The sequence below is a fragment of the Modicisalibacter luteus DSM 23508 genome, from assembly GCF_000378505.1.
Classification (GTDB): Bacteria; Pseudomonadota; Gammaproteobacteria; order Pseudomonadales; family Halomonadaceae; genus Modicisalibacter; species Modicisalibacter luteus.
This window is the reverse complement of record NZ_KB899997.1, coordinates 173,015-224,441: the sequence shown is the minus strand read 5'-3', so window position 1 is coordinate 224,441 and position 51,427 is coordinate 173,015. Positions and strand designations below refer to the sequence as shown.

The window sequence follows — 51,427 nt, the reverse complement described above, 5'->3', positions numbered from 1 at the left end:
CTTCGCGCTTGCCGTCATAGAGCCGCTTGAGCCCCAGCGGGTTGCTCTCCTTGAGCGGCTCGGGCAGCAGCCCTTCCGGCAGCGCCTGGTAGCACACCGGGCGCAGGAAGCGGAAGATCGCCGCGCTACCCACCGAGGTGGTGCGGCTGTCCGAGGTCGCCGGGTACGGCCCGCCGTGAACCATGGCATGGCACACCTCGACCCCGGTCGGCCAGCCGTTGACCAGCACGCGGCCCGCCTTGCGCTCCAGCGTCGGCAGCAGCGCACGCGCCGCGTCGAGGTCGGCATCGTCCATCTGCAACGTGACGGTGAGCTGGCCTTCCAGATGCTCGGCGACCCGCTTCACCTCGGCCGTGTCGTTGCACTCGATGACCAGCGAGGAGGAGCCGAACACCTCTTCCTGCAGGGTTTCTTCGGCCAGGAAGTCGGCCGCCGAGGTCACGAACAGCGCCGACTGGCACTGGTTGGGCGTCTCGCCGACCTGGCCACGCGCCACTTCGCGCACCTTGTCGTGACTCGAGAGCCGACCCACGCCCTGCTGGTAGGCGTCATGGATGCCCGGGGTGAGCATGGTCTGCGACGCGCTCTGCTTGAGCACCTCGCCGGCCTTGGCGACGAAGGCGTCCAGCGCCTCGCCCTTTTCGGCGATGACCAGGCCCGGGTTGGTGCAGAACTGACCGGCGCCCATGTTGAGCGAGGCCACGAAGCCTTCGGCCATCGCCTCGCCACGGGCTTTCAGCGCTGCCGGCAACGGGAACACCGGATTGATCGAACTCATCTCGGCGTAGACCGGGATCGGCTCCTTGCGCTGCTGGGCAATGCGCGCAAGAGCCAGCCCGCCATTGCGTGAGCCGGTGAACCCCACCGCCTTGATGCGCGGGTCAGCAACCAAGGCACCACCGATCTCGTTGCCGGCACCAAACAACAGCGAGAACACGCCCTCCGGCAAACCGCACTTGGCGACGGCCTTCTGCATGGCGCGGCCGACCAGTTCGGAGGTGCCGGGGTGGGCGGGGTGCGCCTTGACGATTACCGGGCAGCCCGCGGCCAGCGCCGAGGCAGTGTCGCCCCCGGCCACGGAGAAGGCCAACGGGAAGTTGCTGGCGCCGAATACGGCGACCGGCCCCAGCGCGATGTGACGCTGACGCAGGTCGGCACGCGGCATCGGCTGGCGGTCGGGCATCGCCGGATCGATACGCACATCAAGCCATTCGCCAGCGCGCACCACGTTGGCGAACAGGCGCAGCTGGCCGCAGGTACGGCCACGTTCGCCCTCGATGCGGGCCTGGGGCAGGCCGGTCTCGGCCACGGCTCGCTCGATGAGCGGCTCGCCCAAGGCTTCGATCTCGCTGGCCACCGTCTCGAGAAACACCGCGCGGTCCTCGAGCGAGGTCTCACGGTAGGTGTCGAATGCGTCCCAGGCGAGCTGGCAGGCTTGGTCGACCTCGGCGGTGCCACCGCCGGCATAGACCGGCTCGAGCTGCTCGCCGGTGGCCGGGTTGACGGCGTGGAAGGTGCCGCTATTGCCAGCGACGGCCTGCTGGCCGATGAGTGATTTGCCTTCCAATGTCATGGAATCCTCCTGTTGAATCGAGCGTCGTAGTAGTCATGCGCATCCTGACCCTTCTTCTTTACGGTCAGACGTCCTGAAACTTGGCATACATGGTCCTGGCCCGGTTGAGGTGCTGATACATCGTCTCGCGCGCCATTTGAGGGTCTCGAGCCAGGATTGCGTCGAGGATATCGGTATGCTCCCCCTCAACCCGAGACAGATACGCCCCTGTCGAAGCGGGGTTGATTTCATCATCGATAAGATTGGCGCGTGGAATCACACGATGACGCAACTGCTCATAGAACGCGGTGAAGCAGGGGTTGCCGGTTGCTGCTGCCACGGCATAGTGAAAAGCGTAGTCCTCCGACTGCGCCAGAGAGGCATCGCTGCACACCTTGATAAAAGCGGTATGCACCTTCAGGAGACGATGGCGATCGTCCCCGTCATGTCGTGAGGCGGCAAGCGCTGCCATCGCCGGCTCGAACTCCATGCGCAGCTCGAGCATATGCAGGATGTCCCCCACCGTGGAAGGGCGAATCTCGCCTACCGGTGTGGACTCGGGTATGGTATCGCGTACTACCGTCGTGCCAACCCCCCTGCGCGTTGCAACCAAGCCCAGCGACTTGAGATGCGCTACCGCCTCACGGATCACCGTACGACTAACCCCGAAGGCTTCGCTGAGCCCGTTCTCGCCCGGCAGTTTCTGGCCGACCGAAATGCTGCCTGCCTTGATCAGCTCTGCCAGCTGGTCGGCCACATATGATGACAGACTGCCCTTGCGTGAGACTCGCTGAATGTTCAGCTGTGCTGCGTTATCCAGCGCTGCAGGTTTGCCAGTCATGACTGCCTTCCTTTGCTTGTCTCTAACCAGGGTTACCCATGAGACGTACGCCGAATCAACGCACCATGGTGGGCTTCTTGGGATCGAAGGTCCATCCAGGAATCAGATACTGCATCGCCATAGCGTCGTTGCGTTGAGTAACATTGAGACTCTTGTATAGAGCGTGGGCTTCGTCGAGCTTCTGCATATCCAGTTCGATACCAAGGCCCGACGCCTCAGGCACACGCAGCTTGCCGTCGCGGATCTGGAACGGCTCCTTGGTGATGCGCTGACCGTCCTGCCAGATCCAGTGCGTGTCGATGGCTGTAATATCGCCCGGGCAGGCGGCGGCTACATGAGTCATCATGGCCAGCGAGATGTCGAAATGGTTGTTGCTGTGCGAGCCCCAGGTCATGCCCCACTCGTTGCAGAGTTCACCCACCGCGACGGCTCCCTGCATGGTCCAGAAGTGGCAGTCGGCCAGAGGGATGTCCACGGCGTTGAGCTGTACTGCATACTGTAGCTGCTTGAAGTCGGTCGCGATCATGTTGGTCGCGGTGGGCAAGCCAGTACGCTTTTTGAATTCGGCCATGGTCTCGCGACCAGAGTAGCTCTCTTCCTGGCCGCACGGATCTTCGGCATAGCTCAGCAGGTCGCGGATTGGCGTCAGCACACGTACCGCCTCATCCAGCTTCCACGCCCCGTTGGGGTCAAGGGTCAGGCGCGCCTCGGGAAATGCCTCGTACAGCGCACGGATGCAGTCCGCCTCTTCCTCGCCGCGTAGTACGCCGCCCTTGAGCTTGAAGTCCTTGAAGCCATAACGGTCGAACGCCGCCTTGGCCAGGTTGGCGACGGCCTCGGGCGTCAAGGCCTCGCGGCAGCGCACCTCGTCCCAGGCATCCCGGGGATCGTTCGGCTTGGGATATGGCAGGTCGGTCTTGTCCGGATCCCCGAGCAGGAACAGGTAGCCCAGAGCTTCAACCTCGTCGCGCTGACGCCCGTACTGACCCAGCAGATCCGCCACCGGCATGTTCATGGCCTGGCCGAACAGATCGAACAGCGCCGACTCGATGGCCGTCAATACATGCACCCCGACGCGCAGGTCGAAGGTCTGGCGGCCACGCTCCTCGCGGCCATTGCCGGCCAGCAACAGGCGGCAACGGTTAAGGGTGCGCTTGACGTCGTTGACCGCCGCCCCTTCCACCAAGGGGCGACACTGCTCCAGCCCCTTGAGAATGCCTTCGCTGGAAGGGATCTCTCCGACCCCCTGGTTGCCGTCGTTGTCTTCCAGGATCACCACACAGCGCACAAACCAAGGGGCGTGCCCACCGCTCAGGTTGAGAAGAAAGCTATCGTAACCGGCGACCGGGACCACGCGCATGCTTTTGACGGTTGGAAACATGATTATCGATTCCTAAATATAAGTAGTGACGAATAACAGGACCGCTTAGGTGACTGGCGCCGGATTGAACAATACAAGGTCGTTATGCAGGCCTAGCCGATCGGCCGCCACGAGCTTCCTGCCGCTGGCCACATCCAGAATCAGATGAAAAAGCTCCCACCCAATGTCCTCGATACTGGCGTCTCCAGTGGCGATGCGCCCCGCATCCAGGTCTATGATGTCGTGCCAGCGCTGACTGAGCGCAGTATTGGTAGCGACCTTGATGACCGGCACCATGGGCAAGCCGTACGGTGTCCCCCGCCCTGTCGTGAAGACTTGAAGGTTCATCCCTGCTGCGAGTTGGAGTGTGCCGCAAATGAAATCGCTGGCCGGCGTCGCGGCGAAGGTCAGGCCCCGCTTGCGTATCCTCTCTCCCGGCCCGATGACGTCCACGATGGGGCTGTTCCCGGATTTGATAATGGAGCCCAGCGCCTTTTCCACGACATTACTCAAGCCACCACGCTTGTTGCCGGGGGATGGGTTCGCACTACGGTCCGCCTGCCCCTGCTCCAGGTAATTGTCATACCAGGCCATCTGATCAAGCAGCGCCTGCCCTACCTCTGTACTGACGGCGCGAGGCGTCAACAGGTGGATAGCGTCGCGGACCTCCGTGACTTCGGAAAACATGACGCTACCACCGGCCCGTACGATCAGGTCAGTGGCAAACCCTACGGCCGGATTGGCGGTAACACCGGAGAAGGCGTCACTCCCGCCGCACTGCATACCCACGACCAGCTCCGATGCCGGGCAGGTCTCACGCTGTCGACGATTCAGCTTTTCGAGATGACGCTCAGCCATGTCCAGGATGCCATCGACCATGTCACCGAAGCCGGAAAAGCTTTCGTCCTGCAGGCTCAGAACATTCGCACCGGGATCCGCCGCCTCGGTATTTTCGTAGATCCTGACCGGCTGATCAGTTAGCAGGGCCGAAGGTTGCAGCTTTTCGCAACCCAGACCGATGACCATGACCTCACCGCCGAAATTGGGGTTAAGCGAAATATTTTTCAGCGTGCGAATCGGCACGATCGCAGCAGGCGCGTTGATGGCCACACCGCACCCATAGCTATGATTAAGCGCCACGACATCGTCGACATTGGGGTAGTTGGGCAGCAACTCACTCTTGATGCGTCGGACCACGTAATCGGTAGTCCCTGCGACACACTGCACACTGGTAGTAATCCCTAATACATTCTTGGTGCCTACCGAGCCATCGGCATTGCGAAAGCCTTCGAAGGTATACCCTTCGAGAGCCTCAGCCTCCGGTGCGGAACGCCTCGCTAAAGGCATGTCCTGCAGAGCCGGGGCGTTGGGCAGCTTCACACTGGTCTCGTTGACATGATCACCTCTGGCAATGTCGCAAGCTGCTGTACCAATGATTTCGCCATAGCGAATAATCGGATCACCAATGGCGATAGGAAACAACGCAACCTTATGGCCTTGAGGTATAGCCATATTCAGTGTTGTGCCGTCCTGCAGGCTAGTGCCTTCAGAAAGCCCCCCACGCTCTACAACAATCGCCACATTGTCCTTTTCATGCACCTTGATCATGCGGCTTTTTTCCTGATCGATGCTCATGCAACCCCTCCGTAATTCATATCGCCACCCCTCACCTTGCCTAGCTGTAGGAGGCCAGGCTTTCTTTCTTCCGTGCGCGAAGCCTGATATAGATGGAGAAAGCTAGCGAGAGCACAATAAGCGCCCAAAGAAAGACTGCGATGGGACTTTTCGTGAAGAAAACTGTCAGGGTTCCATAGGATTCGAGGCTCTTGACGAAGTAGACTTCAGCCGACCCACCCAGAATGAAGCCAATGATGAGCGGCACAAGCTCGATACCCACCTTGGTTGCGATATAACCGAAGACGCCGAAGATTAACAAAGTCCAGACATCGAACATGATGCCGTAATTGATCGCGTAAGCACCGACAACGCACATCATGACAATGATGGGGTAGAGAATATGCTTTGGTACTTCGATCACCTTGGCGATATATCTGATAGCAAAGAACATGATGCCGAACATGACTAGGTTAGCTAGCACCAGTGCGGCAATCATGATGTACCAAGTATCGAGGTTATCCCCGATGAAGAGTGGCCCTACTTGAATGCCTTGCAACGTGAATGCACCAATCAGGATCGCTGTCGTCGAATCACCAGGAATGCCGAGTGAAAGCAAGGGCACCAGCGCTCCCCCGGTCAAGGCATTATTGGATGACTCAGAAGCCACGAGCCCTTGGGGCGCACCATTGCCCATCTGGGAGGAATCTCTGGAAAAGTTTTTTTCTTGGGTATAAGCCAGCACTGAAGCGGCACTACCGCCAACACCGGGAAGCATCCCGACAAACGTGCCGATCGAGGAAGAACGCACTAGGTTGGTCAGTTGGCCTTTGAAAACATTGAAAGAGAAACGCGACCCTGTGGTCAATTTAATGGTAGGGCTGGCGGCATCGCCTTTGAAGCCTTTTTCTGCATCCTGCAGAATCGTTGTAATGCCGAATATGCCGATCAGTACCGGCAGCAGCGAAAAGCCACTGACAAGATAGTACTCCATAAAATCGAACATAAGGCGAGTTTCACCATTCCCGCCATCGGTAATTTCATAAGTCCCGATCAGGCTAAGCCATACACCAAGCACGCCGCTGAAGATACCCATCAACATATTTTTAGTCAGTGAGGCGATGACAGTCAGCGCCAGAAAAATAATGAGAAATTTTTCCACATAGGAAAACTTTATCGCAAAGTCTGCAAGCAAGGGGGCAAAATAGAAGAGCACGCCAGCACTAAACAAACCGCCAAAAAGCGAAGCGACAATGCTAATCTTAAGTGCGCGTTCGCCCTCGCCTTTTTTGGCCATAGGGTAACCATCAAACGTTGTCGTTATCGATGAAGGCGTTCCTGGGATATTTAATAATACTGCGGGCACCATACCTCCTGAGATGCCTCCAACATAGAGGCCAAGAAGCAAGGCTAAACCATTGGTCAGATCAAGCGCATAGGTCAGTGGCAGGCAGACAGCGACCGCCATCGTAGCAGTCATGCCGGGAATCGCGCCAAAAATCACTCCAACCAAGGCCCCGGCGACTATTAGTACAAAAAACATTGGGCTTAGATAAGACAGAAATTCCATAGCTTTTTACTCTGCCGTCAAGGGAGTGTGATTCTGAACAACTGAGATAGGACGTACCAGGCCAAGACTGGCGCAACAACAGCATTTATAGCTATCACCAAAAGATTCTTCTTTGTCTTTTCTTCCACATAAAGCACGGACAAAACAAAGATGAACGGTATAGAAACGAAAAGGAACCCATAACCGGTATTGGGGAAGACATTTCCCACCACCGCCATTAGATAAAAGTAAATGACAATTAAAAAGATAGTGCCAAAGAATCTCTTTCTATCAAACCCTTCGTTTCCATGCATGACGGCTTGTCCGGCGCGCCGCAATGCAGGAGTAACTTTTTTTGCTTTGATCAAGACAATAAGCGCAAACAGCCCTAACAAAACCCAAGTCACTATCCTTGGGAAGAACAAATGCGACTCTTCGAAAGCAATGGACACTTCGAACAAGGATAGAAACTGGCTTTCCATATACCCCCCACTTCACTTTGCCGTCAAGCAATGTTTACAATCCGCTTTTTGAGCACAAACCATATAATCGCCACCAAGCCTGGCTTGGTGGCGGCATGCAACTTACTTTATGTTCTCTATAATGGTTTTGTACTGGTCACGCTTATCTTCAAGATAAGCCTGTGCTTCGCTGGACGGCTTGAAGTTAGGAATGAAGAAAGATTTCTTCTGTTGCTCCTGAATACTGCCCTCTGCATAGATTTCTTCGAGCGCGTTATCGATGCACTCTACCGCCTTCGGGTCCATGTCCTTGTTATAAAGGAAGAAGAATTCCTTATCGAAAGTGAAATTCTGAGAGTCGTCCTGGGGGACTGTTACGTTGGGATTGACGTACTGAAGAAGATCTTTTTGTGACGTCTTACCCATTCCCTCTTCATTGGTCTGCTTGATCGTGTCGTTTCTGGCTGTCAACCAGACAAAGCGCATTGCCTTCTGGTCATCAGCCGGCAATCGGGTGTACTGCTCGTTCGCCTGTACCGAGCCATTGATGACGTCAGCCATGTCATCGAAGAGCAGTTGGTTTTTATCAGCTTGTGACCCGGTGTTTACGGCTACGACATTGCCTTCCTTACCCGGGTGCTCAATCTTCACTGCGTTTTTCAACGCACTGAAGCCAATCTCAGAGACACCGCCCGGCTGAATGGCAACGCGTATTTCCTTACCTTCACCCGCCGCAGCGATAACGTCATCAATGTTCTGGTAAGGCGAATCCTTGGGCACCAGGTAAGCGTTGCCAGGGTTAATCGCGACTGTCGGTCCTACGGTGTATTTCTCGAATATATTGTCGTATCCCTTGACCCCGTAAAGGTTACCCAGGTACGCCTGATCATGGAAAATCATGACAGTATTGCCATTACGGCTCCGATCTAGCGCACGAAACCCCGCCATGGCGCCAACGGCATCCACCTTGGCATTGATATCCAGCTTCTTGGCCAGGTGATCGGCGACGATGCTTGAGTTCTGGTACGTATCACCGCCGGTTGAGGTAGAGCCAATGACTACACGCAAATTGCCGGGGATCGGACAGTCTGCCGCGAAACTCGACATGGAGGCACCAGCAGTCCCTGCAATCGCTACAGCACAGACAAGCTTCCGAAGATGGTTTTTCATGTTTGTCATAATCTTTCTTCCTTTGGCTTGGCGTTTGTGAGGCCTTGTATATTATGTTGCCCTTAGGCCAGACCTCTCTTTGATGGTCGGATTCACTTATTGTCGTTTCTAGCGAACCTGACCAAAGCACTTACAAGCTGTTGGCTGTACCGATGAGCCTCTCCAGTACATTCCGTTCTTCTGACGTTGGCATCTCGAGCGGCGCCCTCACCGAGCCCGCCGGACGACCGATCAGATCGGCCCCCGCCTTGATCAGGCTGACCGCATAGCCCTTCTTGGTGTCACGCAAGTTGACGAAGGGAATGAAGAACTCGTTGGTGATTTTCTTGACGGTGGCCGAGTCGCCCTGACGCAGCGCCTTGTAAAACTTGACTGCCATCTCCGGCACGAAATTGAACACTGCCGAGGAGTAGGTATTCACCCCGATGGAAAAATACGCCTCGGCAAAGATTTCCGCGGTCGGCACGCCACCCACGTAGACCAGGCGATCCCCGACGGTCTTGATGATCTTGTTGAGCAACTGGATGTCGCCCTTCCCGTCCTTCAAGCCGATCAAGTTCGGGCAGGCATCGGCAAGTTTCTGGACCGCATCAGCCTCAAGCACGCCATTACCACGGTTGTAGTAGATGACATTGATAGTCGTGGAATCGCAGATCTGACGTGCATATTCCACCAGCCCATCCTGCGGACACTCGGTCAGGTAGGGAGGCATGAGCAGGATACCGTCGGCGCCGGCTTCCTCGGCGACTCTGGCGAAGGCCTTGCCGCTGCCTACGCTCAATCCGGCGCTGGCAATGACTGGCAGCTTTCCGTTGACCGTCTTGACGGCCAGGGTAACGACTTCACGAAACTCATCCAGCGTCAGGTTGAAGAACTCGCCGGTTCCGCCGGCCACGAACACGGCGGAGATGTCATGACTGGTGAACCATTCGAGGCGCTTGCGGTAGCTCTCGGGGTCAAAGCTGCCGTTGGCATCGAAGTCAGTGATAGGAAACGAAAGCAGGCCATCCCCAACCGCTTTCATGACATCGTCTCTGGTGAAGTTCACAAATGATTCCTCTTGCTCATGCAATGCTTGGCGAAACCAGAATTCCGGCGCGATAGTTTGTGTGCTTACAAGGTGTCATACATCATACAAGAACAAACCTATAGGCTGGCGCGGACACGGGCAATGCGACTTACGTCTTGCTAGACGAAAGGACAAGAAACCAAAAGTCAGAAATCACTGCTTGCTCCGGCATGCAGGCTCATACCAGAAGCGAAACTTTGCAGACATGCAGTGTGAAGAAATAGCCTGCGAAAGCCTTCGGCTCAGGTCAGCTCCGCAGGATGACGGAACACACGCAGCTGGGCACAACCCGCCGCCCAAACCTCCGCCTCCAACCCAGCGACGGCTGCTGTCGGCATGGGCAGGCTGCTTCGAGAATCACCTTCAACGAGGCGTCCTGTCAGCGCACCAACCAGCGGCATATGGCTGACCAGCAGCCAAGACGACGCCATCGCATGTGCCTGCAGCCAATCTATTACCGGCTCGACGGGGTCATCCGGAGTGATCAGAGCCAGTTCCTGTACCGGCTTGGCAAGTTGTTCGGCGACAATCGCCGCCGTCTGCTGGGCACGCCTGTAGGGACTCGCAGCAATCTGCAACCGGGCCAGTTGCGCATCATCCAGCGTCTCGGCAAGCCACGTCGCCATGCGGGCCACTTCCCAACGCCCGGTGTCGCTCAGGGGGCGTTGCGGGTCGGGATGCCCAGGTGCCGCCTGGCCGTGACGCATGATCCAGAGCGATAGGCTCACGAGTCCCCCTCCAGGCGTCGGGCGTGCTTGACATCCTCGCGGGAGAGCGTGAATTCGACATCACTGCTCTGCTCATTCAGCATCAGCAATTTGGCCATGTCGCGAGCCGGAACATTATTGAACAGCACTTGGTACAACCCCTCGGCCAATGGCATGTAAATACCTTCCTGTCGCGCCTTGGCACACACCAGGCTAACGGTATTCACACCCTCGGCAACCTGACCCAAGGCATCGACAGCTTCGTCGAGCGTGCGCCCTTGCCCCATGGCATAGCCAACCCGGTAGTTACGCGAGCGGTTGGAGGAACATGTCACGATGAGGTCGCCGACGCCAGCCAAACCGATGAAGGTCATGGGGTTAGCTCCCAGGGCAACGGCGAAGCGGCTCATCTCGGCTAACGCCCGGGTCATAAGCATGCTGCGAGTGTTCTCTCCCATACCCAAGGAAGCGGCCATACCGGCGGCAATGGCATAGATATTCTTGAGCGCACCCCCCAGCTCGACCCCGTAACGGTCATTGCTGGCATAGACGCGGAAATAGTCGCAACCCAGCGTCGTCTGCACACGCGCTCGTGTCAAAGCGTCATCGCTGGCTATCACCGTCGCTGTGAGCTGCTTCTCTGCGATCTCCGCGGCCAGATTGGGACCTGACAATACGCCAATGTGAGAGAAGCCGGTTTCTTCCTCAAGGATTTGGCTCATCAGCTTGAAGCCGTCTTCCTGAATTCCCTTGGTGGTACTGACCAGTATCTGGCGTTGGTGCAGCCAAGGGCGGGCTTGCCGAACAACGGCCCGGAACGCCTTCGAGGGAATCGCGACGAAGACCAATTCAGCACCATCGAGCACCGACCGCATGTCGCTCGAGGCCACCACGGCGGGATTGATGTCGAAGTCAGGAAGGTAGCGGGAATTACGGTGATCACGGTTGATCTTTTCGACCAGGGCCTCGTCACGAAGCCATTGCCGCACCGTTGCCCCATTGTCTGCGGCGATGCTGGCCAGTGCCGTGCCGAAGCTTCCTCCGCCCAGTACGGCTACCTTCAGGCGATCTTCTGTCATGCTTGGTCCCTAGACGCCAAATGTTAGACATCATTGTAACGAAAAACGCCCCGCTTGGCGGGGCGTCTCTCTGGAGCCGATGTCCTGGCTGTGTATGCTCTTAATCGATCAATGGCACCAGGGAATCGATACTGGATTTGGCATCGCCGTACAGCATGCGGGTGTTCTCCTTGAAGAACAGGGGATTCTCGATACCGGAGTAACCGGTCCCCTGCCCGCGTTTACAGACGAATACCTGCTTGGCTTCCCAGACCTTGAGTACCGGCATGCCGGCGATAGGACTGTTAGGATCCTCCTGGGCGGCCGGATTGACGATGTCATTGGACCCAATGACGATAACCACATCGGTCTCGGCAAAGTCATCGTTGATTTCATCCATCTCCAGCACGATGTCGTAGGGCACCTTGGCCTCGGCCAACAATACGTTCATGTGCCCTGGCAGACGCCCCGCCACCGGGTGGATACCGAAACGTACGGTCTTGCCGGCAGCACGCAGCTTACGAGTCAACTCGCTTACCGCATTCTGCGCCTGGGCGACGGCCATGCCATAGCCCGGCACGATGATCACGCTGTCGGCATCATTGAGCGCGTTGGCAACTCCATTGGTGTCGATGGCCACTTGCTCGCCCTCGATCTCCGCTGCCGGTCCCTTGCTGCCGCCGAAACCGCCAAGAATCACGTTGACGAAGTTGCGGTTCATTGCCTTGCACATGATGTACGAGAGTATGGCGCCCGACGAGCCCACCAGCGCCCCGGTGACGATCAGCAAGTCATTGGACAGGGTGAAGCCGATCGCGGCTGCCGCCCAGCCGGAGTAGCTGTTGAGCATGGAGACCACCACCGGCATGTCGGCTCCGCCGATACCCATGATCAGGTGGTAACCAATGAAGAAGGCCAGCAACGCCAGTAACAGCAGCGTCCAGAACCCCGCTCCGTTCAGATACAGGATGGCCAAGATGAGTGACAGTATGGCCGCCCCGGCATTGAGCCAATGCCCGCCGGGCAATTGACGCGGCTTGCCGTTGACCTTGCCGGCGAGCTTGCCGAAGGCGATTACCGATCCGGTGAACGTCACCGCACCGATGAACACGCCCAGCACCACTTCGACCTGCAGGAAGGTCAGCTCGGCGGGAGTCTTCTCAGCCACCAGGGCAGCGAAGGCGGAAAAGCCATCGGTGCCACGCTCGGCAAGTTGGGCGGCCAGTACGCGACGTCGCTCGAGGTCGGCATTGAAACCAACGAAGACTGCGGCCAGACCGACAAAGGAGTGCAGCGCCGCCACCAACTGCGGCATCTCCGTCATGTCGACCTTCTTGGCAACATAGACACCAATCACGGCACCGATGATCATCATCGGCAACATCCACCAGTAACCCCCGATGCCTGGCCCAAGGGCGGTGAAAAATACCGCAATGGCCATACCGGCGATGCCGTACCAGACGGCTCGCTTGGCCTTTTCCTGATTACTCAATCCACCCAGTGAAAGGATGAACAACACACTTGCCGCAATTGCCGCGGCAGAAACGAACTCTTGTCCCAACATATCGTATCTCCGCGGTTCAGGATTTCTGGAACATGGCCAGCATCCGGCGTGTCACCAGGAAGCCGCCCACGATATTGATAGTGGCGATCAAAACCGAGAATCCAGCCAGCAAGCCGACCAGCCAACTGCCGGAGCCAATCTGCAAGATCGCCCCAAGCACGATGATGCCGGAAATGGCATTGGTCACCGCCATCAATGGTGTGTGCAGCGAATGACTGACATTCCAGATGACCTGGAAACCTACGAAGCAGGACAGAACGAAAACGATAAAGTGCTGCATGAACGATGCCGGTGCGACCAGCCCAAGCAGCCACATCAATACTCCTCCGGCCGCCAGCAGCCCAACCTGCCGCTTGGTCTGCGCCACGAAGGACGCATGCTCGGCGGCTTTCTTCTCCTCCGGGGTTGGCTCCTTGGGTCTTTCCTTCGGCTTGGCAGCCCCGATGGCCTTCACCTTGGGCGGCGGTGGCGGGAAAGTAATCTCACCTTGGTGGGTTACCGTAGCGCCACGAATGACGTCGTCGTCCATGTTGTGGACGATGGTGCCATCCTTTTCAGGCGTGAGGTCCGTGAGCATGTGCCGAACGTTGGTTGCATACAACAACGAGGCTTGTGTCGCCATGCGCGACGGAAAGTCGGTATAGCCGACCACGATGACACCGTTATCAGTGACGATGCGCTCGTCAGGCACGGTAAGATCGCAATTTCCGCCTTTCTCTGCGGCGAGATCAACGATCACCGAGCCTGGCTTCATGGCCTCGACCATGTCCTTGAGCCAAAGCTTGGGTGCCGGCTTGCCAGGAATCAGTGCGGTGGTAATGACAATATCGACGTCCGGCGCCTGCTCACGGAACAAGGCCAGCTGCTTTTCGCGAAACTCAGGGCTGGACGGCTTGGCATATCCCCCGCTTTCAGAACCGTCCGTGCTGTCCTCGAAGTCCAGAAACAGGAATTCGGCGCCCATAGACTCGATCTGCTCAGCGACTTCGGGACGCACGTCGAAAGCGCGTACCACAGCACCAAGGCTAGTCGCCGTACCGATGGCAGCCAGGCCGGCGACCCCCGCCCCCACAACCAGGACCTTGGCGGGTGGCACCTTGCCAGCCGCCGTGACCTGACCGGTGAAGAAGCGTCCGAACTGGTTGCCCGCCTCGATAACTGCGCGATAACCGGCAATATTGGCGGTACTCGACAGGGCATCCATCTTCTGGGCACGGGATATACGCGGCACCATATCCATCGCGATGACGCTGGCACCCTTGCCCGTGCACCGCTCAAGCATTGCCTCGTTCTGCGCCGGCCAGAAGAAGGAGATCAACGTCTGTCCTTCGCGTAGTCGATCGGCTTCTTCCTCGGAGGGTTCGCGTACCTTGATTACGATATCAACGGCATCCCATAGTGCCTGGGCGCCTTCGATGACTGTGACGCCGACATCGCGGTAGGCTTCGTCATTGAAACCCGCCGCCTCACCGGCGCCGGCTTCGACAAAGCATTCGTGGCCCAGCTTCTGAATCTGCTGTGCGCTCTCGGGAGTCAGCGCTACACGCGCCTCCCCCCGAGCCGTTTCCTTGGGTGCACCGATCTTCACACCAACCCCCTTGCATTTCCATGGTCGTAAGAGATGCCGGTCCCGCTGCCTTGCGTCCCTATGGTTCTTTGCATTCCGCCGCTCCCTGGTTCATCCATCATGGCGCAAACATTCCCGTTGCGCCGCGGTTGACGACACAAGCCCTTCAAAGCAATAAAAATAGCTTTTATAAAATGCAGAAAACATCTGGGGTGTGCAACAAAAAACCTTTATATACAAGTGCTTATATTATTCATAACAGTACCCTTATAGCTGAATACCAAGTTAACCCTTTGTTTTAAAAAGAAACACCACTTGTTTCACACCTCTAGAATGGCTTATGGAAACTATAAATAAAACGTTATTTATTAGCCGACACCAAGAATGGTAGCCAAAAGAAACAAGACTGAGATGCAAGACACCTCTCAGGATGAAACGATCTTTTGCCAACTCATAAAAAACCGCTCCCAAAGGAGCGGTTTTGTAAGGTAAAGGTCTGATATGAGCGTCAGGCAGTCTTGTCGGAGCGATGTCGGTGAATCAGATCATTATTGGTTCGCAACAATGACAGCAGCACATCCTGGTAATCGTGACGTGTCGCATACCCTTCCAGAGCACCAATCAGAGCCTCGGCAGTCACGGGACGGCCCTGGGCGATCAACCGCGCACGACGCTCACGCAATTGCGTATACGCCTCATGGGTGTTGAGGTTATGCAGGTAGGTACGCACGGCATCGCGGACGGTATCGAATGCACTGTATTGACGACCGCTGCCGGCCTGGGCGAGACCACAGCCATCCTTGAAACAGCGTAGGCCAAACAGGTTATTGCCTTGACGAGCGAAACGAGACGTCCCCCAACCGGACTCCTCGATGGCCTGAATGATTACCATGGATAGAGGAATGGTGTTGACACGCTCGAGCAGCGCTTCCGAAACACGCTGGTTACGGCACGTCATGTCATATTCCTGACATAGCGCTGCCAGCCGTTTCCGCTCCTTGGTGGACCGAACCACGCCACGAGCTTGTACCGTTTCCAGCCATTCACGCTGCGCGGCGATGCGCGCGTTTTCGGCTTCGACCAAGGGCACCAGCAATTTCAAGAAGACCTGTTTACGAACCGGGCCGGCCGGGTAATCCCGTAAATCGGGCAGTTCGCTGACAGGATCTATATCGCTCTGGGGTAGAGCCTGCTGAGTTATCGTTTCGGCTCTCGTTTCCCATGTCGACTCGGCCTGAGCCGTCATGGGAAAGGGAGCAACGCCGACACCGAGACACGCCGTTAACGCCAGAATTGCCGTGACTCGAGGTCGTCTCCTGAGACGACATCGACGCATGGGAGTGCACTCCAAATGTAAGGAATCTGGAGTCTACCAAGGGAAAGCGAAAACACCGAGTTTTTTTTGCGGCACCGCAAAACGACCCGGCCGGCCTCAGAGGCCGGCCGGGTTAGCATCGACTTACGTAACAGTCATGGACGTAGTCAGGCCGTCAACAGAGCATTGAGGCGTTTGACATAAGCAGCCGGATCGTTGAGATGGCCACCCTCGGCAATGATTGCCTGGTCGAGCAGGATGCGCGCCAGATCTCCGAAGCGGTCGTCCTCGGCTGTTTCGAGACGCGTCACCAGGGCATGTTCCGGGTTGAGTTCAAGAATCGGCTTGACCTCGGGAACCGGCTGGCCAGCCGCTTCCATGATACGCCGCATCTGGAAGCCCATATCGTGCTCGGAGAGCACCACGCAAGCCGGCGAATCGGTCAGGCGGTGGGTGACCCTCACCTCCTGAACTTCGTCACCGAGCGCCTCCTTGACGCGCTTGACCAGATCCTCCTTGGCCTTGGCGGTTACCTCCTGGGCCTGCTTCTCTTCTTCGCCCTCGATGTCACCCAGGTCCAGGTTGCCCTTGGCCACGTCAGCGAGCGACTTGCCGTCATACTCGGTGAGGTGGCTCATCAGCCATTCGTCGATACGGTCGTGCAGCAGCAGGACTTCAACGCCCTTCTTGCGGAAGATCTCCAGATGCGGGCTGTGCTTGGCCGCATTGAAGCTGTCGGCGATGATGTAGTAAATCTTCTGCTGGCCTTCCTTCATGCGCGATACGTAATCGGCCAAGGACTGGTCTTGTACCGTCGTATCGGTGTACGTGGTAGAGAAGCGCAGCAGATCGGCGATCTTGTCGCGGTTGGCGTAGTCTTCCGCCGGGCCTTCCTTTAGCACTGAGCCGAAGGCGTTCCAGAAGGCTTGATAGCCCTCCTTGTCCTTGGCCAGTTTCTTGAGCATGTCTAGGGCACGCTTGGTCAAAGCCGACTTCATCTTGTCGACCTGCGGGTCCTTCTGCAGCAACTCGCGGGAGACATTCAGCGATAGGTCCTTGGTGTCGACCACGCCCTTGACGAAGCGCAGGTACAGCGGCAGGAACTGCTCGGCGTCGTCCATGATGAACACACGCTGTACGTAGAGGCGCACGCCACGCGAGCCATCCCGCTCATACAGATCGAACGGCGCACGGCCGGGCACGTACAGAAGGCTGGTGTACTCGAGCTTGCCTTCGACCTTGTTGTGGCTCCAAGTCAACGGATCGCTGAAGTCGTGGGCGATATGCTTGTAGAACGCCTTGTATTCATCGTCGCTGACCTCGGACTTGGGCCGCACCCATAGCGCCTGAGCCTCGTTGACGGTCTCCCAGGTCGTGACCTCGCTACCTTCGACCTCGTTGCCCTCATCGTCCTTGGCCGTTTCGGTCTTGGGCATGCGTACCGGGACTTCGATGTGGTCGGAGTACTTGCGCACCAGATTCCTGAGCCTGAAGTCGTCGGCAAACTCTTTGGCGTCCTTCTTGAGGTGCAGGATGATCTCGGTACCACGCTCGGCCTTATCGATATCGGCAATGGTGAACTCACCTTCGCCCTTGGAGCGCCACTCCACGCCCTCCTCGGCATCGGCGCGGCGGGTACGCACGGTCACCTCATCGGCCACGATGAAGCCGGAATAGAAGCCCACCCCAAACTGACCGATCAGCTTGGCGTCCTTCTGCTGCTCACCGGAAAGCTGCTTAAGGAACTCGGCAGTACCACTTTTGGCGATGGTGCCCAGGTTCCGGATCACCTCATCGCGACTCATGCCGATGCCGTTATCACGCACCGTGACGGTACCGGCCTTGGTATCGTGCTCGATCTCGATACGCAGGTCGCTGTCGCTGCCGTAAAGCGCATCGTTGTCCAACGCCTCATAGCGCAGCTTGTCGCAGGCATCGGCCGCGTTGGAAATCAGTTCGCGAAGGAAAATTTCCCGGTTGGAATACAGGGAGTGGATCATCAGATGAAGCAACTGCTTGACTTCAGTCTGAAAGCCTAGCGTTTCTTCATGGGTGGCAGTGGTCATTTGGCAAGCCCCTCACGGTGTTGACAAGCGTTTCGTCACCGATATGGGGATTGCCTGATGATTTTCAAGCGCTTGGCCGGCACTGATCTTACTGGCGAGGCTCTGGAGGGTTGTCGATATCGATGCCCTTCCAGCGCCGGTAGTCGCTCAGTGCAGTATCCACCCGCGCCAGCAACCAGCCAACAATGACCACGTCATCGAGGATGCCGATCAACATCAGCATTTCGGGTATCAGATCCAAGGGGGAAAGCAGATATACCAACGCCAGGGCCATCCAACCGAACGCCGGCCAGGGTGCTGGCCGATAACGCCCACTGAAGACATCGGCACACATTGGCAGAAACAAGCGGAACGCCCGTGCGATGCGCGACAAGGCCCCAGCGCGGTGTTTGAGACGAGAAAGTTTGAACAGGGACATTGCGTGGTTCTCCGCATCGTCGAGCAAAAGGCCTTGTCGCCGCCTGGCGACACTACTCAAGACAGGCCGTATCAGAGAGGATGGTGCACATCGCATCCGTGGGGCAAGTACGAGGAGAGCCGTCCATGAAATCCCGATATCCAAGACGGGCCATGGCCTTGGTGGCCGCCCTGCTCATGAGTCTGCCCGTCGTAGCCGATGAGGCATCCGATCGCGCCATGCGTGAGGCGTTGGAAGCGGCCCGCAACCGTGAGTGGAGCCGGATCAACGACTCTGTCATCGAAGATCACGTTCTGGCCGGCTACGTAGAATACCATCGCCTGCGCAGCCAGCTACCCCATGTGACTCCGGAGATCATCAATGGTTTCCTGCAGCGTCATGCAGACTCGCCGCTGAGCGACTGGATGCGTGGCGTGGCCCAGGTCAGCTACGGCAATGCCAAACGTTACGATGCGCTTCTGGCCGTAAGCGACGGCAAGCCTCGAGGCACCATACGCCAGTGTTATTACTACACGGCATTGCTTGATCGTGATCCGCCGACCGCTGCCCAGGGTGGACTCGACCTGTGGCTGACAGGCCGCTCCCAACCCAGTGAGTGCGATACGCTGTTCGATACGCTACTCAACCGCGGAGTCATTGACAGTCGGGCCATCTGGCAGCGCATGATGCTGGCCTGGGAAAACGGCGAAGACGGCCTGATGAGTTATCTGGCGAAAAAGCTTCCGGCGTCCTGGAGTGATGCCCAGCAGGCACTGGATCGCCTGAAAGGCGACTACGCCGGGGTGACTCGCGTGCCGGTCGACCTCGGCCCTCAAGGCCAGGCCAGCGCCGCACTGTTCACGGCGGCGATGTACAACTTCACCCGGGCCGATACCGAAGCCGCGCTCGAAGCCTGGCGTAAGATCGGGCCGCATCTGTCTCTCAACGACGAGCAGAGGCACAGTGTCGAGCATGACCTGGCCTTCTACTCCTTGGTGCGAGAGATCGACAACAATCGGGGGTGGGTCGATGACGTGCTGCCACGTCTGGCCAATGGTGACCTGCTTGAGTTGCGAGTGCGCCGTGCCCTCGCCGAGCGCAACTGGAGCGACGTTGTCCATTGGGTGCATCAGATGCCCGACGATCCGCGCCAGGACGCGCGCTGGCAATACTGGCTGGGTCGCGCACTGGAGCAGCTGGGTGATGAGCAAACGGCACGCAAGGCCTACGCCGCGGCTGCGGACGAACGCAGCTTCTTCGGATTCGCGGCGGCCGACAAGCTCGGCCAACCCTACGCTCTCAACATGACCCAGGCTACCTTCAACGATACCTACCGCCGCGAAGTGGCCAACTGGCCCGTCGTGCAGCGCGCCGAGGCGCTTCAGCGCATCGGTGAGCCGGGGCTGGCTCGCAGCGAGTGGTACGCCGCCGTGGAGCGTGCGAGTGAAGAAGAAGCAAGGGCCCTGGCCGACTACGCGCAGCAGCGCGGCTGGTATGCCACGCTGGTCCAGACGACCATCGCCGCCAATCAGTGGGATGCCCTGGCATGGCGCTTCCCCAGTGCCTATCAGGACAGCTTCTTGCGCTGGGGTGATGCCAATGGCGTCGATCCGTTTCTGCTCATGGGCATTGCGCGCCGTGAAAGTGCCTTCAATAACGAAGCGGTTTCCCCAGTCGGTGCTCGTGGCCTGATGCAGCTCATGCCCGGTACGGCAGCCCACGTCAGCTCGCAACTGGGCATCGACACCCCCAGCATGGGGGAATTGTTCGAGCCAGAGACCAATATCCGCCTGGGTAGCCACTACATCAGTCGCATGCTGGATCGCTACAGCGGCAACCGACTCGCAGCCACGGCCGCCTATAATGCCGGTCCAGGTCGAGTGGATCGCTGGCTGAGCGAAGCCCCCCGGGAGTTCGATCTTTTCGTGGAGAGTATCCCTTTCCGGGAGACGCGCGATTATGTCCAGGCGGTGCTGGCCTACCAAGTAATCTTTGCCAGCCTGGCCCAGCAAGGCAGCACTCAGGGCATCGCCATGCTCTCCCCCGCTGAACGCCAAGTGAGTTACGATACCTCGCTGCTGGCGCGCAATTGAGCCTCCGCCCCGACTGAGCGACCGCGCCCTTGGGCGCGGTCGTCATTGTCAGGGACGTTGCTGCAAGGCCAGCTTGACACCGAAGGCCACCAGTACGACCCCGGTCACGCCGTCGAGCGTTCGTGAGACGCTGCGTTTGGCCAGCCAATGCCCCGCCTTACCGACCATCAGCACGATAGCGATTTGCCAAAGGTTGGCGATGACGAAATGCACCAGGGCCAGCCACAGCGACTTGAGTAGCGCCGGGTCGCCGGGAGCGATGAACTGCGGAAGGAACGCCATATAAAAAACAATGGTCTTGGGATTGAGCACATTCGACAGGAACCCTTCACGTACCGGCAGCCACAGCGAGACGTCGCGCCGGGCTGACTCGAGCCCTGAAACAGGCAGTGGATTGCCACGCCGCGCACTCAGCAGGCTTTGCATGCCCAGCCATACGAGATAGGCAGCTCCCAGCAGCTTGAGTACGCCGAATGCCCAGGCCGACTGCAGCAGGATTAGAGAAATTCCTAACGCCGATACCGAGGCATGGACGAACAGGCCAAGGCAGATGGCCAGACTGGTTACAACGCCATCGCGTACGCCACCGCGAGCAGTATTGCGAATCACAAGAAGGGTATCTACACCAGGCGTCATGCTCAGCAACGTGATGGCCAGCACGAAGGAGAGAAACTGCGCATCGATCAACATGTATTTCTCGAATCAAGACATGGGAAGCAACCAACGCCAAATCGCGAAGCCACCAATGACAACGGCTGCAATGCCCAGCATCAGCATCAACCCATCATCGGCTACCAACCCCAGCCCCATCAGGACGATGGCTAGCGCCGGTATCGCCGCCGCAAACGGCAGCAGTTCGAGGGGAATCATGCTCAGGGCAAGGATCACCGCCAGGACTGCCACCAGTCGCCGCGAAAGCGGATTGACCAGCCCCATCATGCGCGGCTTGAGCAGTTTATCGAATCGAGCCGTCCATGGCGTGACCCACTTGACTCCACGGTGAAACTTGTCGTGATCGAAACCTCGCTGCCCCAGGCGTCTGGGCAGCCAGGGGCTCGATTTACCAAGCACGAGCTGGCCTGCCACCATGGCAATGAACAGCCCGCAAAGGCTCGGCACGCCGGGTATGGCCCCGGTTGGCAACAAAACGATCAATCCGGGCAATACCAGCAATGGCCCGAAGCCGCGGGAATTGAAATTATCGATGATGTCCTGCAAATGAATACGCCGACTCGTGGGTATTCCATCGAGCTGCTTCAGCAGGTCAGTTAACGCTTTCTGGCGGGTCATCCCTGTCCCTCCCGGCGAATGGTGACAGTCCCGTGCCACTTCCAATGGCCTCAGTGGCTGAAGATCTCGCGACGCGAGTGCTTCAGGGAGATCTGATCGTTCAGTGTCCAGAAGTCATACAGCACCCCGATCAAGAACAGGCCTCCAGTCAATAGATACAGCAAGCCGGTTAACCACTTGCCCATGTACATGCGATGAAGGCCTAGCACCCCAAGGAACGTCAGCAACACCCATGCCACAGTATAGTTGGTGGGGCCGGCCTGAAACCGCAAGTCGGCCTCACGGTCCATGCTCGGAATCAGGAACAGGTCGATCAGCCAGCCGATCAAGAACAGACCGAACGTGAAGAACCAGATCGTGCCGGTGACCGGCTTACCGTAATAGAAGCGGTGCGCGCCGGTGAAACCAAATATCCAAAGCAGATAACCGACTGCCTTGCTATGCGTATCGTTGGATGACAATTGAACCATCTTCCCTCCTAGCCTCAACACAAGAATTTCGCCCATCATGGCGTAGCCCAACGGTTAAATGACGCCAAGCTCTCGTAAACGTTCCTTCAGGTAACTGTCGGCAGTGTGCCGTGACGACAGTACAACTTCGGGTCTCGGGTGGAGGAATAGCGGCAACGAAAGGCGCGAATGGAGACGTGCCTCGCCAAGAGGGTTCGTTACCCGGTGCGTCGTCGACGGAAAATACCCTTGCGACGCTTCCTGCAACATGTCGCCAACGTTGATGACCAGTTGGCCGGGGTCGCAGGGAACTTCGTACCAGGTGCCGTCGCCGCCACGGACTTCCAGCCCCGGCTCGTTAGCGGCCGGCAACACCGTTAGCAGATTGATATCCTCATGAGCGGCAGCGCGTACCGCACCGGGCTGCTCACTCCCGCTGAGCGGCGGATAATGTAGCACGCGAAGCAGCGTTTGCTGGCTACCCTCGATCATTTGCGAGAGCGGCTCGCTATAATTTAGTGCGATGTCAGGCGGTGTCTCTGACTCGACCCAGCCGAGTAGCGTCGATGCGACCTCATTAGCGCGGCGATAGTAGTCGAGAATATCATCGCGCAACGAATCGGGAATGCGCCCCCAAGGGTAGACGTGGTAATACTCCTTGAGATCCTTGAAGGCATGCCCTTTGGCTGTTTCCGAAACGTCAGGTGGAAAGTAGCCATCCTGCCGCCCCTGGTCGTAGCGCCACTCGGACTTCTCAGCGCTGTTGAAAAAAGCCAGCCAATCTCGGTAGATCGAGCTCACCAGTTCGGTGGGTATCGGATGATTGCGCAGCACACCGAAGCCAGTCTCTCTCAGCGATTGAACGAAGCATGCGGCGGCGTCGGGCTGGGTATAATCGACGTTCTGGACGTTCATGCGATTTCCATCTATGGTGTTTTTGCGGGGCATCGTAACGTGTAATCCATTCACAACGTAGATTGTCGTGGTAGCAGGAAACGGTGTATCAACCGCTGTGTTGGTTAGCAGGTAACAATTGCGCCAGTTTTTATCGACTCCCTCGATGAATCCAAAGCGCATCCCTTACCTTACCTAACCACGCATTACGGGCATTACGGTAAGGCTAGCGCCTTTCCTGCCCAGCACCATTATTAGTTAGTTAAGGAAATCGAAACATGGCAACTGGCACCGTCAAGTGGTTCAACGACACCAAGGGCTTCGGCTTCATCTCTCCGGACGACGGTGGTGATGATCTCTTCGCCCACTTCTCAGAGATTCAGGCTGAAGGCTTCAAAACCCTGCAGGACGGCCAGAAGGTCTCCTTCGAGGTGACTCAGGGCAAGAAAGGCCTTCAGGCCGCCAACATCAAGCCCGTTAGCTAAGCGCTGCTGGCTTGACGGCAACGGCACCCCATTGGTTGCCCGTTGTAAAAAAAGGCCCGCTTCGGCGGGCCTTTTTTATGGCCCCCTCATTTTTCTCATGCTAACGCATGAAAAAAATAATGCTTGACGATTTTTCGCTGAAGCCGCATGCTCAGCTTCGTTGGTTTGTAGGCAGAATGACGTCAGTTGTGATCGATTCCCTTGGAACATCCTCGTGCGCGTTTCTCTGGCATATAAGCCTCGCACTGACGATTGACGGATAATGTCCCGCAATCTCATCAACACCTCAGTAACATCAAGGAAATCGACAATGGCAACTGGCACTGTCAAGTGGTTCAACGATACCAAAGGTTTCGGCTTCATCTCTCCAGACGACGGCGGTGACGACCTGTTCGCTCACTTCTCAGAAATTCAGGCTGACGGCTTCAAGTCCCTGCAGGATGGCCAGAAGGTCTCCTTCGAAGTCACTCAGGGCAAGAAAGGCCTTCAGGCTTCCAAGATCAAGCCCATCTAATCGAATGCATGCCATTTGCATGCATCACGAAGCATGATTCATTCATGCCAGGCTGATCGGCACTCTTACAAGAGTGCTAAAAGAACCCCACCTAACGGTGGGGTTCTTCGTTTCAGGCAATAAGTTAAACGCTCGACTTCACGGGACTCCCGTTTCGTTCGATCCCGACCAGATCCTCATAGGCGTGCCACGATGCATAGCCAAGTACGGGCAGGATCACGGCCAGTCCGATATAGAACGTGGCCATGCCGATCACTGTGCACCCAGTCAACATAGCCGCCCAGAGCAGCATGGGACGAAAATTACGGGCCACACTCTTTACGCTGGCCTCGATGCCTTCCATGAATGTCAGGTCGCGATCCAGCAGCGTAGGAATGGCAACCACACTGATGGAAAACGCCCCGAAAGCGAGCACAGCGCCAATACCGGACCCCACCACTAGCATGCCGATTCCTTCGGTTGTCGTGAACAAATCGATATAGAACGTCTCCGGACTGGGAATGTAGTAACCGAAGAACAGGGCAAACAGCAGTGTCGCCGTTCGGATCCAGGCCATGAAGAAAATCACCATCATGACTCCCATCATTGCCAATTGCCCGGTATGTGACATCCAGGCTCCGAAGGCATCGCCCAGCGTAGGCTGACCTCCCTCGCCAAGACGGCGGCTGATTCCATAAGATCCGACAGCTACCAGTGGCCCTAGAAACATGAAGCCAGCAACCATTGGCAACAACCAGTGCCAGAGCCCCAACGCAAAGCCCCCTGCCGTGACGGCCAAACTCAACCCGACCCAGAGCAGGCCGTAAGCCAGGCTGACCGACATGGCGGCGCGAAAATCGTTGATCCCTGCCATTAACCATCGTCGAGGTCGCTGTAGGTCAATGTCCCGTATGACAAGCTGCGCATTGGTTCGAGAGAGAGGAATATTCCTGGTAGCTGCTGCTTTCATAGCGTTACCCCCTACCGAGGCATGGCGGCGGTTTGACACGGGATAAGAGCCTCGGTGCAGTACGCGGTTGCGGGTTGCGGTAGGGCAAATCCGGGTAGGAAGGTGTGGGTAGGCTAGCGAGGAGGGGATACCCGGCCTCCGCCCTTCCTTTCAATGTAGCCGACGCAACGCGAGGATACCGAATCGGCAGGTCGGTCTGGACATGAATTAATCAAGGTATGCCACCCAGCGAGCCAGCGCCTCGGTCTCCCCTGCTCAAGACCCATGCAAACGAAAATGCCCGGCATAGGCCGGGCATTCGCGTTACCGCTTTTTACCAAGACTCGTCATGTTCAGATCGATGAGCCGGATAGAGCTTTCGCGTATTGGGACACCTCAGGCAGGCGCTGTCGCTGTCCTCTTGCTGCGGCGTCGCTGCAGCAGCACCACCAGAGCGAATACCGCAAGCCCTGGAATCCACATCCACTCTTTGGACCAGCGTTCTACCGGTGCCCTGACGGAGACGATCTGCTGATCGAACTCGAAGCCCAGCTCTTCAGCTTGGCTGCCGAACGTGGTCATGTCGACCAGCGTCTGTCCATCTTCTTCCATCAGCTGCAGCCCAAGACTCTCCATACGCTCGGCACCTGTCTCGCCATCCGGCACTGGTACCAGGACCACGAAACTGGTCGGGTTGCCATACGCATCAAGCCCCTCAATGCGTACCCGCAGGTTACTGCCTTCATCCACATTGCCCATCGCCTGCTCGAACTGCGATGGCGGGACGTCACGGTACGGATCGTGGATCATGTCCATCCAGAACCCGGGCCGAAACAGCGTGAACGCGACTAGCAACAAGAGCAGGCTCTCGTACCAGCGGTTGCGTGTCAGCATGTACCCCTGCGTAGCGGCGGCGAAGATCAGCATGGCCACGGTGGCGATGAAAAAGATCACCACACCTTGCAAGAGTGAGACATCGATCAGCAACAGATCGGTGTTGAAGATGAACAAGAACGGCAACGCCGCGGTACGCAGACTGTAATAGAACGCCTGGAAGCCGGTGCGTATCGGATCACCGCCCGATACTGCCGCCGCCGCAAACGACGCCAGGCCAACCGGAGGCGTAACATCCGCCATGATTCCGAAGTAGAACACGAACAGGTGTACGGCGATCAACGGCACGATCAACCCGTTCTGCTGGCCCAAGGATACGATAACCGGCGCCAGCAGGGCCGATACGACTATGTAATTCGCTGTGGTCGGCAGCCCCATACCCAGAATCAGGCTCAACACTGCCGTCAGCAACAGCATGAGCATCAGGTTGCCCATCGACAGGGTTTCAACCAGATCAGCCAGGACTAGCCCGACCCCGGTCTGCGAGACGGCCCCAACAATGATACCAGCCGCGGCCGTGGCAATACCGATACCGATCATGTTGCGAGCACCGGCAATCAGGCCATCCCAAAGATCGATAAACCCGTTCTTGATATCCGACGCCATGTCGCTACGGCCCCGGAAAATGGCCATCAAGGGACGCTGGGTCAGCATGATAAAGATCATCAGAACCGTGGCCCAGAAAGCCGACAGCCCCGGTGACAGGCGCTCGACCATCAGGCACCAGACCAGCACGATAACCGGCAAAATATAGTGCAACCCGACCATGACTGTCGGCTTGGTCTGCGGAAGTGTCATGGTCTCCTGGCCGGGATCATCTATTTCCAGTTCGGGGTAGCGCGATCCCACCTTCAGCAGGCCGACATAGACCACCCCGAGCGCAACAGAAACTACCCACGGCGTGGTATCGCCGAGCACCGGCTTGAGCCAGCCCAGGCCGTAGTAGACGATGAAGGACAGCGCCATCAGCGCAATCAGGCCCGTCAGGAAGCCGATAACCTTGCGCAGAAACGGCTTGGCCGGATTGCTGCTCTCCAGCCCCTGCATACCGGCCTTGAGGGCTTCCAGATGCACGATATAAATCAGGGCGATGTAGGAAATCAGCGCAGGCAGGAAGGCATGCTTGATAACCTCGACATAAGAAATACCGACATATTCCACCATCAGAAACGCGGCAGCGCCCATCACTGGCGGCATGATCTGCCCGTTGACCGAGGAAGCCACCTCGACAGCACCGGCCTTCTCGGAGGAAAAACCGACACGCTTCATCATCGGAATGGTGAAGGTGCCGGTAGTCACCGTATTGGCAATGGAAGAGCCGGAAATCAGGCCGGTCATGCCCGAGGCCACCACGGCAGCTTTAGCCGGCCCGCCACGGTAGTGGCCCAACAGTGAAAACGCGACCTTGATGAAATAGTTGCCGGCACCGGCCTTATCGAGCAAGGCGCCGAATAGCACGAACAGGAAAACGAAACTCGTCGACACGCCAAGGGCGATGCCGAATACCCCTTGGGTGGTCAGCCACTGGTGATTGGCCAGCGCTTCGAAACTTACCCCGCGATGCGACAGCATGCCCGGCATGTAAGGACCAGCCAGGGAATACACCAGAAAGACGATCGCCACGATCATCAGCGGTGGCCCCAAGGCACGGCGCGTTGCCTCGAGCAAGAGGACGATGCCTACCACAGCTACGATCACATCCTGAAGAATCGGCGCTCCGGGCCGCTGGGACAACTGTTCGTAGAAAATATAGAGATAGGCACCGGCAAACGCCGCCACGGCAGCCAAGACCCAATCAGTAACGGGCACTCTGTCACGCGGTGAGCGCTTGAATGCCGGATAGGCCATGTAGGCAAGAAACAGGGCAAAGGCCAGGTGAATCGAGCGCGACTCGGTGGCACTGAAGACACCAAACCCGAAGATGAAGGGCAATGGCGAGGCGATCCAGAGCTGGAACAGCGACCATGCAGCGGCCGTTCCAAGCAGGATCTTGTTGGGCACTCCGCCCAACTTTCTCGAGCCGGTATCGCTGGCAGCAACCAGCTCCTCCAACTCGTTGGATGACGCCGAGGCGCCCTTGCTGTTTTCAGCCATACTCGTAACCTGCTATAGACTGAGCGGAAAAAGGCGGTATCCACAGCCTTGCATCGTATTGTCTCCTACCGGCGGTAGACGACATAACCGAAAGATGCGCGGCAGCTATCAGCTCCGCGCATCGTCCGGGTTGGTACTCGATTGCCTCCGTCAGGAGATCATTCGATCCAGCCTTGCTCCTTGTAGTAACGTGCCGCCCCTTCGTGTAGCGGTGCAGTCAGGCCGTTACTGATCATCTCTTCGGGCTTGAGGTTGGCAAACGCCGGGTGCAGGCGCTTGAAGCGGTCAAAGTTTTCAAAGACTGACTTGACGGTGGCATAGACCACGTCGGCATCGGTATTTTCATCAGTGACCACGGTAGCCATCACACCGAAGGTGTTGACGTCATCCGGGTTACCTTTGTACAGGCCACCTGGAATGGTCACCGTCGAGTAGTAAGGATACTTCTCGACCAGTTGGTCGACAGCTTCGCCTTCGAGCGGAACCAGCTTGGAATCGACGGTAGTGGTCGCTTCCTGGATGGAGCCGTTAGGGTGGCCCACCACATAAACCATGGCATCGATATTGTTGTCGGCCAGAGCGGCAGCCTGCTCGGCCGCAGTCAGCTCGGAGGCCAGTGAATAGACATCGCGTGACCAGCCCTTGGCATCCATCAGCACTTCCATGGTGGCGCGCTGGCCGGAGCCCGGATTGCCGATGTTGACACGCTTGCCCTGAAGGTCGTCGAGCTCATCGATGCCGGCATCGGCACGCGCCAGCACGGTGAGCGGCTCGCCATGCATCGAGAAGACCGAGCGCAGCTCCTTGAACGGCTGCTCGAAGTTGCCTTCACCGTTGTAGGCGCGGTATGCCACGTCGGACTGCACTACCCCCATGTCCAGCTCATCGGATTTGATGCCGTTAACGTTGGCAACGGAGCCGCCGGTGGAAGGCGCGTTACACTTGATATTCTGCTCTTCGCTGCGGTTGACCATGCGGCACATGGACTGGCCGACCACGTAGTAGACCCCCGTCTGGCCACCGGTACCGATGGTGATGAACTGCTCTTGTGCCATGGCCGGTGTAGATAGCGTCGCGGCACCCAACATGGCACCGGACAGCATGGCAGCTGCGGAAAGGGAGTGGCGTTTCATGCAAGATTCCTCTTCATGAGTTGTTTTCGAGTATCGGCGATGGTCGATAGCTTTGCCGTTCAAAGACTGACTGGACACAGACCAACCTGCCGATCGGCATCACTATCCCTGCATTATCAAGATACGCATTGCCATGCAGGGCTGCAAAAGCAATCCCTGAAATGCCGTGCACGCTAGCTGGCAATGCAAACCAATGCACCCAAGGCTAGTGCATCAGTCGCGTTTATAGTGCGTTAATCTAACAGTATCTATACATTGCAAACAGGTTTTTTGTTACACAACGCCAGACCAGATGGTTTCACTTCACGCAAAGTTGCTGGCAAGCGTTTTTACTGGTCTGCAAGAAGCCATGCATATTCCCCCTGTGATCCTCGTGTCCTTCAGGTGCCCTGCCTCCATCCGTCGCGCTCTCAATCACGGCTTGCCCCTGAAGCGTACCATTACAGGTTGTAGCCGAGGACACGCGGTAACCATAAAGCGATTTCCGGGAACAGCGCCACCAACAGCAGTGCCCCCCCCATGGCGACCACAAACAGCAATGCCCAGCCCATCGTTTGCTCCAAGCGGATCCGAGCCACCTCGGTAGTTACCATCAAGTTAACCGCGACGGGCGGCGTGAACTGGCCAATCGCGATATTCATAGCCAGCAGGATACCGAACCACACAGGATTCCAACCGAAGTGCTGCATCACCGGTACCAGGATCGGCATCAGGATCAGGTAGATCGAAATCGCATCAAGCAACATGCCGGCGAGTAACACGGCCAGCATGATCAGTAACAGCAGTACCGCTCCGTTATCGGATAGCCCGATCAGCCATTCCGCCATGTGGCGGAACGTCCCCAGCATGGTCCCGGCCCAGGCGAAGATGCCAGCCAGCGCGATGATCAGCATGACCACACCGGAGATTACCGCGGCCTCGCCGAACAGGTTCCACAGATCACGCCAATCCAGCTCACGGGTAATGACCAGCCCTACCACGACGCCATAAGCGACGGCAGCCACCGCCGCCTCGGTCGGGGTAAACAGGCCACTGCGCAGCCCACCGAGAATGATGACTGGCGCGAGCAACGCCGGCAGTGCCTGGCGAAAGCTCTCCCCCAACGCAGGACGCTCGGTGGACTTCGGCGCCTCCCAGCCGTGGCGCCGCGCCAGCAAGAAAGCCGGTATCAACAGAGACAACCCGGCCAGGATGCCGGGGAACAGGCCCGCCGCGAATAGCGCCCGCAAGTCGACTCCGGGCACTACGATGGAGTACAGGATCAACGCCACCGACGGTGGGATCAGGATTGCCGTCGATGCAGAGGCTGCGATGAGCGTCGCCGAGAATGGCCGCGGATAACCGGCACGGGTCATGCTCGGCAGCATGACCATGGCCACTGCGGCGGCATCTGCCGGCCCGGACCCGCTCATGCCACCCATGATCATGCACACCAGTACGGCAACCAGCGCCAGTCCACCGTGCCGTGGCCCGATCAACGCTTGTGCAAACCGCACCAGCCGGGCCGCGACCCCAGCCCGCTCGAAGATCAGCCCGGTTAGGATGAATAGCGGAATCGCAATCAGTGGATACTTGGCCACGCTGTTGTAGGTATTGGTACCCAGCGTGGCGAGCATCGCCGGTGACAGGCCGGTCACGATACCCACGGCCCCGGACAGCCCCAGCGCCAAGGCTACCGGCAGGCCTGCGATCAGCAGCGCGATGAAACTCAGTATCATCCATAGGTCAGGGCTCATCGTCGGCCAACCTCCCTTGCAGGCGATCCCAGGTCTGTTGGGTCAGACGCAGCAGCATCAAGGCGGCCAGGACCGGTAGCCAGACGATGTACCACCATTGCGGAACCCCCAGGCCCGGCGACTGGGTTTCCCAGCGATACTCCTCGATGGCCAGCTTGGCGCCGAACCACACCATCAGTCCCAGGACGATTGTCCCGGCCAGCCATTGAACAACGATCAATGCTCGCCGCGGGCCACCAGGCAGGGCCCGTTCGAGCAGGCCGATGCGTATGTGGCCGTTACGCCGCATCGCCACGGCGGCCCCGGCAAAGGTCAGGACCACAAGCAGAAACACCGAGATCTCCTCGGTAAATGCGAAGGACGCATTCGTGACATAGCGGACAATCACATTGCCCAGGCTGATGAGCGCGATGACGATCAGGGCCAGGGTGGCGAGCACCCGCTCCAACCGGGCATCCGGTTTCGATTTCATGACAAGGCCATCTCGAACCGGGACCGATGCCGGCCGACCCAGGGGTCACCGGCATCGGTCCCTTTGACAGAAGTGGGAAGCTCGGGGATCAGCGACTCTCGACCGCCTGACGGGCCGCATCGACGAGTTCCTGGCCGATTTCCGGCGCCCAAGTCTCGTAGACACTCTGAGTAGCGTCGACGAAAGACTGACGTTGCGTCTCGTCGAGCTCGATGACCTCGACACCGCGTGATTTGATGGCCTCCAGCCGCTCATCCTTCTGGTCCCGGGACATCTCGATCTCCCATTGACCCGCATCGATCGCCGCCTGGCGCAGCAGTTCACGATCCTCCTCGGGCAGTTGCTGCCAGACCCGCTGATTGGCGGCGAAGATCAGCGGATCGTTCATGTAATGCCACAAGGTAAGGTATTTCTGGCCGACCTGGTCGATGCGCGCCACGTCGAAAACCGACAGCGGGTTCTCCTGGCCGTCGACTGCGCCAGTTGTCAGCGCCGGCTTGGCGTCGGCCCAGCTCATCTGGGTGGGGTTGGCACCCAGCGCAGTGAAAGTATCCTGGAACAATGGCGAGCCCACTACGCGGATCTTGAGTCCATCGAGGTCATCCGGCGAATCGATGGGCAGCTTGGAGTTGGACAGTTCGCGGAACCCGTTCTCCCCCCAGGCCAACGGCACGACGCCACGTGACTCGATGGCATCGAAGACCATCTGTCCGGCTTCCCCACCGGTAATGGCATCAACCGCATCAGTATCTGGCATCAGGAAAGGCAGCGAGAACAGGTTAAGCTCGGGCACCTGTGGCGACCAGTTGATGGTCGAGCCGACAGCCATGTCGATCAGGCCCTGGCGCATTGCCGAAAACTCCCGAGTCTGGTCACCACTGACCAGCTGCGAGTTGGGGTAGACGCGCAAGGTAATGCGTCCATCCGAACGCTCTTCTACCAGCTCGGCCCATTTCTCGGCCGCCTGGCCCCATGGAAAATCGGCGGAAAGAACGGTGGAGACAGAATATTCACGTGCCTGGGCGCTCAGGGCCACGCAAAACAGGGCAGCTCCCGCCAAGGTGGCGGAAAGCGAGGAGAAACGGCGTGTCAGCATGTTGTGTTCCTTGCATGCAGCCGGCCGGAAGTGCCGGCACGGGCATCGTTATCAGTATCGTCGTGGGACGCATGGAGCCGTCCCGATCGCTTGCAAGGTCCTTCGGATACAAAGACCGTGGGTGGCCGGCTTGTGGCGCAGCCGGAACGGGAAACGCGGGATAGGCGCGAATGCGTGCCCGTTCCTCTGCCATTGTAAGGGCCATTACGCTGAAGGAAAGGCTCCGTTGGGCGAATGCTGTTACATCAGGGCAGAGTGACCTGATCGCCCACCTTGACGCCATGCGCCTCAAAGAAGCCGGCATTGACTTCCAGAGCGTACTGGAAAGGCTCTCCGGCCTGATAGGTCGGGCACCGAGCATTCACGTCATTGCCACACGGCACCATGGTGTCTATGGCACGGATCGTCCCTTCGGCGCCGATGAAAGCGACATCCAGGGGGATTCGCGTGCGATGCATCCAGAAGCCGGTAGAAGGCGGTTGCAGCTGCTGATAGACGAACAACATGCCAGCATCGGCGGCGAGACGGTCCCGTTCCATCAGGCCAAACGCCCGCTCCTTCGTAGTACGTGCGATCTCCACGTTCAGGCGATACGCCTGTTCGCCGTTGTCGATGGTCAGGGTGCCCTTTTCCAAGGCCTCGGCCGGTAGCGTAAGTAGTAACGCCAGTCCCGGCACGAGGGTCGCCCACCATGCTAGCGCCTTGATGTGCTTCATGTTGTTCTCCCAACAGGAATCACCATGCCAACGCCCAGGGTCGCCAGGCTCCATGCCACACCCCTATACTGTCGCCCGCCCCAACTCTGATCAAGGAAGACCTGTGCCCCTCCGCGACCTCCTGCTGGGCCTGACTATCATCGCCATCTGGGCGCTCAACATCATCGTTATCAAGCTCGGCGTGGCCGACATGCCGCCACTGTTGCTGATGACGCTACGCTTTTTGCTCGTTGCCGCGCTGATCGTGCCCTTTACACGCATCACCAAGAAGCAGTTGCCTTGGCTGTTGCTGTTATCGGTGACCTTCGGCGGGCTGCACTTTCCTCTGCTGTTCCTGGGGCTGGGCGAAGCCGAAGCGGGCACTGGTGCCTTGCTCGTCCAGATGGGCACGCCATTCGCCACTCTGTTGGCTGCGGTCTTTCTCAAGGAGCGTCTCGATCCACGCCGCTGGCTGGGCCTGGCGCTGTCCTTCGGTGGCGTTGTGGTGCTCGCTGGCGGGCCATCGCTGCCATCCCTGCTGCCAATGGCCCTGTTGCTGGCCAGCGCCTTTTTCTGGGCCGTTTCCAACCTGATCATCAAGGCAGCGCCTGATATTTCGCCGCTAACGCTCGCTGGCTGGATCGCTCTATTCGCCATACCTCAGGTTGCGTTGGGAACATGGTGGTTTGAAGATGAGCAATGGGCAGCGCTATCACGAGCCGGGTGGGCCGGGTGGGGAGCGGTCTTCTATACAGCCGTGATGTCTTCTATCGTTGCCTATGGCATGTGGTACCGGCTACTGCAGAAACATCCAGTGAGTCGTGTCGTTCCTCTTTCGCTACTCATGCCAGTATTTGCCGTACTACTCGGCATGTGGCTACTCGGCGATCCGCTGGGGGCCAACAAGCTGGCCGGCGGGCTGATGGTGATCGCCGGGCTCGCCGTCATCAACATTCGCTTCAAAAGAAAAGGCGCATGACCGTTACCGATCATGCGCCCCTTCCTATCAAGCAACGAATTTAACCATCTCGACGCGACGACTCGGCATCGTCTGCCGTGTCGTCGATGTTGCGCTTCTGCTGGGTCTTTTCCTTGGACTGGCTACCCTTGATCGAAGCCTCCTGAATATATGGCTGATGCCCAGGCTCGCTTCGTGATTTCGGTGACTTCTGATCGTCGACGTTTTCGTCGGGACGATATACCGAATCGCGATCATCACCCCCACGTGGAGTGTTGTCTTCGGGCATGTCGCGTTCCACCATGTTCCTGGCCTTGTCCTTCTCGTCGAGGCGCTTGCCGTCCTCGCTACCCGTATCCTTCTTGCCTGACTCAGACATAGTCGTCACCTCCCTTGTGTCGAACCAATGACGAATCCCTATTGACCGTAGTTATCACCACCTTGGATGGCAAGCGCTCCAACGAAAACAGGCCGCAGACGATGTCTGCGGCCTGTTTCCTGTCACCAATTGCTACTGCCCGACGAGCAGCCTGTCGCTTACTGGTTGGCAGCCTTGGAAGCGGACTTCACGTTGTCCTCGACCAGTTTCTGGCTCTTTTGCATGAAGTCACGATTCAAGGCGACGACCTTCTCGGCATCGACCTTGAGCATGTCTCCCATATCCTTGGCCACTTTCTGCTGACCTTCGACGTAGGAGCGGAACCCTTCGGGATCCTTGACGCTCATGAACGCGCGCATCTGGCCCAAGCTTGCCTCAGTATAGCTCTTGGTAAACTCCATCTGAGTCTTGACCAACTGCTCGGTATAATCAACGGCCAAAGAGGCGTATGCACGCGCCGGGCCGAAGAACAGGGATTCGAACTGTTGTGTCGTCTTGTCAAAATCTTTCGTAGCCATGGAAGCCACCTCCATTCGATCTGCTAATAGCGAAGGTTTCTCCTTCGTTGCAGTGCACAATAGCAGAGCCTTTATTGCGCTGCAACATGAACAACACTGACAATCGCTGAATACGCTACGCTGCCTCGTAAGATGCCCTGTAGCTAGCCGTGGAGATACCATGCTGACTATCGAGGATATCCGCGAAGCACGAGCGTGTATCGCAGGTACGCTTTCCGCTACTCCCATCCTGACTGAGCCAAATTTTTCTTCGACCTTGGCGCAGCGCGTTCTGCTCAAGTGTGAACTTTTTCAGAATACGGGTTCCTTCAAGCCACGTGGCGGTCTCAACTGGATCGGCACCGCTAGCGATGCCGAACTACGGCGCGGTCTGGGTGCCGTCTCCGCAGGAAACCATGCCCTGGGGCTCGCCTGGGCCGCACAGTCCGCGGGAGTCGACGTCACCATCGTCATGCCCGAAGGGGCCAGTGAATTCAAGGTACAAGGTAGTCGGGAACTGGGCGCCGAAGTGATCTTGCATGGCGATATCAACGACGCTTGGGCATTGATGCACCGGCTCGTGGAAGAGCGCGGGTTGACGCTGGTTCATCCCTATGACGATTTGCGCATCATAGCCGGGCAGGGAACCGTGGGTCTGGAAATTCTCGAACAGGCCCCTGAAGCCGCTACCATTGTCTGTCCTGTCGGTGGCGGTGGGCTGCTCGCAGGCATTGGCGTTGCCGCCCGCGCCTTGCGCCCCGACATTCGAATCATCGGAGTCGAACCGGAAGGTGCAGCGAGCATGCAGGCCGCCTGGGCGCATCAGGGCCCGTACCGGCTAAACTCGGTCGAGACGCATGCGAAGAGCCTGGGCGCGGCCATTGTCGGTGAACACACCTACGCCTTGTGTCGCCATCATGTCGACGCCTTGGTTACGGTCAGCGAAGCAGGCATTCTTCAGGCAACGCAACACCTGCTGACCCAGACCAAGCTATTTGCCGAACCCGGTGCCGCCGTGGGTATCGCGGCCCTGCTTGAAAATCGCCTTCCGGACCCGTTGCCGGCAGGCGATATTGTCGTGGTCATCACGGGAGGCAACATGGGGCTGGACGAGCTGACCACGTTGCTCCTCTGTTAGGTTTGGCGGGCATGGCTAGGTAGCACTGCCGGTCAGTGGCTCGGCGGTGCGCCGCATGTTGGTGAGGATCGGGCTGCCCGTGGCCGGGTCGGATATCAGTGTGCAGTCAATTCCGTAGAGCCGACGCACGAGGTCTACAGTCACCACCTCGCCAGGCGGCCCCTTGGCGACCACGTCACCGGCATGCATGGCCACGAGGTGGTCGGCATAGCGACAGGCGCTGACCAGATCATGCACCACCATGACTATGGTCTTGCCGCTGGCGGCCAGGTCGCGGATCAGCTCGAATACTTCGATCTGATGCCCAAGATCGAGCGCCGAGGTGGGCTCGTCGAGCAGCAGCAAGGGCGTTTGCTGGGCAATCGCCATGGCGATCCAGGCACGCTGTCGCTGGCCACCCGACATCGCGTCCAACGGCCGGTTGGCCAAGCTCTGCAGATCGGCCGCCGCTAGCGCCTCATCCACTACCTGCCTGTCCTCGGCAGACCATTGCCGCAACCAGCCTTGGTGCGGCTGACGCCCAAAACGGATCAGCTCGGCCACAGTCAGGCCTTCTGGCGCTTGAGCCTCCTGAGGCAGCAGGGCCAGGCGACGCGCCAGCTCACGCGAGGGCAGTTGCTGAATATCGCACCCATCGAGCAACACTGCTCCTGCATGCGGCTTGTGAAAACGTGCCAGCCCGGCCAATAGCGTCGATTTACCGCAGCCATTGGGCCCGACGATCGCTGTTACCTGACCATGGGGCAAATCGAGATCCAGGCGCCTGACCACCGACACGCGACCATAAGCGAGTTCAAGCCCCTGGGTGGCGATGCCGCACTCTTGGCGACATGAAGCGAAGCTATCGGCGGAATGGGAAGTTCGGGTCATGTCAGGTCTCGAGCAGCAGGACGCAGCAGTATCCACAGCAGGAACGGGCCACCGACCACGGCGGTCACGATGCCGACGGGAATCTCGATCGGTGCGAACAGCAGCCGGCCGGCAAGGTCGGAGGCCACCATCATCACGGCACCGGCCAATGCCGATCCGATCAAGGGTACGCCACGCCGGGAAGATAAGTGACGGGCAATTTCAGGGCCGATCAATGCCACCAGCCCCACCGGGCCGGCCACGGCGACGGCCAGCGCCGTCAGGGCGACAGCCAGAACCAGGGCCAGCAGGCGGCACAAGCGGACACGAATGCCCAGGCCCTGAGCCACGGCATCGGAAAAGCGCAGAACCGCCATCGAGCGCGCCAGCATTTGCGCAGCCACGATACCCAGCGCCAGCCCCGCACCTAGGATCGACACTGCATTGCCGGAGCGCGCATTGAGACTGCCAACCGTCCACGGATACGCCGAGTTGGCCACGTCGATCGCTACCCGGGCCAACAGCAATTGCGTCAACGCCCCGAACACGGCACCCACGCCGATACCAGCCACAATGAAACGATACCCACGGGTTCCGGCGCCGCCGGCCAGGCCGAACGTGATCGCGGTGGCAACAGCGGCACCGGCCAAGGCCATTGGTGGTGGCGCCAGGCTGATACCCATCCCCACAACAGACACCACGGCGAAAGCCGTCGCCCCATTGTCGATGCCAATGATCCCCGGCGTGGCCAGCCGGTTGCGCGCCAGCGTTTGCATCAGGCAACCAGCCAGTGCAAAGGCGGCCCCGGTCAACAGGCCAGCCATCAGTCGGGCCAGACGCAGTTCCTGAACGACGAACACGGCCATGGCATCGCCCTGCCCCAACAGGGCCCGGATAGCATCCAAGGGCGGAATCATGGCGCTTCCCAGACACAGCGAGAGCAATGCGACCGTGACCAGCCCACTCCCCAACAGCAGGTTGGCCGAAACCGCTCGCTTGTCTAGCAGCATCGCGTGGGAGGGCGAGCCAGGCAAAGGCAAACGCCAGGTTCCCTCCGGCGGAGCGACCTGCAATCTGTCTCGCGAGGCATGCAGCTGCGCTTCGGCCTGTCGTGCGTCGTGGGGCATAGCGGAAGATGAATTCGAGCTCATGGAAAATAGGCGTTCATAACGTCGGCAAGCGCTGGCTGCGCACGACCAATATCAGTACGGGTGCCCCAATTAATGCCGTGAGCACGCCCAGCGGCAACTCGGAAGGCTGCACCACCAAGCGTGACACGATGTCGGCACTGATCACGACGAGGGGCCCCAGCGGCAGACACAGCCACAGCGTGCGACGGATATCGGGCCCAGCCAGTGCACGAGCGGCAAATGGCACAACCAGGCCGATGAAGGCAATCGGACCGGCAACGGCTGTCGTGGCACCAACCAAAATTGCCACTACGCCAATCACCAGCAGGCGCACCAGTTGGGGGTGATGACCAAGCCCCACAGCAACGCGCTCACCCAACGCCAGTGCCGCCAGCGGCCTTGCGATCAGAACCGTGACCACGCCCCCCAGAGCCATACTGGGCAGGATCGCGTGCAGGTCCTCTATACGTCGTCCCGCCAGGCTACCCACAATCCAGAAGCGGATTTCATCCGCGGTGCGCTGGTCGACGAGTAGAATCATCGAGGTCAGCGCTCCCAGCAGGCCGGACAACACCGCACCAGCCAACACCAGACGCACCGGATCGTTGCCGACCCCACGCATTCGCGCTGCAGCCAGCACACACAGGCAACCTGCCAGCGCACCCAGCTGAGCGACCGATACCCTCAGCGTGGCCGCACTGGCGCCCAGCATCAGCGCGACAGCAACGGCAAAGGCACTCCCGGCACTAACCCCGAGCAGCCCTGGCTCCGCGAGTGGATTACGTGCCACGGCCTGCAGCAACGCACCGGCCACACCCAGGGCCATGCCGACGACCAGCCCGATCAGCGTGCGAGGAAGGCGCAATTCCTGTACCACGAACACTGCCTCCTCTGCGTACTGGGCTGTTGTACCGTCCAGCTTTCCCAAAAGGATTAACAGCGAATCCAGAGGACCGATCTCGCCCGCCCCGAACAACAGGCTGAAAAGACATACGACGGCCAGACAGGCCGACAACAGCGAAAACATCGAAGGCAGGGAAAGCCTTTCTTTCCCTGCCACATGCGCTACACCCTGGCTCAAACTCATTCCTCGCGTTTTCGGCGTGAGCGAGTCTATCGCAGCGCCTCTTCGATATCATCCAGGATCGCCTCGGCGGCCAGCGGGCCCGTCGCGCTCGTCCACAGCTGGCCATCGACCGGCACCACCTGATCGCGTTTCACCACATCAAGACGGGCAAAGGCGGGAGACGACTTGGCAGAGGCCAGCGCTTGCTCACCTTCCTCGTTGAGCGTTGCCAGGAACAACCAGTCGCTATCGATACGCGCCAGGTTCTCCAGGCTCAACGGATCGCTGTGTGGGCGGCCCTGCTTGACGACATCACCGTCGTTGACATCAAAGCCGCTCGCGGCCAACAGCACATTGGAAAAGATCGCCTCCGACATGACCAGTGCACCTTGTGGCATCCAGCGCACCAGGCTGGCGCTCTCTTGCGAGTGCTGCTCGCTCAGCACGGCGGCACGCTGCTCGACGCGGGAGATGACCTCATCGATCCGGGTTTCGCGTCCCAGAGCCTGGCCGAAGAATCGCGCCTCTTCCTTCCAGGTATCTGGCTGGTAAGGTTCACTTGCGGGCACCAGCGTCGGTGCGATACGCGACAGCAACCGGTACTGTTCTTCAGGCAGGCGCGGCGCAGCCAGGATCACATCAGGGCGCTGCGCCACCACGGATTCAATGTTGATCTCGCGGGAAGTTCCCACGATAGCGATATCCTCAACCCGCGCCTGAAGGTAACTTGCCACCCCGTCACCGCCTCGTGTCGATACTGCCGCCAGCGGTGTCACGCCAGCAGCAAGGGCAGTATCCAACGCGCCTTCATACAGCGTGACGACACGTTCAGGCAGATCGACGACTTCTACATCACCGTAGGCGGTACTCAGCGTACGAGCGCTGGCGTGACCCACTGTCAATGCGCACAGGCCCAGCCCAATCAACATGCCCAGCCAGGGGCGACCCGCGGAACGATAAGACAACATATCAAGACTCCTGTTGTTGGAACGAAACATCACGTCACCGGATCAGTCACGCTGCCACTCGACAGTCAGAGACTCCTTGCTGGCGAAGCGCACCAAGTGACTGGCGATAACGCCTTCGAGCCGCTCCAGCGCTTCTCCGCTATCACTACGCCCCTGCAAAACCAACTCCCCTAGCTGGGCATGAAGCAATGCAGTGCCGAAGGGAAAACGGATCTCACCGCGCTCGTCATCGAACTCTGTTTCTGTCTTGTGGCTGAAATGGCGGCACAACTTCTTGAGATTGAGCGAAGGACTTTCGGTCTTTACCGTTGCCCTGGTGGTAGGCATGGCAATTCTCCGTTGTTGAAGAAAGCGGCGACTACGTCGCCGCCAGGTTCAGAAATTGACGTTGAGGCCTACCCAGTAACGGCGTCCGTCCTCGACGTAGCCGTACTCGTCGTAGGTAATGGTTTCGTCGAAGAGGTTGTAGACGCCGACATTCACCTTGGCCTGGTCAGTCAATTGGTAACCGATGCCGGTATCGACAAAGGTGTACGACGGTGCGACCAACGCACTTGACGATGGCCCGGTGGTCGGCTGGCTTTCCTCGCCACGGTAGGTAACGCGTGCCCATGGACTTAGGCGTTGTGTCGCCTGCCAGTCGAGGCCGGCTGTCGCCTGATGCTTGGGCAACTGAGTCAAAGGCTCGCCTTCGTATTCACCGCTCTTCTGCTCGGAGTCGGTGTAGGTGTAGCTGGTCGATAGCTCCAGTGTCGGGGTGAGCGGAGCAGAGAGTGAGACTTCGACGCCCTGAGTCACCGCCTCGTCGACGTTGATGCGTGTATTGGTCAGCAAACTACCATCGTCGTCGGTATCGTACTCGGTTACCGCAGGGCAGCTTGTTGCCGACCCGCATCGCACCCGAGTGATTTTATCCTTGAAGTCGTTATGGAACACCGTGATGCCGGCACTTAGCCCATTACGCGCATTGTACAGTAGGCCGAGTTCCTTATTGACAGAGGTTTCCGGTTCCAGGTCAGGGTTGCCATAGGTCGTACCACCACGACTGGCAGCGCCCCATTCGGCTGTGGTCTCGCGCAGGCCAGGGGCATAGTAACCGGTGGAAACGCCGCCTTTCAGGGTCCACTGCGGCGTGAAGTTCCAAACCCCGTAAAGTCTCGGACTGATGTGACTATCGTAGTTTTCCGAATCGTCTAATCGTATGCCGCCGGTCAAGGAAAACGTATCGGTCAATAACCATTCGTCCTCGGCGAACAGGGCCCATTGCGAGGCCTCGACCTCGGTACGGTCGGAAACTTGATTCGAGGTATAGTCTTCGAGCTCTTCTTCTTCGTAATCTGCGCCGACCGTGACGATGTGCGCATCTAGCGGCATGACTAGACTGGTCTTGACCTTGGTATTGGTGATGGAAATTTCCCGCGATTCGTTCTCGCTCGTTTCGCGCTGAACGTAGGTATCGCTAGTGCCGATATCCCAGCGCCCTGTATGGGTCACCGCCACGTGCTCATGGGTGAATTCGTCATACGAGTCCGAACAGCCGCCGCGGCAGCCTTCGCTTGCGGCAGAGCGTCCCATGTTGGACTCACGCGTCTGCTCTACCGTCCCGCCTTCTAGCGTGAATTCGTGGTTTAGCGTCGGGGTCAGTGATAGTCGTGCCGTCATGCTCCGCAGGCTTTTTTCTTCATAACCATTGAGGATGTCATCCTCATCGCGATGCTGCACTTGGCCATACACTTCCAGACCCAGCAGGTCCTTCTTGAGCGGGCCGCTCAGGTAGACATTGGTCTGCTGACTGTCCCCGGAGTCGTTGCTGTCCTGGATGACCGTGCTGGCCTGCAGGCTGCCATGCCATTCATCGGCAACTTTACGGGTAATGATATTGATGACGCCTCCCATGGCGTCAGAACCGTACAGCGTAGACATGGGGCCACGGATGACTTCAATGCGCTCGATGGCCTGTAGCGGCGGTAGCCAGTCCTGTTCGAAGCCGGCACTGCCATTGGGGCGGGTCTCACGTGTGGAGCGTGGTTTGCCGTCGACCAGAATCAGGGTGTACTGCGCCGGCATGCCTCGAATACTAATATCCGCGCCGTTGTCGCCCGCACCGCCACCGGTAACAATGACGCCAGGAATGCTACGTAGCGCGTCGGTCACGTCATTGAAATAGCGGTCTTCCAGTTCTTCGCGTTCAAGGACGCTGATCGAGGCGGGGGCATTCTTGACCTGCTGCTCATAGCCGGCAGCCGTTACTACGACATCGTCGAGATCCACTTCATTCTGTGCCTGAACCGATGCGCCGAAAGACCCGGCTACGGCCAGCACGAGAAGTTTCTTCTGATAATGGTTGGACATCGTTAACCCTTTGCTCACTCGCTTGATATAGGCATCAGCTCGTCACGAGTAAATGCGAATTTTTATTATTTAGATTGTTGCACGACATCCTGTCGGAATTCTTGCTACGTTACGTTTCGAAAGCTGCAACGCCTTCAACAGGACCGGGCAGCACAGAGAACGACAATTATTTGCATTAGCAAGCCGGATTGGGCAGGATGAGAGCGGTCACGCCGACAATACAGTAAGTGCAACTAACGCAGACGCCTATGTACGACCTTGAGGACCTGACCGCCTTCGCCACGGTCATGCAGAATGGCAATCTCACCGCGAGCGCCCGCCAGCTCGAGGTTTCCAAATCTACCGTCAGCCGACGGATCAGCCAGCTCGAGGCTCAGGTCGGCCAACCTTTGCTACGTCGACAATCCAACCGCTTGCTACCTACCGAGGCAGGTACCCTGTTTCTTTCCTACTGCCAGCAGATTCTCAGCCTGGCCGAACAGAGCCGTCGGGTACTGGATGATCTGAGCGGTGAAGTCAGCGGTGAGATGACCGCGCATGTGCACAGTGTCTTTGCGCGAGGCTGGTTTTCACGGCGCCTGGAGGAGTTTCTGGACAGTTACCCCGAGGTCCGTCTGGAATTGCGCACCCGGTTGCGTCCGCCCACCGGCCCCGACGACACCTCGCTCTGTCTTTGGCTGGGTGAGGTGGAAGAATGCGGCTTGCGCCAGGAAACGCTGGGCCACCTTCCCCGCGGCATTTATGCACATCCCGATTACCTGGCACGGCACGGTACGCCAAGCCACCCGCGGGAACTGAGCCAACACGCCTGGGTCGACCTGCTCGGTGACACTCAGCAGGGTCTCCAGTTGCATCATGCCACTGAAGGCATTTATGAATTCATGCCGCCACTGTCACGCCTGCGTGTCGACCAGGACGTCTTCCAGTCCGACGCGATTGCGCGTGGTCAAGGACTAGGTATTCTCCCCGACTGGCTAGTCGAGCGTCGCCTGCGTGCGCATCCAGGCACCATGGTTCGCTGCCTGGAAGCCTGGCACCCTCCCGCTCATCCCATCGTCCTGCTTTATCCCTTCGGCCGCCTGCCCCGCAAGATGGTCAGCCTGATCGATCATCTACGTCGCGCCGTGCCTGCTGCCTGGCGCAATGCCTCGCCAGCGTGTCCCCTAACGACACTTTTGCGCGCCTGATACAACACGACCGACAACTCACCGTTATCTTGGATGAGACGGACCTTGTGCAATGCTTCGGCTCAACCGCCATTGCATAGCGTGGCTAATGGCTCCCAACAAACACCGCCCCGGATGCCGCAGCACTTTCTTTTCATATGCTGAATTCAGGCATAACTCACACTTTTATTAAACTTTACGCACTTCTATATATGTCTCGATTCTGATTGTTTAATCCATCCAATAGGTTCTTTACATGAAGGTCTAGTTCAACTTTCCTGAAGTGGAGGTGTCTTCCGCTTGGGCTCCCCCCTCACGAAAAGTTTCACCTCATTACAATCAGCCTGACGGAGGGACTCGGTATGATTTCCGCAACTCAGCCCCGCGGTGCGACTGGGTGGGCCCTGCTAATCTTCGCGTTGATACTCGCGTTTCTAGGATTAGTCCTTGCCGCCGGCGGACTCTGGCTAGTGGCGTTGGGAGGCTCATGGTACTACCTCATCGCTGGCTTAGGCTTGATCCTCTCGGGCGTGCTGATGGCCAAGGACTCGCTTACCGGCGTCTGGCTCTATCTAGCCGTGTTTGCAGGCACCGTGATCTGGGCCGTATGGGAAGTCGGCCTGTCGCCATGGGAATTGCTGCCGCGTGTCTTCGGCTACATCGTCCTCGGTGTCATCGTGCTGTTGCTCCTGCCCACCCTGAAGCGTCGCCAGGCCACAACATGAGGAGCCAAGTCATGACACCGTTACTCCGTACGCTGGCATTGCTCGCCAGCCTCTCACTGAGCACCCATACCATCGCCCAAGGTACCGCTGACAAGGAAAGCGTCCCGGGCTCGCCTTCCGCGAGCGAAAACAGCGTGGAGACCGGTGACAGCGAGGAAGTTCAGGCACCTACCTATCCAGCCACCCCGCAACCCAGCGATGCACCAGCACCGGGGGATTGGGCCGCCTGGGGGCGGGGGAGCAGCGCGTCGCGCCATTCGCCACTGGACCAGATCACCCGCGACAACGTCGACCAATTGGAGGTCGCCTGGACCTATCGCACCGGGGATTTGCCCGAAGGCAGTGATCAAGAAAGCAAGTATTCTCCGGAAAATACGCCGCTGAAGATCGGCGACAGCCTGTACCTCTGCTCAGCCATGAATATCATGATCTCGCTCGATGCCCGCACCGGCGAAGAGCAGTGGCGTTACGACCCGCAGGTAGCCAAAGAAGCGATTCCCTATGGCGCTACCTGTCGCGGCGTGGCCTATTACGAGGTGCCGGGCGCCCCGGGTGATCAGCTTTGCGCCACACGTGTCATCGAAGGCACGCTGGATGCACGGCTGATCGCCGTCGATGCCGAGACTGGCGAGTTGTGCCCCGATTTCGGTGACAGCGGCATGGTCGATCTGTGGCAGGGTATCGGTGAGAAGGTGCCCGGCTGGTACTCAGTGACTGCACCACCAGTCATCGTTCAGGACGTGCTAGTTACCGGTGCCCAGGTCAAGGACGGCCAGGCGGAAGATGCGCCTTCTGGCGTTATCCGCGGCTTCGATGCTGTCACCGGCGAGCTGGTCTGGGCCTGGGACATGGGCAAACCCGAGCTGAACGGGCTACCCCCCGAAGGCGAAACCTACACTCGAGGCACGCCCAACATGTGGACGACTGCCGCATCCGACGAAGAGTTGGGCTACGTTTACCTGCCGATGGGCAACTCCGCGGTCGACTATTGGGGTGGAAACCGCAGTGAGGAGGAAAACGAATTTTCCACGTCGCTGGTCGCCCTCGACGTCAATACCGGCGAGCCGGTATGGCATTTCCAGACCGTGCACTACGATGTCTGGGATTACGATCTTGGCTCGCAACCCACGCTGGTCGACTTTCCGCTGGACAACGGCAGTACGGTACCGGCACTCATCCTGCCCACCAAGCAAGGCGATATTTACGTGCTCAACCGCGAAACGGGGGAGTCGCTGTTTCCTGTAGAAGAGGTCGAGGCGCCCGGTGGCGGCGTCGAACCCGAGAATCTGTCACCTACACAGCCAAGCTCCGGTTACCACTCACTGGCCTTTCCGGATTTAACAGAGAAGGATATGTGGGGCATGACGCCCATCGATCAGTTGTGGTGTCGCATCCAGTTTCGCCGTGCCTCGTACAAAGGCAAATATACACCTCCGACTGCGGATCGGCGCTTCATCCAGTATCCCGGTTACAACGGCGGCAATGACTGGGGCAGCGCAGCAGTGGATGCCGAACGCGGCATTCTCATCGCCAACTACAACGACATTCCCAACCACAACCGCCTGTTGCCCCGGGAAGAAGCCGAAGAGCGCAACTTACGGCCGATCTACGCCGGCGGAGAGAATGAGGAAGAGCAGCCCCCTGCCGAAGGTGCCGGCGACCCGCAGATCGGCGCGCCCTACGCAATCGATGTCAACGCCGGCTGGCGGGCACCGATCACTGGCATGCCCTGTACTGCACCGCCCTACGGCGGTATTCGCGCTATCGATCTCGCCTCGGGCGAAACGCTGTGGGACGAACCACTGGGCACGGCACGCAAGAATGGTCCCTTCGGGATCCCGTCGCATCTGCCGTTCAAGATCGGTACGCCCAACAATGGCGGCCCGGTACTCACCGCTGGCGGTTTGATCTTCATCGCTGCGGCAACCGATGACCTGATTCGCGCCATTAATATCGGAACCGGTGAAGTGCTCTGGAAAGATGTTCTGCCGGCCGGTGGGCAGGCCAACCCGATCACCTACGAAGTGGATGGCCGTCAATATGTGCTCATCAGTGCCGGCGGTCATCACTTCATGGAAACGCCAATCGGTGATTACGTTATCGCCTACGCATTGCCGGAAGGCGAAGGCTAGCTCAGGCAACAGTAGCAGTGTTGCGGACACCACCCGGCAACGCCAGGGTGGTGTCGTTTGTCGTTACGTTGGTTTAACGGCTTAGTCCCGATCGATGGCAAACGGCGACCAGGCCTGACGAGTGGGCATTACCTCCAGCCGGTTGATGTTGATATGCGCCGGCAGGCTCGCGGTGTAATAGATCAGCTCGGCGATGTCCTCCGGCTCCAGCGGGGTGGTACCGCTATAAAGCTTGTCGGAGGCTGCCTGATCACCCCCAGTGCGCACCAGGGTGAACTCGGTCTCGGCCATGCCGGGAGCGATATCAGTGACGCGCACACCGGTGCCCAGCAAATCGCACCGCAGGTTATAAGTGAACTGCTGCACAAAGGCCTTGGTCGCTCCATAGACGTGCCCGCCCGGATACGGCCACTGACCTGCGACGGAGCCCAGGTTGACGATACTCGCGCCCTTGCCGACTTTGATCAGCGACGGTAGCACCGCATGGGTGACATTGACCAAGCCGGTAATGTTGGTATCGATCATGGTATGCCAATCGGCGAGATCGACATCCTGAGACGGCTTGGGCGCCAGGGCGAGACCGGCGTTGTTGATCAGGCTCTTGATCGGGCGAAACTCATCGGGTAGTTCGGCAATGGCTTGCTTTACCGCCTCGGCATCGCGCACGTCCAGAGCTACGGTATGCACGGGTACCTGCGACAGCTCTTCCTTCAGTTCCTGCAGGCGCGCTTCACGGCGACCGGCAAGGATCAGCGACCAGCCCGCCTTGGCGAAACGCCGCGCCGCAGCACGTCCGAAGCCCGACGTAGCTCCCGTGATCAATACAACATCGCTCATGTCTCTTCTCCCTTGCTTGTTCATTGTTGACCTCGCCATGGTATTGCTTGACAGGTATCAAGCCGACAGGCCGAGCGCCAATAGCATGGCGAACCCTGAACCGCTGAAACCGCGACTATGCCGGCAATCAGAAAGTACCGCGATATAGCCAGGTTTATATCGGTGGCGCCCGCCTCGATATCGACGGGGTTTCGTGTTCAGGACAATACTCTCGTCACTCACTCTCCGCGAGGGAAGCGTTGGGCCTCTTCGAGTATGTTGAGATCCATGTGGTTGCGCATGTAGCGCTCCGAAGCCACTTTCAACGGCTGGTGATCCCACGGGTAGTAAGCACCGTTGCGCAGCGCTTCGTAAACGATCAGCCTGCGCGCCTGGCTCTCGCGCACATCGGCATCGAAACGCTCCATGTCCCAGCGCTCGCGACACTGATGCTGAAACTCGGCGAGCAACTCGGCATGTCTCGGGTCCTCGGCCAGATTGTTCAGCTCATCAGGGTCTTCTTCAAGATCGAACAACTGGGGCGGATCGAGCTCACAGTGATTGAACTTGTAGCGCCCTTGGCGGATGGTCACCAACGGCGCATAACTGCCCTCGGCGGCGTATTCCAGATATACCGGCGTCTCGCGGCTGGCCCCGTGCATGAGCGGCAACAACGACTCACCGTCGGTCCATGGCTCGATCGCGCTGAGATCAATGCCGACCAAATCAGCCAGGGTGGCATTGATGTCCAGCGAGGACACCGGATCGTCGACTCGCCGCGGATCGATGCCTGGCGCGCTGACCATCAGCGGTACCCTTGATGAACCTTCGTATGGGCTCATCTTGAACCACAGCCCGCGCTCGCCGAGCATATCGCCATGATCGGAGACGAACAGGATGATGGTATCGTCGAGCATGCGGGTGCGCTCGAGCACGTCGAGGATGCCACCCACTTTGTCGTCGATGTAGGAAAGGTTGGCGAAATAGCCCTGGCGCGCGCGTCGGATGTTTTCGGGCTTGATGTCGAACTTGGTATAGTCGTTGGCGTCGAAGAGGCGCTGAGAGTGCGGGTCCTGCTTATCGTAGGGGATCTCGCCCACCTTCGTCTCGAGATGTTCGCAGTCGTTGTAAAGATCCCAGAACTTGCGCCGCGCCACGTAGGGATCGTGCGGATGAGTGAAACTCACGCACAGCGCCCAAGGGCGATCGTCTTGGCCGCGAGCAAGGTCATAGAGCTTCTGCTCGGCGTGGAAGGCGACCTCGTCGTCATATTCCATCTGGTTGGTGATCTCGGCCACGCCAGCACCGGTCACCGAGCCCAGATTGTGATACCACCAGTCGATACGCACACCGGGTTGACGGTAGTCCGGCGTCCAGCCGAAGTCAGGCGGATAGACGTCAGTGGTCAGACGCGACTCGAAGCCGTGCAACTGGTCCGGGCCGACGTAGTGCATCTTGCCCGAGAGACAGGTCTGGTAGCCGGCGCGGCGCAGGTGATGCGCCCAGGTCGGAATGCTTGAAGCGAACTCGGCGGCGTTGTCGTAGACGCCAGTACGCGAGGGTAATTGCCCCGACATGAACGCGGCACGCCCGGGCGCGCACAGATAGCTCGGCGTATAGGCATTGCGAAAGCACACCGAGCGCTGGGCCAATGCCTTGAGGTGCGGCATGTGCAGAAAGTCTGCCGGACCGTCGTCGAACAGCGTGCCGTTTACCTGGTCGGCCATCAGCACCAGGATATTGGGTTTCTTCATCGCCGCCTCCGTATCGTTGTCATGGTTGACTGCGGAAGCCTCAGCTTGCTCCCGAGTCAAAGGCCGGCACAAACGATCTATTTGCGCTCAAAGGCCCAGCTAGGCTGGGCCTGGATAACGAAGTGGCACATCCTCCATTGTCACTTTTGCCCGAACAGGTGCCTGCGCGCCTCCTCGTTCATTTCAACACCACCCTGCGGGTTGATCTCTTCGGCCCGGCCATAGGCACGCTTGACCGCGTCGCGCTCACCGATGGCCTCGAACCAGCGCTGGACATTGGGAAAATCCTCGATGTCCTGGCCTTGGTTGGCGTAGGGCTTGATCCACGGCCAAATCGCCATATCAGCGATAGAGTAATCGCTGCCGGCCACATAATCGTTATCTTCGAGCTGGCGGTCGAGCACGCCATAGAGACGTGCCGTCTCCTTGATGTATCGCTCGACAGCATACTCAATCTTCTTGGGCGCATAGTTGCGGAAGTGATGGTTCTGGCCGGCCATTGGCCCCAGCCCGCCCATCTGCCAATAAAGCCATTGCAGCACCACGTAGCGCTCGCGGCCACTTCGCGGGAGGAACTTGCCGCTCTTGTCTGCAAGATATTCGAGTATGGCCCCTGATTCGAACAGCGACAGCGGTTGGCCGCCATCGGCCGGCTTACGATCGACAATGGCGGGAATCCGGTTATTGGGTGCGATAGCTAGGAAGTCGGCCGTGAACTGTTCACCACGGCCGATATTGACCGGATATAAGCGGTAATCCAGCCCCGCCTCCTCCAGGAAGATCGTGATCTTGTGACCGTTGGGGGTCGTCCAGTAATAGAGATCGATCATGGCAGGATTCCTTGTGCCGTTGACAACCAGTCATTAGCCACTTAACAGCGAATTCGAGGCCCGTCGGCATTTTCACCCCGACGGCCTCGTACGAATCAGGAACCGTAAGCCCCCTCGATATCGACGATACGCGTCGCACTACGCCCCAATCCCCCATGCAAGCCGAGCATGCGTTCCATCCAGGCATAAACCGGGTCGGCGTTCGATACCAGATCGGCCGTTGAGACGGTACGTGCCCACATGAAGTGGCCAATAACCAGGTAGTCGGCCCCTGCCGGTGCGTCGCCATCCAGAAAGTCGGCCTCGGAAAGTCGGCCACGCAAGGGCTCGAGCGCCTTGTCGAGCAGGGTCAGTCCGGTGCTCGGCGCATGGATCTCTTCCAATGTTCGCCCCATGGCCTTCTCACGGGTTTCGCGAAAGTAGTCGCGATCCTTGGGATGTATGGCATTGAACAAGTCCATGACAATGGTGCGCATCATGCCTGGCGCCAGGCTACGCTCGGCATAGAATTTGAAGAAACGCGCTCGGCTTTCGGCTTCACCCTCGCCGAGCAGGGGCTTATCGGGATAAGCCCGATCGAGGTAACGGAAGATCTCGTAACTGTCGGTGATGGTCTGATCGCCATCGATGAAAACCGGCACCTTGCCTTGCTTCGAAAAGGCGATGACTTCCTTGTCGGTGAAATGCCACGGCAAGGCCTCGTAATCCAGACCCTTGTGCGCCAGCGCGAACTTGACGCGCCAGCAGTAGGGTGAGAAACGCAGGCGATCGTCGATACCGCACAGATCGTAGAGTTGCCGAGTCATGGAGTCTCCTTAGAAGCGGGATACGGAAGTCCTATGACGCTAGCACTGTGCGATGCGCGACGCCACTGCCTATGGCAGCCTCACCTTTCGCTTATCTATTAGTCTAATCGTTTTACCCTTTCGTCTCTCCTCGCCTCGCAAATGAACGAATTACAAAAACTATAATACAGATATATCAATAAGTTACATAATCAATTAGCCCTTCGTATTATTGGTATTACCAATTTCCCAAGGATAGCCAAACCCGGATCTCCCTATTATCGTGCCCACACCTGCTACTCCCGTGCAGATGAAGTAAACGGTCGTTTCTCCATGCCAGCCCTGCTGGACACGTACAAGAGGAATTGTGCCTCATGAACCCAACGTTGTTAGCGTTACTCGCTTTCCTGCCGCTCGTTTTGGCAGGGGTGCTATTGATCGGCTTTCGTATCGCGGCACGTACCGCGATGCCTATTGTGTATCTGGTCACGGCCCTGATCGGCCTGTTTGCCTGGGACATGACGTTCACCCGCGTCCTTGCTTCCACCTTTCAAGGCCTGATCCTGACTGTGGCGATCCTATGGATCATCTTCGGCGCAATCCTGCTGCTTAACACGCTCAAGCACTCAGGGGGAATCGCCGCGATTCGTAACGGTTTCTCCGGCATCAGCCCGGACCGGCGCGTCCAGGCCATCATCGTCGCCTGGCTATTCGGCTGCTTCATCGAGGGTGCCTCGGGCTTTGGAACGCCAGCGGCCGTCGCCGCGCCGCTGATGGTGGCACTGGGTTTCCCGGCGCTGGCCGCCGTTGTGGTCGGCA

General features: G+C 58.5%; 47 protein-coding genes (1 of these 47 only partly in view). 9 read left to right on the top strand and 38 right to left on the bottom strand.

Going from position 1 to position 51,427, the window contains the following annotated elements; translation table 11 throughout:
• The 15 genes from F568_RS0114695 to F568_RS0114625 form a co-directional block, all read right to left on the bottom strand.
• The coding region (locus tag F568_RS0114695) for an aldehyde dehydrogenase (NADP(+)) (protein ID WP_019019509.1) at positions 1-1,573 on the bottom strand (1,573 nt) is incomplete at its 3' end.
• Between the two features lie 64 nt (positions 1,574-1,637).
• Positions 1,638-2,393 carry a FadR/GntR family transcriptional regulator gene (locus F568_RS0114690; RefSeq protein ID WP_019019508.1) on the bottom strand — a complete coding sequence of 252 codons (756 nt, stop codon included), beginning with the start codon at positions 2,391-2,393 and terminating at the stop codon, positions 1,638-1,640.
• Positions 2,394-2,448: 55 nt separating this feature from the next.
• Positions 2,449-3,774: an enolase C-terminal domain-like protein gene (locus F568_RS0114685; RefSeq protein WP_019019507.1), complete on the bottom strand. Its 1,326-nt coding sequence runs from the start codon at positions 3,772-3,774 to the stop codon at positions 2,449-2,451.
• A gap of 45 nt (positions 3,775-3,819) precedes the next feature.
• Positions 3,820-5,388 (bottom strand): galactarate dehydratase, encoded by a 1,569-nt coding sequence (gene garD / locus F568_RS0114680; protein ID WP_019019506.1) that lies wholly within the window; start codon positions 5,386-5,388, stop codon positions 3,820-3,822.
• A 40-nt stretch (positions 5,389-5,428) separates the two neighbouring features.
• The gene (locus F568_RS0114675; protein ID WP_026300566.1) at positions 5,429-6,937 is read right to left on the bottom strand and encodes a tripartite tricarboxylate transporter permease; all 1,509 of its coding nucleotides are present in this window, start codon (positions 6,935-6,937) and stop codon (positions 5,429-5,431) included.
• A 17-nt stretch (positions 6,938-6,954) separates the two neighbouring features.
• The gene (locus F568_RS0114670; protein WP_019019504.1) at positions 6,955-7,398 is read right to left on the bottom strand and encodes a tripartite tricarboxylate transporter TctB family protein; all 444 of its coding nucleotides are present in this window, start codon (positions 7,396-7,398) and stop codon (positions 6,955-6,957) included.
• A 102-nt stretch (positions 7,399-7,500) separates the two neighbouring features.
• Entirely contained in the window at positions 7,501-8,556 is a 1,056-nt protein-coding gene (locus F568_RS0114665) for a type 2 periplasmic-binding domain-containing protein (RefSeq protein ID WP_019019503.1), read from the bottom strand.
• A gap of 121 nt (positions 8,557-8,677) precedes the next feature.
• Positions 8,678-9,595, bottom strand: a complete 918-nt coding sequence (gene kdgD / locus F568_RS0114660; protein ID WP_019019502.1) for a 5-dehydro-4-deoxyglucarate dehydratase — start codon at positions 9,593-9,595, stop codon at positions 8,678-8,680.
• A gap of 263 nt (positions 9,596-9,858) precedes the next feature.
• The gene (gene sixA / locus F568_RS0114655) at positions 9,859-10,344 is read right to left on the bottom strand and encodes a phosphohistidine phosphatase SixA (RefSeq protein ID WP_019019501.1); all 486 of its coding nucleotides are present in this window, start codon (positions 10,342-10,344) and stop codon (positions 9,859-9,861) included.
• The gene (locus tag F568_RS0114650; RefSeq protein ID WP_019019500.1) at positions 10,341-11,402 is read right to left on the bottom strand and encodes an NAD(P)H-dependent glycerol-3-phosphate dehydrogenase; all 1,062 of its coding nucleotides are present in this window, start codon (positions 11,400-11,402) and stop codon (positions 10,341-10,343) included. Before F568_RS0114650 ends, sixA begins: the two co-directional genes overlap by 4 nt.
• Before the next feature lie 100 nt (positions 11,403-11,502).
• Positions 11,503-12,945 (bottom strand): NAD(P)(+) transhydrogenase (Re/Si-specific) subunit beta, encoded by a 1,443-nt coding sequence (locus F568_RS0114645; protein ID WP_019019499.1) that lies wholly within the window; start codon positions 12,943-12,945, stop codon positions 11,503-11,505.
• A 16-nt stretch (positions 12,946-12,961) separates the two neighbouring features.
• Positions 12,962-14,533, bottom strand: a complete 1,572-nt coding sequence (locus tag F568_RS0114640; protein ID WP_019019498.1) for a Re/Si-specific NAD(P)(+) transhydrogenase subunit alpha — start codon at positions 14,531-14,533, stop codon at positions 12,962-12,964.
• 487 nt (positions 14,534-15,020) lie between these two features.
• Positions 15,021-15,848: a protein bax gene (locus F568_RS22965; protein ID WP_051087975.1), complete on the bottom strand. Its 828-nt coding sequence runs from the start codon at positions 15,846-15,848 to the stop codon at positions 15,021-15,023.
• Positions 15,849-15,994: 146 nt separating this feature from the next.
• A complete protein-coding gene (gene htpG / locus F568_RS0114630; protein ID WP_019019496.1) occupies positions 15,995-17,893 on the bottom strand; it encodes a molecular chaperone HtpG in 1,899 nt (632 codons plus the stop codon).
• Positions 17,894-17,981: 88 nt separating this feature from the next.
• Positions 17,982-18,311: a YkvA family protein gene (locus tag F568_RS0114625; protein WP_019019495.1), complete on the bottom strand. Its 330-nt coding sequence runs from the start codon at positions 18,309-18,311 to the stop codon at positions 17,982-17,984.
• 125 nt (positions 18,312-18,436) lie between these two features.
• Here F568_RS0114625 and F568_RS0114620 point away from each other — a divergent pair, with 125 nt between their 5' ends.
• Positions 18,437-20,383, top strand: a complete 1,947-nt coding sequence (locus tag F568_RS0114620; protein WP_026300565.1) for a transglycosylase SLT domain-containing protein — start codon at positions 18,437-18,439, stop codon at positions 20,381-20,383.
• 48 nt (positions 20,384-20,431) lie between these two features.
• Here F568_RS0114620 and F568_RS0114615 read toward each other — a convergent pair whose 3' ends face one another.
• Genes F568_RS0114615 through F568_RS0114600 form a run of 4 tightly spaced genes read right to left on the bottom strand, consistent with a single transcriptional unit; the run spans position 20,432 to position 23,037 of the window.
• Complete coding sequence (locus F568_RS0114615) at positions 20,432-21,073, bottom strand: LysE family translocator (RefSeq protein ID WP_019019493.1); 642 nt, start codon at positions 21,071-21,073, stop codon at positions 20,432-20,434.
• Positions 21,074-21,085: 12 nt separating this feature from the next.
• A complete protein-coding gene (locus tag F568_RS0114610) occupies positions 21,086-21,673 on the bottom strand; it encodes an exopolysaccharide biosynthesis protein (protein WP_019019492.1) in 588 nt (195 codons plus the stop codon).
• A 50-nt stretch (positions 21,674-21,723) separates the two neighbouring features.
• Positions 21,724-22,143, bottom strand: coding sequence for a TM2 domain-containing protein (locus F568_RS0114605; RefSeq protein ID WP_019019491.1), 420 nt, complete (start codon positions 22,141-22,143; stop codon positions 21,724-21,726).
• Positions 22,144-22,197: 54 nt separating this feature from the next.
• Positions 22,198-23,037: a 2OG-Fe(II) oxygenase family protein gene (locus F568_RS0114600; RefSeq protein WP_019019490.1), complete on the bottom strand. Its 840-nt coding sequence runs from the start codon at positions 23,035-23,037 to the stop codon at positions 22,198-22,200.
• Positions 23,038-23,294: 257 nt separating this feature from the next.
• Between F568_RS0114600 and F568_RS0114595 the strand changes: the two genes are divergently transcribed.
• Entirely contained in the window at positions 23,295-23,501 is a 207-nt protein-coding gene (locus tag F568_RS0114595; protein WP_019019489.1) for a cold-shock protein, read from the top strand.
• A 310-nt stretch (positions 23,502-23,811) separates the two neighbouring features.
• Positions 23,812-24,015, top strand: coding sequence for a cold-shock protein (locus F568_RS0114590; protein ID WP_019019488.1), 204 nt, complete (start codon positions 23,812-23,814; stop codon positions 24,013-24,015).
• 124 nt (positions 24,016-24,139) lie between these two features.
• On the opposite strand, the gene F568_RS0114585 is transcribed toward F568_RS0114590, so the two are convergent.
• The 7 genes from F568_RS0114585 to F568_RS0114555 all read right to left on the bottom strand — a co-directional run bounded on the left by F568_RS0114585 (position 24,140) and on the right by F568_RS0114555 (position 33,084).
• Positions 24,140-24,868, bottom strand: coding sequence for a DUF2189 domain-containing protein (locus F568_RS0114585; protein ID WP_019019487.1), 729 nt, complete (start codon positions 24,866-24,868; stop codon positions 24,140-24,142).
• Between the two features lie 471 nt (positions 24,869-25,339).
• Positions 25,340-27,931, bottom strand: coding sequence for a TRAP transporter permease (locus F568_RS0114580; protein ID WP_019019486.1), 2,592 nt, complete (start codon positions 27,929-27,931; stop codon positions 25,340-25,342).
• Between the two features lie 158 nt (positions 27,932-28,089).
• Positions 28,090-29,064: a TAXI family TRAP transporter solute-binding subunit gene (locus F568_RS0114575; protein ID WP_019019485.1), complete on the bottom strand. Its 975-nt coding sequence runs from the start codon at positions 29,062-29,064 to the stop codon at positions 28,090-28,092.
• A gap of 440 nt (positions 29,065-29,504) precedes the next feature.
• Positions 29,505-30,800, bottom strand: a complete 1,296-nt coding sequence (locus F568_RS0114570) for a TRAP transporter large permease (RefSeq protein WP_019019484.1) — start codon at positions 30,798-30,800, stop codon at positions 29,505-29,507.
• Complete coding sequence (locus tag F568_RS0114565; protein WP_019019483.1) at positions 30,790-31,272, bottom strand: TRAP transporter small permease; 483 nt, start codon at positions 31,270-31,272, stop codon at positions 30,790-30,792. Before F568_RS0114565 ends, F568_RS0114570 begins: the two co-directional genes overlap by 11 nt.
• 88 nt (positions 31,273-31,360) lie before the next feature.
• Complete coding sequence (locus tag F568_RS0114560) at positions 31,361-32,368, bottom strand: DctP family TRAP transporter solute-binding subunit (RefSeq protein ID WP_019019482.1); 1,008 nt, start codon at positions 32,366-32,368, stop codon at positions 31,361-31,363.
• A 245-nt stretch (positions 32,369-32,613) separates the two neighbouring features.
• On the bottom strand, positions 32,614-33,084 hold the full coding sequence (locus F568_RS0114555; RefSeq protein WP_019019481.1) for a DUF192 domain-containing protein: 471 nt from the start codon (positions 33,082-33,084) through the stop codon (positions 32,614-32,616).
• Positions 33,085-33,187: 103 nt separating this feature from the next.
• Between F568_RS0114555 and F568_RS0114550 the strand changes: the two genes are divergently transcribed.
• Positions 33,188-34,042, top strand: a complete 855-nt coding sequence (locus F568_RS0114550) for a DMT family transporter (protein ID WP_019019480.1) — start codon at positions 33,188-33,190, stop codon at positions 34,040-34,042.
• 40 nt (positions 34,043-34,082) lie between these two features.
• On the opposite strand, the gene F568_RS0114545 is transcribed toward F568_RS0114550, so the two are convergent.
• A complete protein-coding gene (locus F568_RS0114545; protein WP_019019479.1) occupies positions 34,083-34,400 on the bottom strand; it encodes a hypothetical protein in 318 nt (105 codons plus the stop codon).
• Between the two features lie 158 nt (positions 34,401-34,558).
• Positions 34,559-34,918 (bottom strand): phasin family protein, encoded by a 360-nt coding sequence (locus F568_RS0114540; protein ID WP_026300562.1) that lies wholly within the window; start codon positions 34,916-34,918, stop codon positions 34,559-34,561.
• Positions 34,919-35,078: 160 nt separating this feature from the next.
• On the opposite strand from F568_RS0114540, the gene F568_RS0114535 reads away from it, so the two are divergent.
• Positions 35,079-36,035 (top strand): threonine ammonia-lyase, encoded by a 957-nt coding sequence (locus tag F568_RS0114535; RefSeq protein WP_019019477.1) that lies wholly within the window; start codon positions 35,079-35,081, stop codon positions 36,033-36,035.
• Between the two features lie 15 nt (positions 36,036-36,050).
• Here F568_RS0114535 and F568_RS0114530 read toward each other — a convergent pair whose 3' ends face one another.
• From F568_RS0114530 to F568_RS0114505, 6 genes are all read right to left on the bottom strand, one after another.
• On the bottom strand, positions 36,051-36,905 hold the full coding sequence (locus tag F568_RS0114530) for an ABC transporter ATP-binding protein (protein WP_019019476.1): 855 nt from the start codon (positions 36,903-36,905) through the stop codon (positions 36,051-36,053).
• Positions 36,902-38,011: a FecCD family ABC transporter permease gene (locus tag F568_RS0114525; protein WP_019019475.1), complete on the bottom strand. Its 1,110-nt coding sequence runs from the start codon at positions 38,009-38,011 to the stop codon at positions 36,902-36,904. Before F568_RS0114525 ends, F568_RS0114530 begins: the two co-directional genes overlap by 4 nt.
• A gap of 37 nt (positions 38,012-38,048) precedes the next feature.
• Positions 38,049-39,041, bottom strand: a complete 993-nt coding sequence (locus F568_RS0114520) for a FecCD family ABC transporter permease (protein WP_019019474.1) — start codon at positions 39,039-39,041, stop codon at positions 38,049-38,051.
• An 86-nt stretch (positions 39,042-39,127) separates the two neighbouring features.
• Positions 39,128-40,048: an ABC transporter substrate-binding protein gene (locus tag F568_RS0114515; protein ID WP_019019473.1), complete on the bottom strand. Its 921-nt coding sequence runs from the start codon at positions 40,046-40,048 to the stop codon at positions 39,128-39,130.
• 42 nt (positions 40,049-40,090) lie between these two features.
• A complete protein-coding gene (locus F568_RS0114510; protein ID WP_019019472.1) occupies positions 40,091-40,375 on the bottom strand; it encodes a DUF2218 domain-containing protein in 285 nt (94 codons plus the stop codon).
• Positions 40,376-40,423: 48 nt separating this feature from the next.
• On the bottom strand, positions 40,424-42,400 hold the full coding sequence (locus F568_RS0114505) for a ligand-gated channel protein (protein WP_019019471.1): 1,977 nt from the start codon (positions 42,398-42,400) through the stop codon (positions 40,424-40,426).
• A gap of 248 nt (positions 42,401-42,648) precedes the next feature.
• Here F568_RS0114505 and F568_RS0114500 point away from each other — a divergent pair, with 248 nt between their 5' ends.
• From F568_RS0114500 to F568_RS0114490, 3 genes are all read left to right on the top strand, one after another.
• Positions 42,649-43,587: a LysR family transcriptional regulator gene (locus F568_RS0114500; protein ID WP_019019470.1), complete on the top strand. Its 939-nt coding sequence runs from the start codon at positions 42,649-42,651 to the stop codon at positions 43,585-43,587.
• 341 nt (positions 43,588-43,928) lie between these two features.
• Positions 43,929-44,291 carry a hypothetical protein gene (locus F568_RS0114495; protein ID WP_019019469.1) on the top strand — a complete coding sequence of 121 codons (363 nt, stop codon included), beginning with the start codon at positions 43,929-43,931 and terminating at the stop codon, positions 44,289-44,291.
• 11 nt (positions 44,292-44,302) lie between these two features.
• On the top strand, positions 44,303-46,423 hold the full coding sequence (locus F568_RS0114490) for a membrane-bound PQQ-dependent dehydrogenase, glucose/quinate/shikimate family (RefSeq protein ID WP_019019468.1): 2,121 nt from the start codon (positions 44,303-44,305) through the stop codon (positions 46,421-46,423).
• Positions 46,424-46,504: 81 nt separating this feature from the next.
• Here the strand turns inward: F568_RS0114490 and F568_RS0114485 are convergent, their stop codons facing one another.
• The 4 genes from F568_RS0114485 to F568_RS0114470 all read right to left on the bottom strand — a co-directional run bounded on the left by F568_RS0114485 (position 46,505) and on the right by F568_RS0114470 (position 50,629).
• A complete protein-coding gene (locus F568_RS0114485; protein WP_019019467.1) occupies positions 46,505-47,260 on the bottom strand; it encodes an SDR family NAD(P)-dependent oxidoreductase in 756 nt (251 codons plus the stop codon).
• A gap of 218 nt (positions 47,261-47,478) precedes the next feature.
• A complete protein-coding gene (gene betC, locus F568_RS0114480) occupies positions 47,479-48,993 on the bottom strand; it encodes a choline-sulfatase (protein ID WP_019019466.1) in 1,515 nt (504 codons plus the stop codon).
• A 140-nt stretch (positions 48,994-49,133) separates the two neighbouring features.
• On the bottom strand, positions 49,134-49,823 hold the full coding sequence (locus F568_RS0114475) for a glutathione binding-like protein (RefSeq protein ID WP_019019465.1): 690 nt from the start codon (positions 49,821-49,823) through the stop codon (positions 49,134-49,136).
• Positions 49,824-49,918: 95 nt separating this feature from the next.
• Positions 49,919-50,629, bottom strand: coding sequence for a glutathione S-transferase N-terminal domain-containing protein (locus tag F568_RS0114470; protein WP_019019464.1), 711 nt, complete (start codon positions 50,627-50,629; stop codon positions 49,919-49,921).
• Between the two features lie 353 nt (positions 50,630-50,982).
• Between F568_RS0114470 and F568_RS0114465 the strand changes: the two genes are divergently transcribed.
• Positions 50,983-51,427, top strand: partial view of an L-lactate permease gene (locus F568_RS0114465; protein WP_019019463.1) — the beginning only. 1,253 nt of this gene lie beyond the right edge of the window; only the first 445 of its 1,698 coding nucleotides appear in the window; the start codon lies at positions 50,983-50,985; the stop codon falls past the right edge of the window.

Excerpts from the sequence above, each read along its gene's own strand:
- F568_RS0114555 (WP_019019481.1), bottom strand. The coding sequence starts at position 33,084 with ATGAAGCACATCAAGGCGCTAGCATGGTGGGCGACCCTCGTGCCGGGA.
- F568_RS0114650 (WP_019019500.1), bottom strand. The coding sequence starts at position 11,402 with ATGACAGAAGATCGCCTGAAGGTAGCCGTACTGGGCGGAGGAAGCTTC.
- F568_RS0114590 (WP_019019488.1), top strand. The coding sequence starts at position 23,812 with ATGGCAACTGGCACTGTCAAGTGGTTCAACGATACCAAAGGTTTCGGC.
- F568_RS0114570 (WP_019019484.1), bottom strand. The coding sequence starts at position 30,800 with ATGAGCCCTGACCTATGGATGATACTGAGTTTCATCGCGCTGCTGATC.
- F568_RS0114540 (WP_026300562.1), bottom strand. The coding sequence starts at position 34,918 with ATGGCTACGAAAGATTTTGACAAGACGACACAACAGTTCGAATCCCTG.
- F568_RS0114495 (WP_019019469.1), top strand. The coding sequence starts at position 43,929 with ATGATTTCCGCAACTCAGCCCCGCGGTGCGACTGGGTGGGCCCTGCTA.
- F568_RS0114625 (WP_019019495.1), bottom strand. The coding sequence starts at position 18,311 with ATGTCCCTGTTCAAACTTTCTCGTCTCAAACACCGCGCTGGGGCCTTG.
- betC (WP_019019466.1), bottom strand. The coding sequence starts at position 48,993 with ATGAAGAAACCCAATATCCTGGTGCTGATGGCCGACCAGGTAAACGGC.
- F568_RS0114580 (WP_019019486.1), bottom strand. The coding sequence starts at position 27,931 with ATGGCTGAAAACAGCAAGGGCGCCTCGGCGTCATCCAACGAGTTGGAG.
- F568_RS0114595 (WP_019019489.1), top strand. The coding sequence starts at position 23,295 with ATGGCAACTGGCACCGTCAAGTGGTTCAACGACACCAAGGGCTTCGGC.
- F568_RS0114670 (WP_019019504.1), bottom strand. The coding sequence starts at position 7,398 with ATGGAAAGCCAGTTTCTATCCTTGTTCGAAGTGTCCATTGCTTTCGAA.
- F568_RS0114520 (WP_019019474.1), bottom strand. The coding sequence starts at position 39,041 with ATGTTTTCGCTGTTGTCGGCCTGTCTGGCCGTCGTATGTCTTTTCAGC.
- F568_RS0114530 (WP_019019476.1), bottom strand. The coding sequence starts at position 36,905 with ATGACCCGAACTTCCCATTCCGCCGATAGCTTCGCTTCATGTCGCCAA.
- F568_RS0114505 (WP_019019471.1), bottom strand. The coding sequence starts at position 42,400 with ATGTCCAACCATTATCAGAAGAAACTTCTCGTGCTGGCCGTAGCCGGG.
- F568_RS0114490 (WP_019019468.1), top strand. The coding sequence starts at position 44,303 with ATGACACCGTTACTCCGTACGCTGGCATTGCTCGCCAGCCTCTCACTG.
- F568_RS0114525 (WP_019019475.1), bottom strand. The coding sequence starts at position 38,011 with ATGCCCCACGACGCACGACAGGCCGAAGCGCAGCTGCATGCCTCGCGA.
- F568_RS0114645 (WP_019019499.1), bottom strand. The coding sequence starts at position 12,945 with ATGTTGGGACAAGAGTTCGTTTCTGCCGCGGCAATTGCGGCAAGTGTG.
- F568_RS0114620 (WP_026300565.1), top strand. The coding sequence starts at position 18,437 with ATGAAATCCCGATATCCAAGACGGGCCATGGCCTTGGTGGCCGCCCTG.
- F568_RS0114575 (WP_019019485.1), bottom strand. The coding sequence starts at position 29,064 with ATGAAACGCCACTCCCTTTCCGCAGCTGCCATGCTGTCCGGTGCCATG.
- F568_RS0114475 (WP_019019465.1), bottom strand. The coding sequence starts at position 49,823 with ATGATCGATCTCTATTACTGGACGACCCCCAACGGTCACAAGATCACG.
- F568_RS0114615 (WP_019019493.1), bottom strand. The coding sequence starts at position 21,073 with ATGTTGATCGATGCGCAGTTTCTCTCCTTCGTGCTGGCCATCACGTTG.
- htpG (WP_019019496.1), bottom strand. The coding sequence starts at position 17,893 with ATGACCACTGCCACCCATGAAGAAACGCTAGGCTTTCAGACTGAAGTC.
- F568_RS22965 (WP_051087975.1), bottom strand. The coding sequence starts at position 15,848 with ATGCGTCGATGTCGTCTCAGGAGACGACCTCGAGTCACGGCAATTCTG.
- F568_RS0114510 (WP_019019472.1), bottom strand. The coding sequence starts at position 40,375 with ATGCCTACCACCAGGGCAACGGTAAAGACCGAAAGTCCTTCGCTCAAT.
- F568_RS0114690 (WP_019019508.1), bottom strand. The coding sequence starts at position 2,393 with ATGACTGGCAAACCTGCAGCGCTGGATAACGCAGCACAGCTGAACATT.
- F568_RS0114485 (WP_019019467.1), bottom strand. The coding sequence starts at position 47,260 with ATGAGCGATGTTGTATTGATCACGGGAGCTACGTCGGGCTTCGGACGT.
- F568_RS0114585 (WP_019019487.1), bottom strand. The coding sequence starts at position 24,868 with ATGGCAGGGATCAACGATTTTCGCGCCGCCATGTCGGTCAGCCTGGCT.
- F568_RS0114600 (WP_019019490.1), bottom strand. The coding sequence starts at position 23,037 with ATGAACGTCCAGAACGTCGATTATACCCAGCCCGACGCCGCCGCATGC.
- F568_RS0114605 (WP_019019491.1), bottom strand. The coding sequence starts at position 22,143 with ATGGTTCAATTGTCATCCAACGATACGCATAGCAAGGCAGTCGGTTAT.
- F568_RS0114515 (WP_019019473.1), bottom strand. The coding sequence starts at position 40,048 with ATGTTGTCTTATCGTTCCGCGGGTCGCCCCTGGCTGGGCATGTTGATT.
- F568_RS0114685 (WP_019019507.1), bottom strand. The coding sequence starts at position 3,774 with ATGTTTCCAACCGTCAAAAGCATGCGCGTGGTCCCGGTCGCCGGTTAC.
- F568_RS0114675 (WP_026300566.1), bottom strand. The coding sequence starts at position 6,937 with ATGGAATTTCTGTCTTATCTAAGCCCAATGTTTTTTGTACTAATAGTC.
- F568_RS0114535 (WP_019019477.1), top strand. The coding sequence starts at position 35,079 with ATGCTGACTATCGAGGATATCCGCGAAGCACGAGCGTGTATCGCAGGT.
- F568_RS0114470 (WP_019019464.1), bottom strand. The coding sequence starts at position 50,629 with ATGACTCGGCAACTCTACGATCTGTGCGGTATCGACGATCGCCTGCGT.
- F568_RS0114565 (WP_019019483.1), bottom strand. The coding sequence starts at position 31,272 with ATGAAATCGAAACCGGATGCCCGGTTGGAGCGGGTGCTCGCCACCCTG.
- F568_RS0114560 (WP_019019482.1), bottom strand. The coding sequence starts at position 32,368 with ATGCTGACACGCCGTTTCTCCTCGCTTTCCGCCACCTTGGCGGGAGCT.
- F568_RS0114610 (WP_019019492.1), bottom strand. The coding sequence starts at position 21,673 with ATGACCCGCCAGAAAGCGTTAACTGACCTGCTGAAGCAGCTCGATGGA.
- F568_RS0114545 (WP_019019479.1), bottom strand. The coding sequence starts at position 34,400 with ATGTCTGAGTCAGGCAAGAAGGATACGGGTAGCGAGGACGGCAAGCGC.
- garD (WP_019019506.1), bottom strand. The coding sequence starts at position 5,388 with ATGAGCATCGATCAGGAAAAAAGCCGCATGATCAAGGTGCATGAAAAG.
- F568_RS0114665 (WP_019019503.1), bottom strand. The coding sequence starts at position 8,556 with ATGACAAACATGAAAAACCATCTTCGGAAGCTTGTCTGTGCTGTAGCG.
- F568_RS0114500 (WP_019019470.1), top strand. The coding sequence starts at position 42,649 with ATGTACGACCTTGAGGACCTGACCGCCTTCGCCACGGTCATGCAGAAT.